General features: G+C 59.9%; 54 protein-coding genes and 1 tRNA gene (1 of these 55 running past the window's edge). 33 read left to right on the top strand and 22 right to left on the bottom strand.

From position 1 onward, the window contains the following. Together dapB and Q1A06_RS09605 are read left to right on the top strand one after the other, a co-directional pair. A protein-coding gene (gene dapB / locus Q1A06_RS09610; protein ID WP_299562252.1) for a 4-hydroxy-tetrahydrodipicolinate reductase crosses the window boundary here: on the top strand, positions 1 to 502 show its 3' portion. 311 nt of this gene lie to the left of the window's left edge; 502 of the gene's 813 nt are visible here — the last part of the coding sequence; its start codon lies beyond the left edge, outside the window; it ends in the stop codon at positions 500 to 502. A gap of 92 nt (positions 503 to 594) precedes the next feature. Next, positions 595 to 945 (top strand): dihydrodipicolinate reductase, encoded by a 351-nt coding sequence (locus Q1A06_RS09605; RefSeq protein WP_299562249.1) that lies wholly within the window; start codon positions 595 to 597, stop codon positions 943 to 945. Between the two features lie 13 nt (positions 946 to 958). Here Q1A06_RS09605 and Q1A06_RS09600 read toward each other — a convergent pair whose 3' ends face one another. Continuing rightward, the gene (locus tag Q1A06_RS09600) at positions 959 to 1,201 is read right to left on the bottom strand and encodes a DUF1674 domain-containing protein (RefSeq protein ID WP_299562246.1); all 243 of its coding nucleotides are present in this window, start codon (positions 1,199 to 1,201) and stop codon (positions 959 to 961) included. Positions 1,202 to 1,287: 86 nt separating this feature from the next. On the opposite strand from Q1A06_RS09600, the gene Q1A06_RS09595 reads away from it, so the two are divergent. After that, positions 1,288 to 2,556 carry an RsmB/NOP family class I SAM-dependent RNA methyltransferase gene (locus Q1A06_RS09595; protein WP_299562243.1) on the top strand — a complete coding sequence of 423 codons (1,269 nt, stop codon included), beginning with the start codon at positions 1,288 to 1,290 and terminating at the stop codon, positions 2,554 to 2,556. Here Q1A06_RS09595 and Q1A06_RS09590 read toward each other — a convergent pair. After that, positions 2,529 to 2,708, bottom strand: coding sequence for a hypothetical protein (locus tag Q1A06_RS09590; RefSeq protein ID WP_299562240.1), 180 nt, complete (start codon positions 2,706 to 2,708; stop codon positions 2,529 to 2,531). The two genes, Q1A06_RS09595 and Q1A06_RS09590, sit on opposite strands and share 28 nt — an antisense overlap. Further along, positions 2,680 to 3,312, bottom strand: coding sequence for a PhnD/SsuA/transferrin family substrate-binding protein (locus tag Q1A06_RS09585; RefSeq protein ID WP_299562237.1), 633 nt, complete (start codon positions 3,310 to 3,312; stop codon positions 2,680 to 2,682). Before Q1A06_RS09585 ends, Q1A06_RS09590 begins: the two co-directional genes overlap by 29 nt. A gap of 162 nt (positions 3,313 to 3,474) precedes the next feature. Between Q1A06_RS09585 and Q1A06_RS09580 the strand changes: the two genes are divergently transcribed. The 6 genes from Q1A06_RS09580 (at position 3,475) to Q1A06_RS09555 (ending at position 10,719) form a co-directional block, all read left to right on the top strand. Beyond that, entirely contained in the window at positions 3,475 to 5,229 is a 1,755-nt protein-coding gene (locus Q1A06_RS09580) for a heparinase II/III family protein (protein ID WP_299562234.1), read from the top strand. Positions 5,230 to 5,246: 17 nt separating this feature from the next. Beyond that, positions 5,247 to 6,833 carry a bifunctional phosphoribosylaminoimidazolecarboxamide formyltransferase/IMP cyclohydrolase gene (purH, locus tag Q1A06_RS09575; RefSeq protein ID WP_299562231.1) on the top strand — a complete coding sequence of 529 codons (1,587 nt, stop codon included), beginning with the start codon at positions 5,247 to 5,249 and terminating at the stop codon, positions 6,831 to 6,833. A gap of 14 nt (positions 6,834 to 6,847) precedes the next feature. Next, positions 6,848 to 7,360, top strand: coding sequence for a signal peptidase II (gene lspA / locus Q1A06_RS09570; protein ID WP_299562228.1), 513 nt, complete (start codon positions 6,848 to 6,850; stop codon positions 7,358 to 7,360). Between the two features lie 53 nt (positions 7,361 to 7,413). Continuing rightward, positions 7,414 to 7,917, top strand: coding sequence for a DUF3035 domain-containing protein (locus tag Q1A06_RS09565; protein WP_299562226.1), 504 nt, complete (start codon positions 7,414 to 7,416; stop codon positions 7,915 to 7,917). Positions 7,918 to 8,038: 121 nt separating this feature from the next. Then, on the top strand, positions 8,039 to 9,391 hold the full coding sequence (locus Q1A06_RS09560; RefSeq protein WP_299562223.1) for a pitrilysin family protein: 1,353 nt from the start codon (positions 8,039 to 8,041) through the stop codon (positions 9,389 to 9,391). After that, complete coding sequence (locus Q1A06_RS09555) at positions 9,388 to 10,719, top strand: pitrilysin family protein (protein ID WP_299562220.1); 1,332 nt, start codon at positions 9,388 to 9,390, stop codon at positions 10,717 to 10,719. Before Q1A06_RS09560 ends, Q1A06_RS09555 begins: the two co-directional genes overlap by 4 nt. A gap of 55 nt (positions 10,720 to 10,774) precedes the next feature. Here the strand turns inward: Q1A06_RS09555 and Q1A06_RS09550 are convergent, their stop codons facing one another. The 3 genes from Q1A06_RS09550 to uraH all read right to left on the bottom strand — a co-directional run bounded on the left by Q1A06_RS09550 (position 10,775) and on the right by uraH (position 14,592). Further along, complete coding sequence (locus Q1A06_RS09550) at positions 10,775 to 13,111, bottom strand: aldehyde dehydrogenase family protein (protein ID WP_299562217.1); 2,337 nt, start codon at positions 13,109 to 13,111, stop codon at positions 10,775 to 10,777. A gap of 26 nt (positions 13,112 to 13,137) precedes the next feature. Next, positions 13,138 to 14,139: a deoxyribose-phosphate aldolase gene (gene deoC / locus Q1A06_RS09545; protein WP_299562214.1), complete on the bottom strand. Its 1,002-nt coding sequence runs from the start codon at positions 14,137 to 14,139 to the stop codon at positions 13,138 to 13,140. A 93-nt stretch (positions 14,140 to 14,232) separates the two neighbouring features. Continuing rightward, a complete protein-coding gene (uraH, locus tag Q1A06_RS09540; RefSeq protein ID WP_299562211.1) occupies positions 14,233 to 14,592 on the bottom strand; it encodes a hydroxyisourate hydrolase in 360 nt (119 codons plus the stop codon). 520 nt (positions 14,593 to 15,112) lie between these two features. On the opposite strand from uraH, the gene mutL reads away from it, so the two are divergent. Together mutL and rmuC are read left to right on the top strand one after the other, a co-directional pair. Continuing rightward, a complete protein-coding gene (gene mutL, locus Q1A06_RS09535; protein WP_299562208.1) occupies positions 15,113 to 16,957 on the top strand; it encodes a DNA mismatch repair endonuclease MutL in 1,845 nt (614 codons plus the stop codon). Continuing rightward, a complete protein-coding gene (rmuC, locus tag Q1A06_RS09530; protein WP_299562205.1) occupies positions 16,954 to 18,180 on the top strand; it encodes a DNA recombination protein RmuC in 1,227 nt (408 codons plus the stop codon). Before mutL ends, rmuC begins: the two co-directional genes overlap by 4 nt. A 13-nt stretch (positions 18,181 to 18,193) precedes the next feature. Here rmuC and Q1A06_RS09525 read toward each other — a convergent pair whose 3' ends face one another. Continuing rightward, entirely contained in the window at positions 18,194 to 18,844 is a 651-nt protein-coding gene (locus Q1A06_RS09525; protein WP_299562202.1) for a ChrR family anti-sigma-E factor, read from the bottom strand. Then, entirely contained in the window at positions 18,841 to 19,356 is a 516-nt protein-coding gene (locus tag Q1A06_RS09520) for a sigma-70 family RNA polymerase sigma factor (protein WP_299563265.1), read from the bottom strand. Before Q1A06_RS09520 ends, Q1A06_RS09525 begins: the two co-directional genes overlap by 4 nt. A gap of 280 nt (positions 19,357 to 19,636) precedes the next feature. On the opposite strand from Q1A06_RS09520, the gene Q1A06_RS09515 reads away from it, so the two are divergent. Genes Q1A06_RS09515 through Q1A06_RS09495 form a run of 5 tightly spaced genes read left to right on the top strand, consistent with a single transcriptional unit; the run spans position 19,637 to position 24,246 of the window. Then, positions 19,637 to 20,956 (top strand): FAD-dependent oxidoreductase, encoded by a 1,320-nt coding sequence (locus tag Q1A06_RS09515; protein ID WP_299562200.1) that lies wholly within the window; start codon positions 19,637 to 19,639, stop codon positions 20,954 to 20,956. Then, the gene (locus tag Q1A06_RS09510; RefSeq protein ID WP_299562198.1) at positions 20,953 to 21,714 is read left to right on the top strand and encodes a DUF1365 domain-containing protein; all 762 of its coding nucleotides are present in this window, start codon (positions 20,953 to 20,955) and stop codon (positions 21,712 to 21,714) included. The genes Q1A06_RS09515 and Q1A06_RS09510 overlap by 4 nt, the downstream gene beginning before the upstream one ends. Continuing rightward, positions 21,711 to 22,955, top strand: a complete 1,245-nt coding sequence (locus Q1A06_RS09505) for an MFS transporter (RefSeq protein WP_299562196.1) — start codon at positions 21,711 to 21,713, stop codon at positions 22,953 to 22,955. The genes Q1A06_RS09510 and Q1A06_RS09505 overlap by 4 nt, the downstream gene beginning before the upstream one ends. After that, positions 22,952 to 23,518 (top strand): DUF3833 family protein, encoded by a 567-nt coding sequence (locus Q1A06_RS09500; RefSeq protein ID WP_299562194.1) that lies wholly within the window; start codon positions 22,952 to 22,954, stop codon positions 23,516 to 23,518. The genes Q1A06_RS09505 and Q1A06_RS09500 overlap by 4 nt, the downstream gene beginning before the upstream one ends. Next, complete coding sequence (locus tag Q1A06_RS09495) at positions 23,515 to 24,246, top strand: SDR family NAD(P)-dependent oxidoreductase (RefSeq protein WP_299562192.1); 732 nt, start codon at positions 23,515 to 23,517, stop codon at positions 24,244 to 24,246. The genes Q1A06_RS09500 and Q1A06_RS09495 overlap by 4 nt, the downstream gene beginning before the upstream one ends. A 128-nt stretch (positions 24,247 to 24,374) precedes the next feature. Here the strand turns inward: Q1A06_RS09495 and Q1A06_RS09490 are convergent, their stop codons facing one another. Then, the gene (locus Q1A06_RS09490; RefSeq protein ID WP_299562190.1) at positions 24,375 to 24,992 is read right to left on the bottom strand and encodes a glutathione S-transferase family protein; all 618 of its coding nucleotides are present in this window, start codon (positions 24,990 to 24,992) and stop codon (positions 24,375 to 24,377) included. Positions 24,993 to 25,003: 11 nt separating this feature from the next. Further along, complete coding sequence (locus Q1A06_RS09485) at positions 25,004 to 25,657, bottom strand: histidine phosphatase family protein (RefSeq protein ID WP_299562188.1); 654 nt, start codon at positions 25,655 to 25,657, stop codon at positions 25,004 to 25,006. A 176-nt stretch (positions 25,658 to 25,833) separates the two neighbouring features. Here Q1A06_RS09485 and fdhF point away from each other — a divergent pair, with 176 nt between their 5' ends. Both fdhF and Q1A06_RS09475 read left to right on the top strand, forming a co-directional pair. Next, positions 25,834 to 28,602, top strand: coding sequence for a formate dehydrogenase subunit alpha (gene fdhF, locus Q1A06_RS09480; protein ID WP_299562186.1), 2,769 nt, complete (start codon positions 25,834 to 25,836; stop codon positions 28,600 to 28,602). Positions 28,603 to 28,643: 41 nt separating this feature from the next. Then, positions 28,644 to 29,837 carry a Zn-dependent hydrolase gene (locus tag Q1A06_RS09475; protein WP_299562184.1) on the top strand — a complete coding sequence of 398 codons (1,194 nt, stop codon included), beginning with the start codon at positions 28,644 to 28,646 and terminating at the stop codon, positions 29,835 to 29,837. Here the strand turns inward: Q1A06_RS09475 and Q1A06_RS09470 are convergent. From Q1A06_RS09470 to Q1A06_RS09460, 3 genes are all read right to left on the bottom strand, one after another. Then, complete coding sequence (locus Q1A06_RS09470) at positions 29,826 to 30,065, bottom strand: WGR domain-containing protein (protein WP_299562182.1); 240 nt, start codon at positions 30,063 to 30,065, stop codon at positions 29,826 to 29,828. The two genes, Q1A06_RS09475 and Q1A06_RS09470, sit on opposite strands and share 12 nt — an antisense overlap. A gap of 63 nt (positions 30,066 to 30,128) precedes the next feature. After that, on the bottom strand, positions 30,129 to 30,830 hold the full coding sequence (locus Q1A06_RS09465; RefSeq protein ID WP_299562180.1) for a response regulator transcription factor: 702 nt from the start codon (positions 30,828 to 30,830) through the stop codon (positions 30,129 to 30,131). Continuing rightward, complete coding sequence (locus Q1A06_RS09460) at positions 30,827 to 32,737, bottom strand: PAS-domain containing protein (RefSeq protein ID WP_299562178.1); 1,911 nt, start codon at positions 32,735 to 32,737, stop codon at positions 30,827 to 30,829. The genes Q1A06_RS09465 and Q1A06_RS09460 overlap by 4 nt, the downstream gene beginning before the upstream one ends. Positions 32,738 to 32,949: 212 nt before the next feature. On the opposite strand from Q1A06_RS09460, the gene Q1A06_RS09455 reads away from it, so the two are divergent. From Q1A06_RS09455 to Q1A06_RS09415, 9 genes are all read left to right on the top strand, one after another. Beyond that, positions 32,950 to 34,923 carry an AMP-binding protein gene (locus Q1A06_RS09455; protein WP_299562165.1) on the top strand — a complete coding sequence of 658 codons (1,974 nt, stop codon included), beginning with the start codon at positions 32,950 to 32,952 and terminating at the stop codon, positions 34,921 to 34,923. A gap of 109 nt (positions 34,924 to 35,032) precedes the next feature. Next, positions 35,033 to 35,851 (top strand): ABC transporter ATP-binding protein, encoded by an 819-nt coding sequence (locus tag Q1A06_RS09450; protein ID WP_299562162.1) that lies wholly within the window; start codon positions 35,033 to 35,035, stop codon positions 35,849 to 35,851. Between the two features lie 17 nt (positions 35,852 to 35,868). Further along, positions 35,869 to 36,876 carry a branched-chain amino acid ABC transporter permease gene (locus Q1A06_RS09445; RefSeq protein WP_299562159.1) on the top strand — a complete coding sequence of 336 codons (1,008 nt, stop codon included), beginning with the start codon at positions 35,869 to 35,871 and terminating at the stop codon, positions 36,874 to 36,876. Positions 36,877 to 36,953: 77 nt separating this feature from the next. Then, a complete protein-coding gene (locus Q1A06_RS09440; protein WP_299562156.1) occupies positions 36,954 to 38,030 on the top strand; it encodes a branched-chain amino acid ABC transporter permease in 1,077 nt (358 codons plus the stop codon). A 72-nt stretch (positions 38,031 to 38,102) separates the two neighbouring features. Beyond that, positions 38,103 to 39,386: an ABC transporter substrate-binding protein gene (locus tag Q1A06_RS09435; RefSeq protein WP_299562154.1), complete on the top strand. Its 1,284-nt coding sequence runs from the start codon at positions 38,103 to 38,105 to the stop codon at positions 39,384 to 39,386. Positions 39,387 to 39,459: 73 nt separating this feature from the next. Then, positions 39,460 to 40,296: an ABC transporter ATP-binding protein gene (locus tag Q1A06_RS09430; RefSeq protein ID WP_299562151.1), complete on the top strand. Its 837-nt coding sequence runs from the start codon at positions 39,460 to 39,462 to the stop codon at positions 40,294 to 40,296. Between the two features lies 1 nt (position 40,297). After that, positions 40,298 to 40,999 carry a VIT1/CCC1 transporter family protein gene (locus tag Q1A06_RS09425; RefSeq protein WP_299562148.1) on the top strand — a complete coding sequence of 234 codons (702 nt, stop codon included), beginning with the start codon at positions 40,298 to 40,300 and terminating at the stop codon, positions 40,997 to 40,999. A 57-nt stretch (positions 41,000 to 41,056) separates the two neighbouring features. Next, positions 41,057 to 42,274 carry a phenylacetate--CoA ligase family protein gene (locus Q1A06_RS09420; protein ID WP_299562145.1) on the top strand — a complete coding sequence of 406 codons (1,218 nt, stop codon included), beginning with the start codon at positions 41,057 to 41,059 and terminating at the stop codon, positions 42,272 to 42,274. 44 nt (positions 42,275 to 42,318) lie between these two features. Then, on the top strand, positions 42,319 to 43,989 hold the full coding sequence (locus Q1A06_RS09415; RefSeq protein WP_299562142.1) for an iron ABC transporter permease: 1,671 nt from the start codon (positions 42,319 to 42,321) through the stop codon (positions 43,987 to 43,989). Between the two features lie 35 nt (positions 43,990 to 44,024). Here the strand turns inward: Q1A06_RS09415 and yghU are convergent, their stop codons facing one another. Continuing rightward, positions 44,025 to 44,888 carry a glutathione-dependent disulfide-bond oxidoreductase gene (gene yghU / locus Q1A06_RS09410; RefSeq protein WP_299562139.1) on the bottom strand — a complete coding sequence of 288 codons (864 nt, stop codon included), beginning with the start codon at positions 44,886 to 44,888 and terminating at the stop codon, positions 44,025 to 44,027. Between the two features lie 123 nt (positions 44,889 to 45,011). On the opposite strand from yghU, the gene Q1A06_RS09405 reads away from it, so the two are divergent. Further along, entirely contained in the window at positions 45,012 to 45,626 is a 615-nt protein-coding gene (locus Q1A06_RS09405; RefSeq protein ID WP_299562136.1) for a hypothetical protein, read from the top strand. Between the two features lie 65 nt (positions 45,627 to 45,691). On the opposite strand, the gene ykgO is transcribed toward Q1A06_RS09405, so the two are convergent. Then, a complete protein-coding gene (ykgO, locus tag Q1A06_RS09400; RefSeq protein WP_025058716.1) occupies positions 45,692 to 45,817 on the bottom strand; it encodes a type B 50S ribosomal protein L36 in 126 nt (41 codons plus the stop codon). Between the two features lie 87 nt (positions 45,818 to 45,904). Next, positions 45,905 to 45,979 (bottom strand) — tRNA-Val (locus Q1A06_RS09395). A 151-nt stretch (positions 45,980 to 46,130) separates the two neighbouring features. Between Q1A06_RS09395 and Q1A06_RS09390 the strand changes: the two genes are divergently transcribed. Beyond that, a complete protein-coding gene (locus Q1A06_RS09390) occupies positions 46,131 to 46,991 on the top strand; it encodes an N-formylglutamate amidohydrolase (protein WP_299562133.1) in 861 nt (286 codons plus the stop codon). Between the two features lie 29 nt (positions 46,992 to 47,020). Here the strand turns inward: Q1A06_RS09390 and Q1A06_RS09385 are convergent, their stop codons facing one another. After that, positions 47,021 to 48,274 (bottom strand): DNA polymerase IV, encoded by a 1,254-nt coding sequence (locus tag Q1A06_RS09385; protein WP_299562130.1) that lies wholly within the window; start codon positions 48,272 to 48,274, stop codon positions 47,021 to 47,023. Between the two features lie 61 nt (positions 48,275 to 48,335). On the opposite strand from Q1A06_RS09385, the gene Q1A06_RS09380 reads away from it, so the two are divergent. Beyond that, positions 48,336 to 48,773, top strand: a complete 438-nt coding sequence (locus Q1A06_RS09380; protein ID WP_299562127.1) for an NUDIX hydrolase — start codon at positions 48,336 to 48,338, stop codon at positions 48,771 to 48,773. A 185-nt stretch (positions 48,774 to 48,958) separates the two neighbouring features. On the opposite strand, the gene pyrF is transcribed toward Q1A06_RS09380, so the two are convergent. Next, a complete protein-coding gene (gene pyrF / locus Q1A06_RS09375) occupies positions 48,959 to 49,666 on the bottom strand; it encodes an orotidine-5'-phosphate decarboxylase (protein WP_299562124.1) in 708 nt (235 codons plus the stop codon). A gap of 248 nt (positions 49,667 to 49,914) precedes the next feature. Beyond that, complete coding sequence (locus Q1A06_RS09370; protein WP_299562121.1) at positions 49,915 to 50,229, bottom strand: orotidine 5-phosphate decarboxylase; 315 nt, start codon at positions 50,227 to 50,229, stop codon at positions 49,915 to 49,917. 384 nt (positions 50,230 to 50,613) lie between these two features. Here Q1A06_RS09370 and clpB point away from each other — a divergent pair, with 384 nt between their 5' ends. Continuing rightward, entirely contained in the window at positions 50,614 to 53,229 is a 2,616-nt protein-coding gene (gene clpB, locus Q1A06_RS09365; protein ID WP_299562118.1) for an ATP-dependent chaperone ClpB, read from the top strand. Between the two features lie 50 nt (positions 53,230 to 53,279). On the opposite strand, the gene Q1A06_RS09360 is transcribed toward clpB, so the two are convergent. The 3 genes from Q1A06_RS09360 to Q1A06_RS09350 all read right to left on the bottom strand — a co-directional run bounded on the left by Q1A06_RS09360 (position 53,280) and on the right by Q1A06_RS09350 (position 54,278). Further along, positions 53,280 to 53,483, bottom strand: coding sequence for a hypothetical protein (locus Q1A06_RS09360; protein WP_299562115.1), 204 nt, complete (start codon positions 53,481 to 53,483; stop codon positions 53,280 to 53,282). Positions 53,484 to 53,566: 83 nt separating this feature from the next. Next, entirely contained in the window at positions 53,567 to 53,941 is a 375-nt protein-coding gene (locus Q1A06_RS09355; RefSeq protein ID WP_299562112.1) for a hypothetical protein, read from the bottom strand. A gap of 10 nt (positions 53,942 to 53,951) precedes the next feature. Beyond that, complete coding sequence (locus tag Q1A06_RS09350) at positions 53,952 to 54,278, bottom strand: fasciclin domain-containing protein (protein ID WP_299562109.1); 327 nt, start codon at positions 54,276 to 54,278, stop codon at positions 53,952 to 53,954. A gap of 155 nt (positions 54,279 to 54,433) precedes the next feature. Here Q1A06_RS09350 and msrP point away from each other — a divergent pair, with 155 nt between their 5' ends. Together msrP and msrQ are read left to right on the top strand one after the other, a co-directional pair. After that, on the top strand, positions 54,434 to 55,342 hold the full coding sequence (gene msrP, locus Q1A06_RS09345; protein ID WP_299562106.1) for a protein-methionine-sulfoxide reductase catalytic subunit MsrP: 909 nt from the start codon (positions 54,434 to 54,436) through the stop codon (positions 55,340 to 55,342). A gap of 90 nt (positions 55,343 to 55,432) precedes the next feature. After that, the gene (gene msrQ / locus Q1A06_RS09340) at positions 55,433 to 56,053 is read left to right on the top strand and encodes a protein-methionine-sulfoxide reductase heme-binding subunit MsrQ (RefSeq protein WP_299562103.1); all 621 of its coding nucleotides are present in this window, start codon (positions 55,433 to 55,435) and stop codon (positions 56,051 to 56,053) included. Positions 56,054 to 56,372 lie beyond the last annotated feature (319 nt).

Raw genomic sequence — 56,372 nt, 5'->3', positions numbered from 1 at the left:
CATGACCGAGGCACAGATTGCCGAACTGGCTCCGGCAGGGCGCAAGACGGTGATCGTCAGGGCCGGCAACATGAGCCTTGGTGTCAATCTGCTGACCCAGCTTACCAAACAGGTCGCGGCGGCGCTCGACGCTGATTTCGACATCGAAATTGTCGAGTCGCACCATAACCAAAAGGTGGATACCCCCTCCGGCACGGCGCTGATGCTTGGAGAGGCCGCCGCCGAAGGGCGTCGAGTGTCTTTGCCTGATGTAACCGATTCGGGGCGTGACGGCATTACCGGCACGCGTCGTAAGGGCGACATCGGCTTTTCCGCGATCCGTGGCGGCGACGTCGTGGGTGAACATGACGTGATGTTTCTGGGCGCGGGCGAGCGGATCATACTGCGCCACGTCGCCTCCGACAGGGGACTTTTCGCGCGCGGCGCGCTCAAAGCAGCGATCTGGGGTCAGGGCAAGGAACCCGGCGAATACGATATGCTGGACGTTCTTGGCCTGAAATAGCCGACCCTCGGCGCAAGAATCTTCGACCGATTTGAAACCATCGCGCGGGCCGCTCCGTATATCTTCCAAAGCACAAACGGAGGATATGACCCATGAAAGGCCTGCTAACCGTCGCAATCATCTCGATGCTGGCTGCCCCGGCGAGCGCGGAATTCGCCAAGATCGACAGTGTCTCCGAGTTCGAACAGCTTGTCACCGGCAAGACATTGACTCGTCCGCTTGTCCGGCTTGAAGTGGCACCCGGCGGAGCGATTTCGGGGATGGGAGCGGCGTGGGAGGTCACCGGCAGCTGGTCATGGCAGAACGGATATTTTTGCCGCAGCCTCGCGTGGGGCGGCGACGATCTGGGCTATAACTGCCAAGAGGTGACCGCAAACGGTCGCAAGATCCGCTTTACATCGGACCAAGGCACGGGCGACAGCGCGGATTTTACCCTGCGCTAAAACGCGGGAGCGGTCAGAAATCGACCGCGATCCCTTTCTTTTCCCAATCCCCGTAACGGACCGGCTCCGGCCCATTACGCCCACCAAGTTCGGGCGGCAGGTCCATCGGCGTTTCACGCGCACGTCGTTCGGCCGCTTCGGCAAGAGCGCGCTGGGCGGCGGCGGACGGCGGCGGCAGATCCGGTTCCGGCGTTGGTGTTGGCGGCACGGGATTGTCGGGAATCGGTTTTTCACGGGGGCTTGGGTCTCTGGCCATCTGTGGCTCCTTTCGTATCTGCCTCTTGATATACGTCGTCCCTTGCCTCAGACAACCGCCAGACCCCACTGCAAAAGGCGAAACACATGTCAGATACCGGCGTTCAGGCCCGCAAATCCGCCGTTTACCTGTTGGATCAGGTGCTGGGCGAAGGCAAGCTGATGCCCGAACTGCTGGCTGCCGGGGCTCTCGACAAGCTGCCGTCGGACGATCGCGCGCGCGCGCAACGTCTGGCGCAGGATACGCTGCGCGGTTTGGAGCGCGCCGACCGCATCCTGCAAAAACATCTTAATAAATACCCGCCAATGACTGTGCAGAACGCGCTGCGTGTGGGTACCGTGGAATTGTGCACCGGCGGCGCGGCGCATGGTGTGGTCAATGCGATGGTCACGATTGTCGCGGGCCACAAGCATCTTGGCCATCTTAAGGGTCTGACCAATGCGGTGCTGCGCAAGGTCGCTGCGGAAGGTCCTGGCGCATGGGCGGCCCGACGCGCGCCGCGCTTGCCCAAATGGTTGCGCGGGCCGCTGGTCGAGGCATGGGGCAGCGAGACTATAGGCGCGATCGAGATGGCACATTTCAAGGGCGCGCCTCTTGATCTGACGGCAAAGGGCGATCCGGCAGCATTGGCCGAACGCCTGGGCGCGACGCTTTTGCCGACAGGTTCGGTCCGCGTGTACGAGGGCGGGCAGGTCTCCGCCATGGACGGATTTGCCGAGGGCGACTGGTGGGTGCAGGATGCCGCGGCAGCCTTGCCCGCCAAGATACTGGATGCCAAGGCGGGCGAACTGGTGCTTGATCTGTGCGCCGCTCCCGGCGGCAAGACGATGCAACTGGCGGCCACCGGTGCGGAGGTGCGTGCCGTGGACGACAACCATTCGCGTATGCAACGGGTCAAGGAAAATCTCGCCCGGACCGGACTGACGGCCCGTACCTTCGTCAAGGACGCGCGCCAGTTTCAGGGTGCATTCGACGCGATCCTGTTGGACGCTCCCTGTTCCGCCACCGGCACGATCCGCCGCCACCCCGATTTGCCGCACGCAAAGGACGGATCAGAATTCGGGACCTTGATAGCGTTGCAGGAAGAGATGCTGGATCATGCGTGGTCGCTGCTCAAACCCGGAGGCCGGATGGTGTTCTGCACCTGCAGCTTGCTGCCCGACGAGGGCGAGGTTCAGATCGACGAGGCGCTGGAACGGCATCCCGATATGTCCGTCGACGCGGGCGCGCTTGATTTGCCGGGCATCGATCCCGCGTGGATCTCGTCAGAAGGCGGGCTGCGTTTGCGGCCTGACTTCTGGTCCGATCTGGGGGGCATGGACGGCTTCTACATCGCCTGTCTGCGCAAGGCCTGAAACGCTGAGGCAGGCGGCGTCGGCACGGCAAGATAGGTCTCCGCCGGTATGCGCACGATGCCCCGCAGGCACAGCGCGTCCGCGTCGCTGTGAGACAGGCCCGCAATGGCCTCTGATACCGCGTCAAAGACCGCATTGGTATCCTTGGACAAGCTGGTGATGTAGGGTACCGGGCGTCGGGGCCGTTCGGTCCAGAACGCGCAGTTTTTCGGCCCAAGGGTCAAAGCGGGTGATGTATCGCCAGGTTTGCGCATCGATTGCCGCGATGTCGGCGCTGTGCTGCGCCACCATGCGGGCGGAGGCGACATGGCTACCACTGCACCGTCGATCCGCGATCCGGTTCCCACCGCGTGCAAGATGGGCATAGAGCGCAGCAAAGCCCGATTGCGATCCGACCGCATTACAGGCCATTCGCGCATTCCCGAAGGCGCCGAGCGCGGTGCGCGGGTCGTCCTTGCGCACCACGATCACGGATGGGTAATACCCCGCAGCGCAACCCGGCAATCCGTAATCCGGCGTGCCGACCAGTCCGACCTTGCCGTGCAGCCGCGTTCGGTACGGCAACCCGCATATCTGGCTCAGCACCAGCGCCGGATCGTTCCAGACCTTTTCCAACGCCGTACCTTGCGCCAGATCCGGCGAACTCTCGATGCCGCGCTGCGCCAATGCGCACCGGATCGCGCCCCAGTACCGCTGGTGGGTCGTCTGTAGCTCCGGTCGGACGTACATCGGCAAGCTGGCAATCACTTCGGTCACTCCCTGTTCCGGGTCATGCTGCACGGGCTTTGCGGGCGGATCAGGAGATGCGGCGGCAAAGCGCAGCGGGTCGTGCGACTGTCCTCGCGCGAAAACCGGTGACTCCCCGAGGACCTCGGGTTAAGCTGCCCGAAACGCCTTCAGAGCGTATAGGCAGAGCACATGACCCGATTTCCCCAGCTGAACGCACGCAAGGCGCATCTGTTGAACCGTCTGTACGCCCGCGCGGCGACACGGGGAGGCGGTCAGGCACGTGGGTTCGTATCGTCACCCGAGCCGCGTACGATCGGATCGTTCGCGCGCGGACGTCAGTTGATCGCCGGCAACTTTCTGTTCGCGGGCAGCCTTGTCAGCGCGCCGGGCCAAAGCCCGTGGGAGATCGAGGCGCCGGATGCCGCGTTCTCGCAAGCGCTGCACGGGTTTGCCTGGCTCGACGATCTGGCGGCTGTCGGAGACAGCGCCGCGCGCCGGGCCGCGCAATCGTGGCTTTGGCAATGGATCGACCTGTACGGCAAGGGACGCGGTCCCGGTTGGAGCCCGGATCTGACCGGTCGCAGGCTGATCCGCTGGATCAACCATGCTTTGTTCTTGCTGCATGGTAGCGGTGTACATGCGCCGGACAGTGTGGCGTTCTATCGGTCGCTCGACCAACAGACGCGCTTCTTGTCGAAACGCTGGCACGCCGCGGCCCCCGGCCTTGCACGGTTCGAGGCGCTCACGGGTTTGATTTACGCCGGTTTGTCACTGGAAGGATTGGAAAGCCTTGCCGATCCCGCCGTAAAGGCTCTGTCGCGCGAATGTGCCACGCAGATCGACGCGCAGGGGGGGCTGCCGACGCGCAATCCCGAAGAGCTGCTCGATGTTTTCACATTGCTGACTTGGGCGGCAGCGGCGCTGAGCGATGCGGGGCGCGGTACGCCACAGCCGCAACTGGCAGCGATCGGACGGATCGCGCCCACGCTGCGCACGTTGCGCCATTCTGATGGCGGGCTCGCGCGGTTCCACGGCGGCGGGCGCGGGGCCGAAGGGTGGCTTGATCACGCTCTGGCGTCTTCGGGGGTGCGCTCGACCCAGACGGACGGGCTTTCGATGGGATTCGCGCGACTGTCGGCGGGGCGCACCAGCATTATCATTGATGCCAGCCCGCCACCTTCTGGAGATGCCGCCGCCAATGCCCATGCCTCAACCTTGGCTTTCGAACTCACGTCGGGGCGGCGTCCGCTGATCGTCAACTGCGGCTCGGGCGCGTCGTTCGGGATTGAATGGCGGCGCGCGGGGCGGGCGACGCCGTCGCACTCCGCGCTGAGCCTTGGGGGATATTCCAGCGCGCGGCTCGATACGGCGGATCAACGCAGCGGCGCGGAGGCGCTGATCGACGGGCCGACCCATGTGCCGGTCGAGATTACACCTGTCTCGGACGGTATGAAGTTTCAGGGCGGCCACGACGGCTATGTCCTGACGCACGGGTTGACCCACGCGCGCACCCTTGAGCTGACCCATGATGGGCGTGCCGTCGCGGGCGAGGACATGCTGATCGCCATCGAAGACGCGGACAAGCGCCGTTTCGACCGCGCGCTGGACCGTACCAAGCTCAAGGGCATCGGTTTCGAAATCAGATTTCATTTGCACCCGGAAGTCGACGCGACATTGGATCTGGGCGGTGCGGCCGTGTCGATGGCTTTGAAGTCCGGCGAAATATGGGTTTTCCGACACGACGGCACGTCTTTGCTCAGGCTCGAACCCGCAGCGTATCTGGAGACGACGCGCCTCAAACCGCGCGCGTCGATGCAGATCATTCTCACGGCGCGCGCGATAAATCCGGTCACGCGGGTGCGCTGGTCCTTGTCCAAAGCGCAGGAAACTGCGATTGGCGTGCGTGATCTGGAACGGGATGATCCGTTCCTTGCGGACGACTGACCCAGAGGACCCTTATCATGGCTGACCTGACCCCCGTAAAACGCGCCCTTCTTTCCGTCTCCGACAAGACCGGGCTGGTTGATTTCGCAAACGCTCTGGTCGCGCGCGGGGTCGAGCTTTTGTCGACCGGCGGTACGGCCAAGGCGCTGCGCGATGCGGGGATGAAGGTAAAGGATGTCGCCGAGGTGACAGGCTTTCCCGAGATGATGGACGGTCGTGTCAAGACGCTGCACCCTGTCGTTCACGGTGGACTTCTGGCGCTGCGCGATGACGCCGGGCATGTGGCCTCGATGGAGGAGCATGGGATCGGCGGCATTGATCTGGTGGTGGTCAATCTCTATCCCTTCGAGGAAACCGTTGCCAAGGGTGCGCAATACGCCGAGGTGATCGAGAACATCGACATCGGCGGTCCCGCCATGATCCGCTCCGCCGCCAAGAACCACGGGTTTGTCAGCGTCATCGTGGACGTCGAGGATTACACGCCGTTTTTGGATGAGCTCGAGGCGCACGACGGGCAGACGACCTATGCCCTGCGACAGCGGCTGGCGCAGACGGCCTATGCCCGCACGGCGGCCTACGATACAGCAGTGAGCACCTGGATGGCAGACGCGGTTGGCGGCACGCCACGGCGGCGCACCTTTGGCGGGACTTTGGCGCAGACGCTGCGCTACGGCGAGAACCCGCACCAACAGGCGGCGTTCTATACCGATGGCTCTGCGCGCGCGGGCGTCGCCACGGCGAAGCAGCATCAAGGCAAGGAATTGTCCTACAACAACATCAACGACACCGATGCCGCGTTCGAGCTGGTTTCGGAGTTCGCGCCCGAAGACGGCGCCGCCGTCGCGATCATCAAGCATGCCAACCCCTGCGGTGTGGCGCGCGGAGCCACTTTGGCCGACGCATACGCCCGCGCGTTCGATTGCGACAGGACCAGCGCATTCGGCGGGATCATCGCGCTGAACCAGACGCTGGATGCCGAAACCGCAGAGGCCATTACCGGCATTTTCACCGAGGTCGTCATTGCGCCGGACGCGACCGTCGATGCGATCGCGATGTTCGAAAAGAAGAAGAACCTGCGTTTGCTCACAACCGGCGCGCTGGCCGATCCTACCGCCGCGCGGTTGTCGGCACGGCAGGTTTCGGGCGGCTGGCTGGTGCAGGACCGCGATGTGGGCCGGATCAGCCGCGAGGATCTCAAGGTGGTGACGAAACGCGCGCCCTCCGAACAGGAACTCAGCGACATGCTGTTTGCATGGACCGTGGCCAAACACGTCAAGTCCAACGCCATCATCTATGTCAAGGACGGCGCGACCGTCGGCGTCGGCGCAGGCCAGATGAGCCGCGTGGACAGTACCCGCATCGCTGCGCGCAAGGCGCAGGACATGGCCCTGGCTATGGGCCTTCCCACACCGTTGACGCAGGGGTCTGTCGTGGCGTCGGATGCGTTCTTTCCCTTCGCCGATGGGTTGATCACAGCCGCCGAGGCGGGTGCCACCGCACTGATCCAGCCGGGCGGTTCGATGCGTGACGACGAAGTCATCGCGGCTGCGGATGACGCGGGTCTGGCGATGGTCTTTACCGGCATGCGCCATTTCCGCCACTGAGAAGGATCACACCGATGCGCATGATCTTCTGGGCCGGCTTCGCAGCCTTCGCTCTCGACCAGATCAGCAAGTATATCGTCATCCATATGATGGAGCTTGCCCGGGTGCGCGCAATTGATGTGCTGCCGCCGCTGGTTAATTTCCGTTACGGAGAGAACCGGGGTATCAATTTCGGCCTGCTGGGCGATGGTAGCGACGCAAGCCGTTGGATCCTGATCGGTGTCGCGCTGGTGATTTGCGCGGCGGTTCTGGTCTGGGCACGACGCAATACACTTGGCACGGTTGCGCGGATCAGCGCGGGTCTGCTGGTGGGCGGTGCGCTCGCCAATGTGGTGGACCGGCTGCTTTATGGGTACGTCCTTGATTTTCTGAACATGTCTTGCTGTGGCATTAACAATCCCTTTGTATTCAACGTCGCGGATATCTTTATTTTCGCGGGCGCGCTGGGCCTGATCCTGTTTGCCGACGGCGACAGGGACAGCGGCGGCAAAAAGCGGCAATCGCGTCGCGGTAAAAAAGTCGGGTGACATTGCGGGTCTGCCTGCGATACTGAAGGGCAACGACGGTTTGGAGACCTTTGATGCGTAAGTTTGCTTTGCTTTTGGTGGTGCCTGTGCTCGTTGCAGGCTGTGCAAACACGGGCCTGCGCGAATTGCGCGGCACGTCCAAGGGGCCGGACGAGTTTGGGATCCGGCCAGTGGCACCCTTGCAGGAGCCGCAAAACCTAACCGCCCTGCCGACGCCGACCCCCGGCGGCAGCAACCGCACAGACCGCAGCGCCCTTGCCGAGGGCATGCAGGCGTTCGGTGGCGCGCAGACTGATCCGAACGGTCCGATTCCGGCGAGTGACGGCGCGCTGGTGCAATATGCCAGTCGCCTTGGCGTTGCGAACGACATCCGCCAATCGCTCGCCGAAACCGATGCGCAGTTCCGTCGCCGCAAGGCGCGCTTCACCCAGTACCGCATTGTACCGGTGGATCGCTACAATCAGGCCTACCGCAGCGAGGCGCTGGATGCGCAGGCAGAGCGTGCCCGATGGCGGCGCGCAGGCGCCCGCACCCCGTCTGCGCCGCCGTCAGAGTAGCGGACCGCGATCAAACCGCATTACATATCTGTGAGAAACCACCGCGCCGCTTGATCCGGCAAGGGCACAGCGTACCTATAGGGTGCGCGCCCCGTGGTGCTGACCAAAGAAGGATTTCCTTATGCTGCGATCTGCCCGAAACCTTGCCCGAACGGCGCTTTTGTCGGCTAGCCTGCTGCCCGCCACCGCGATGGCGCAGACGAAGGATGGCGTGACAGACTTTGTGCTGGATAACGGCATGCAGGTCGTGGTCGTCGAAGATCACCGCGCGCCGGTTGTGCAGCATATGGTCTGGTACCGTGCCGGGTCCGCGGATGAACCGAAGGGATCGTCCGGCGTTGCGCACTTCCTCGAACACCTGCTCTTCAAGGCGACGGACAAGATGGAGGCGGGCGAGCTTTCGGCGACGGTTGCGGCCAACGGCGGGCGCGACAATGCCTTTACCAGCTACGATTACACCGCCTATTTCCAGCGGATCGCGGCGGACCGGCTTGAGCTGATGATGCAGATGGAAAGCGACCGGATGAAGAACATCCGTCTGACGCAAGAAAACATCGCGACGGAGCGCGATGTGATCATCGAAGAACGCAACCAGCGTACCGAAAACAATCCCCAGGCGCTGTTCGGTGAGCAGTTGAGTGCGGCACAGTATCTCAACCACCGCTACGGCGTTCCGATCATCGGCTGGATGCATGAGATGGAAGAACTCGATCTCGAGGATGCGCTGGGGTTCTATGACCTGTATTACTCACCCAACAACGCCATTCTGGTCGTGTCCGGCGATGTCGAGCCGGAAGAGGTGCGCACACTGGCCGAGAAGTACTATGGCGCGATCCCGGCGAACCCCGAGTTGCCAGAGCGTCTGCGCACCGAAGAGCCACGCCAGAACGCGGAGCGGCGCGTGATTTTCCGCGACGCGCGGGTGGCGCAGCCGTATATCACCCGCAGCTATCTGGTGCCCGAGCGTGACAGTGGCGCGCAGGAAACCGCCGCCGCGCTGACGATCCTCGCCGAGATACTGGGCGGCGGTACTACCTCCTATCTTGCGGACAAGCTGCAATTCGCCACGCAAGCCGCAACGTATACCTCGGCCTATTATTCGTCCGTATCGCTGGATGACACGACGTTTCGGATGATCGTCGTGCCCAGCGATGGCGTCTCTCTGGAAGAGGGGGAGGCGGCGCTGGATGCTGCGTTGACGGAATTTATGGAGGATGGTGTCGACCCCGAACAGCTTGAGCGGATCAAGCTGCAAATCCGGGCCTCCGAGATCTATGCACAGGACAACGTGGATGGAATTGCCAACCGCTACGGGCGCGCTTTGACGTCCGGCCTGACGGTAGAAGATGTGCAGGCCTGGCCCGAAACCCTTGATGCGGTAACAGCAGAAGACATCATGAACGCCGCCAAATTGCTGCGCCGCGAAGCGTCCGTCACGGGCTGGCTGGCGCGCCCCGAAGGAGAAACTCAATGATCCGCTTTATCCCTATTCTGGGCTTCGCCACCGCTCTCGGACTCGCCGGCGTCGCGCCCGCCCAAGCCGAAGTTGATATTCAGAGCGTGACCTCGCCCGGCGGGATCGAGGCATGGCTGGTCGAAGAACACTCCCTGCCGTTCGTCGCCATCGAAATTGCCTTCAAGGGGGGCACATCGCTGGATGCGGATGGCAAGCGCGGCGCGATCAATTTGATGTCCGGACTGCTTGAGGAAGGTGCAGGCGATCGCGATGCCCGGGAATTTGCCCGTGCCGCCGAGGCACTTGCCACGTCATTCGGGTTCTCGGCCGGGCCGGAGGAGTTGACCGTTTCGGCGCGGTTCCTGACCGAGAACTTCGACGAGTCCGTTGCTCTGCTGCGCGACGCGATCCAAAAGCCGCGTTTCGACGATGCGGATATTGAACGGGTGCGCGCACAGGTTCTGTCCGGTCTCGCCTTTGATTCTCAGGATCCCAACGAGATCGCAAGCAAAACCTTTGCGGAAATGGCTTACGGCAACCACCCCTATGGCACGCCCCAGGAAGGCACGCCCGAAAGCGTCGCCGCATTGACGCGCGACGATATCGTGGCCGCGCACCGCGACGTGCTCGTGCAGGATCGGGTTCTGATCGGGGCGGTTGGCGATATCACATCGGAACAGCTTGGCAGCCTGATCGACACCCTGCTGGGCGATTTGCCTGAGACCGGTGCCTCCATGCCGCCGCAGATCACGCCGACGATCGAGGGCGGTACGACGGTGGTGGACTTTGATACGCCTCAGTCCGTCGCTATGTTCGGGCAAACGGGGATATCGGTTGACGACGATGACTATTTTGCGGCCGTCGTGCTTAATCAGGTATTGGGCGGCGGTTCTTTCGAGAGCCGTTTGATGAACGAGGTGCGTGAAAAGCGCGGTCTGACCTACGGTGTCTATTCCTACCTCTACCCGCGGGATTTGGCGAACACGTATATGGGTTCGGTCAGTTCCGCCAACGACCGGATCGCGGAAGCGATTGCCGTGATCCGCGACGAATGGGCCAAGGCAGCAGAGAATGGCGTGACCCAGCAGGAGCTTGACGATGCCAAGACCTATCTGACGGGCGCGTACCCGCTGCGATTTGACGGTAACGGACCGATTGCCGGCATTCTTGTGGGGATGCAATCTATCGGGCTGGACCCCGATTATGTCAAGACACGCAACGAGCGCGTGGAGCGGGTGACGCTGGAGGATGTGACCCGCGTGGCGCAGTCCTTGCTTGCGCCGGATGATCTGCATTTCGTGGTGGTGGGCAAGCCCGAGGGCCTTGAAGACGGAACGACTGACTGATCCGCAAGAACAGGCGCAACTTTCGTTTGAAACGGCAGTTGCGCCAATCCGCGTCTTATTCTCCGTACGGTACCCAGATGTTCTTGACCTCGGTCGATGCCTGAAGAAAACGCTTGGCATCCAAGTCCTGCCAATTGATCGCCTTGCCATTCTGGACCCAGGTGCGCTTCAGATTTGACGCAGCACCTGCTTCGATGTCCCTGTCCAAATCCGGATCGGAAAAACTCCAGACCGCGTCAATGTCCATATGCCGCGCCATTGGGCTGGCTATATCGGCGTGCGGGCCTGTTAGGATATTGACGACACCGGCGGGCACGTCGGAGGTTTCCAGCACTTGCACAAAGTCGGTCGCCGACAACGGGAACGGCTCGCTCGCGGTGAGGATCACGCGGTTGCCCATCGCAATGGCGGGCGCCATGACACCCACCAGACCAAGCAGAGGCGCATCCTGTGCGCAAAGGGCACCAATCACGCCGACTGGCTCTTTCATCGCGAGGGCAACACCGCGGATCGGCACGCCGTGGACCTGCCCATCGTATTTGTCTGCCCACGCGGCGTAGGTGAATAGCGACTGCACCGCGATTTCGACCTCCTGTGCGCCGGTCTTGCCGCCCTGCATTGCGTTCAGCCGCTTGGTGAATTCATCCGCACGGGCGCTGAGATTCTCCGCGATGTAATACAGGATCTGCGCCCGCAGATGGCCGGTGGTCCTGCTCCAGGCCTTGGCCGCATGCGCCGCCTCGACCGCGTTGCGCAGATCCTTGCGATTGGCCTGTGACGCGTGGCCCAGCAGGGTGCCGTTCTTGGCCCAGACCGGCGCGGAATAGCCGCTGTCGGGGCGCGCCTGCTTGCCGCCGATATACAGTTTCGCGGTGCGGTCGATGCCGTCCGAGGGGCCACCATCGCCGGTCATGGCCGCAGTCGCATGCCACTTTTTGAAGACCGCATTCGGCTTGGTATAGGCGGCAAGACCTTCCCATCCGCCTTCACGCCCAAACCCGCTTTCGCGCACACCACCGAAACCTGCGGCGGCATCCATTAGGTTCGTACCATTGATCCAAACGATGCCAGCGGCCAGTTTCGGCGCGATATCGAGCGCGAGGTTCACGTTCTCGCTCCAGACGGTGGCGGCAAGGCCATAGCGCGAGTTATTGGCAATGCCCACCGCCTCTTCGGGCGTGCGGAAGGTTGTCGAGACAAGGACAGGGCCAAAAATCTCTTCCTGCATCAATGTATCGGCGGGGTTCAGGCCGGTGATCAGCGTCGGGGGGTAAAAGCTGCCTTCGTCAGGCAACGCGCCAGCGGCAACATGGGTATGACCGGCGGTGTTGGCGTCGACAAGTTGCGTGATCGCCTGCAACTGTGCGGGATCCACGATCGCGCCCACGTCGATGGATTTGTCCAGCGGGCTGCCGATGCGCAGCTTGTCCATGCGCGCGCGCAGCTTGGCATGAAATGCGTCCGCCACCGGTTCATGCACCAATAGACGCGATCCTGCGCAGCAGACCTGACCCTGATTGAACCAGATCGCATCGACCAATCCTTCGACGGCGGAATCCAGATCGGCATCGTCGAACACGATGTACGGGGATTTACCTCCCAGTTCCAGCGTTAGCGCCTTGCCGGTCCCGGCTGTCGCTTCGCGGATGCGGCGACCAACGGCGGTTGAGCCGGTGAAGGCAATCTTGTCTACGTCCGCGTTCACGATCATCTCGCCCACTGCGCCGTCGCCGGTGACGATGTTCACAACACCTTTCGGCACACCCGCCTGACGGCAGATGTCCGCGAACAGAAGCGCCGTCAGCGACGTGTACTCGGCTGGTTTCAGGACCACGGTATTGCCCATCGCCAGCGCGGGCGCGACTTTCCATGCCAGCATCAGCAGGGGGAAGTTCCACGGAATGATCTGTCCGCAGACCCCAAGGGCCGCCGCATCGGGCAGTTCGCTGGCCATCAGTTGCGCCATGCCTGCGTGGAAATAGAAATGCCGCTGCGCCAGCGGCACGTCAATATCCCGCGCCTCGCGGATCGGTTTGCCGTTGTCGAGACATTCCAGCACGGCGAAAAGCCGACTGTGTTTCTGCAAAAGACGTGCGAGCGCGTAGAGGACACGCGCCCGTGCCGCACCGCCGGATTTCTCCCACTTCGGCTGGGCGCGGCGGGCAGCGGTGACGGCGGTATCTACATCGTCTTGACTGGCCTGACTCAGATGCGCCAACACTTCGCCTGTCGCCGGGTTGCGGCTTTCGAAAACATCGCTGGGGGCGGTCATCGCACCGTCTATGAAATGACCGAACCGCCCGCCTTGATCGACGATCCATGCCAGCGCCTCTGCGGCGGATTCGGGTGCGGGTCCATAGTCCATGGTGTCAAAAATCTCGGATACGGTCATTAAGAAAGGCCTTTGATCGGAGCAATTTAGCTTGCGGCGTGGCGGTAACCGGCGGAGTAGTTGCCGCTGACGTGGTGTTCCAGTTGCCGTTCGATGTCATTGAGCAGTGAGGACGCGCCGAAGCGGAACAGATCGGGCTGCAACCAGCGGTCGCCCAGCTCTTCCTTGATGAGCGCAAGATAGGTGATCGCGTCCTTGGCTTTCGAGATGCCGCCCGCAGGCTTGTAGCCTATACGAAAGCCTGTACGCTCGTGATAATCGCGGATTGCACGTATCATTACCAGACTGACGGGAAGCGTCGCATTCACGCTTTCCTTGCCGGTCGAGGTCTTGATGAAATCGGCCCCCGCCATCATGCACACCAGCGAGGCACGCGCGACGTTGCGCAGGCTGCCCAACTCTCCGGTGGCAAGGATCGCCTTGACATGTGCATCCCCGCACGCCGCACGAAAGGCCTTCATCTCGGTATAAAGCGCGTCCCAGTCACCGCTCAACACATGGCGGCGCGAAATCACGATATCGATCTCCTGCGCGCCTGCGTCCACGCTCTGCTCGATCTCGGCGATACGCAGGGGCAGGGGTGAAAGACCTGCAGGAAATCCGGTGGACACGGCGGCCACGGGTATGCCGGTGCCATGCAGGGCTGCGACGGCGGGCGCGATCATCTCGTGATAGACACAGACGGCACCGGTGGTGATCGGATCCATGCCCAGCGCATCCAGCAAAGATGGCGCCACCGGCTGACGCGCTTTGGCGCACAGCCGCTCGACCCGCCGCGCGGTGTCGTCGCCCGACAAGGTCGTCAGGTCGATGCAGGTCACTGCCTTGAGCAGCCAAGCGGCCTGATGCGTCTTTTTGACGGACCGTCGTGCCGGCAGGCTGGCGGCGCGGCGTTCGATCGCCGAAGTATTCGCCTGCGCGCTCAGAACCCATTCAAGGTCAAGCGGCATACCGGCGTTGCGCGCCTCTGTCACTTGCGGAAGGTGGTGCGCCCGGGTTGCGGGCGCAGCGGTCGTTTCAACAGACATGGAATGGGTCGCTTTCTTTGTCGCCGGATCTCGCAAGGGTCGCATGGCCGACGCAGGCAATGCAAGAGATGCGCCACAACGTCACCCGCCCCGTCAACTGCCGCGATAGGTGCTGTAGCCAAACGCAGAGAGGAGCAGCGGCACGTGATAATGTGCATCCGGGTCCGAAATGCCGAAGCGGACAGGAATGTCGCCCAGAAAACGCGGTGACTCGGCGGGCGTACCTATGGCATCCAGATATGCCCCTGTGGCAAAGACCAACTCATAAACACCGGTGCGGAGGGTCGTGGGGGTCAGGATTTGCTTGTCTGTCCGGCCATCCGCATTGGTCGTCATCTCTGTCACCTTTGTGCGGGCGATGCCTTCGAGCCGAAAGAGCGTGATGTGCACCCCTTCGGCAGGGCACCCGCGTGCGGTATCGAGAACGTGAGTTGTTAGGTATCCGTCAGACATGGTGTTGCTCCTGTGATCCATCCCGCGACAGTGCGCACGCCGCACATCGTCGCCCGTGCCTGCACCGATCTCAACTGATTCGCTCAATTTTTGCAAAACGATTCGTTTTTGTTTTGACCTGCGAATCAGTCTGCGTCTATATCTGGGTCCAGATCCACGATTGGCCCGAATTTATGATGTTCGGCGGCTAAATCAATGGTCGACGTGATGGGGTGACTATGATTCGATTGACAGCGCACGGCACAGATCTTTCCAAACTTGCCGTATCCCGTCCTTCACCCACACAGCGCACCGATATTACGCTACAATCGTCCGAGCCGATCCAGATAGGCCAGCGGTTAGACTTACCCAGCTGATAATCAAAAACAACAGACGTCTCAGCGACGGTCGGACGAGCGGCGGGCCGGACAGCAATGTCCGGCCTGACTGTTTCCGGGTGACCGGAGCGCCTGAAAATAGCGGTGGATAAGACGCCGCACCGGCTTTCAAGATCCCCGGTCGCTATGCTAGGTATTGCGTCATGGCACAGAGCATCCCCAAGATAGGCGCCGCACAGCCGGTCATCCGTCAGCTCGATGAGACGGCGGTTAACCGGATCGCTGCCGGTGAGGTTGTCGAACGACCCGCATCCGCCGTCAAGGAACTGGTCGAAAACGCGATTGATGCGGGGGCTCAGCGCATCACGGTCGAGTATGCCGATGGCGGCAAGACATTGATCCGGGTCACGGACGACGGATGCGGCATCGCGGGCGATGATCTGCCGCTGGCTCTATCGCGACATGCCACGTCCAAGATTGACGGCTCCGACCTGTTGAACATCCATTCCTTCGGATTCCGAGGCGAAGCGTTGCCATCGTTGGGCGCGGTGGGGCGATTGACCATCACCAGCCGCGCGGCCGGCCATGACGGCGCAGAGATTTCGGTGACGGGGGGCCGCGCCGATCCAGTCAGACCCGCCGCTCTTTCTGCGGGCACGACGGTCACGTTGCGGGATCTGTTCTACGCCACGCCCGCACGTCTGAAATTCCTGCGCACCGACCGAGCCGAGGCACAGGCCATCGGCGATGTCATCAAGCGGCTTGCAATGGCAGAGCCTTTCGTCCGCTTCGTCCTGCGGGACGTTTCAGGCGATGGCGCGGGCCGAGAGGTGTTTCGCGCCGAAGCCGAGCAGGGTGAGCTTTTCAGTGCGCTCAGCGGGCGTTTGCGGCAGGTCCTCGGGCGCGATTTCTCTGAAAACGCGCTGCCTATCGACGCCGAGCGGGAGGGGCTTCACCTGACCGGGTTTGCCGCGCTTCCGACCTATTCGCGTGGATCGGCCGTCGCACAGTATCTTTTCGTCAACGGACGCCCGGTGAAGGACAAGATGCTGATCGGCGCCTTGCGGGGCGCGTATTTTGACTTTTTGAGCCGCGACAGGCACCCGGCGGCGGCCCTCTTCGTCGATTGCGATCCGACCCTCGTTGATGTGAACGTGCACCCCGCGAAATCCGAAGTCCGCTTTCGCGATCCCGGTGTCGTGCGGGGGTTGATCGTGTCCGCGCTGCGTCATGGTCTGGCCAACGCCGGTCACCGCGCGTCGACCACCGTGGCGGATGCCACCCTTGGCGCAATGCGCCCGGAGCCGCTGGGTGCCGCGCGGGTTTATCAGATGGATCGCCCCTCCGCCGGTGCGCGACAAGCCGCGTACCGGGCGCAAGAGCCCGGTTTCGCGGAAACGCGTGGGGTTTGGGGCCGCGTGGAGGCTGTGGCGCAAGCCCCGTCAGCCGATCAACGGGAGCCTGAGGATTATCCGCTGGGCACGGCACGGGGGCAGGTACACGAAAACTATATCATCGCGCAGACCGCCACCGGCATGGTCATTGTCGACCAGCACGCGGCGCACGAGCGTCTGGTCTACGAAAAGCTCAAAAAACAGATGGCAGAGAACGGGGTGCCTGCGCAATCGCTGCTCATCCCCGAGATCGTGCAACTGTCATCCGGTGATCGCGCCGCATTGCTGAGCGTTGCGGACGACCTCGCGCGGTTCGGGCTTACGGTCGAGCCGTTCGGCGGCGATGCGGTTGCCGTGCGCGAAACCCCCGCCATTCTAGGCGAGGTCAACGCCGAGGCGATGCTGCGCGATATTCTGGACGAACTTAAGGGGGAAGGCGAGAGCCTGTTGGTGCAGTCCCGCATCGAAGCGATCCTCAGCCGGGTGGCGTGCCATGGCTCGATCCGATCTGGTCGCCGGATGCGTGGCGAAGAGATGGATGCGTTGCTGCGCGAGATGGAGGCGACGCCGCATTCAGGTCAGTGCAACCACGGACGGCCCACGTATGTTGAGCTAAAGCTAAGCGACATCGAACGTCTTTTCGGGCGTACATGATCCAGATTGGGCCGTACCAGTTCGATCTGTCACAGCCTGTCGCGTTTGTCGGCGCAGCTGCGGTTCTGATCGTGCTGTTGATCCTGATCCTTTTGATCATCGTCTTGCGCACAGCGTCACGGTCCGCGCGTCTGGCTGAGCCACTGGCGCAACAGATGAACGCGCTCAGCGCCGGACAGGACCATCTGCGCGGCAATCTGCAGACCGTCTCCGATACGCAAGCCAACGCGCAGGCCCAGCTTGTGCACAGCATCGAGGCGCGGCTTAACACCGTCCAGCTTCAGATGCAGGAGCGGCTTGCCGACAATGCCGCGAAATCAGCGCGGGCGTTGGCGGAAATGCAAGAGCGGATGAACCAGACGCTGCACGGCTCTTCGCAGAAAACCACGACCAGCCTGACGCAACTGCAAGAGCGCCTCTCGGCCATCGACAAGGCACAGGACAATATCACCAAACTGTCGGGCGATGTGCTGTCGTTGCAGGATATATTGAGCAACAAGCAGACCCGCGGCGCCTTTGGTGAGATCCAGCTGCACGACATTGTATCGAAGGCACTGCCAAGCGACAGCTATGCAATGCAGCAGACCTTGTCGAACGGGCGTCGGGCAGACTGCCTGATCCATTTGCCCGATCCACCCGGCCCGATCGTGATCGACAGTAAATTCCCCCTTGAGGCCTACGAGGCGCTGCGCCGGGCGAAGACGGATTGGGAACTTAAATCGGCAACCGCAAACATGCGGACATCGGTGCGCAAACACATCCGCGATATCTCGGAGAAATACATCCTGGAGGGAGAAACCGCCGATGGCGCGCTGATGTTTCTGCCATCCGAAGCGGTCTATGCCGAATTGCACGCCAACTTTCCTGAACTTGTGCGCGAAGGGTTCGACGCGCGGGTCTGGATCGTGTCGCCGACCACCTGCATGGCCACGCTGAACACCATGCGCGCCATTCTGAAAGACGCGCGGATGCGGGCGCAGGCCGGTGAGATCCGCAAAACGCTGAAGATGCTTCACCGCGATGTGGAACTGGTAGTTAACCGTGTTGGAAAGCTCGATACGCATTTCCGTCAGGCACGCGAAGATCTCGATGGCATCGGAACAGCAGCGGAGCGGGCGGGCAAACGCGCGGCGCGGCTCGACAATTTCGATTTCGAGGAACTCGAAAAAGACGAAACGCAGCCAGTGTTGCCGCTCGACCCGGTAAAAGGGCACGGCGCCTAAGCTGGCTTGCGGTTCAGATGCGGATGATTTTTTGCCAGATCCGTGCGAGGACACCGTCGAATTGCAAAGGTGCATCGGTCACTGCCAGACAGATGCAGTCCGCGCCAATGTCCGCGATGGGCGTGTGGTGCACATCGCTGTCGGCAATCTCGACGTCGCCGCGCGCGAAATACGCGTCCTCGTCCCGGAACGCGCCGTCCAGCACCATCGTCATCTCGGTACCGTGGTGTCCGTGATCCGGCATCGCCGCCCCGGCAGGAATAGATAAGAGCCGCGCCGTGGCAGTCCCGGATGTCTTCAAGATCGCCTGTTTGACCCCCATGCCGATCGGCCGCCAGCGCACGGCATCCAGATTACCGCCGATATAGTCTTGCAACGGCGCAGGAATGATCCCGGCTGGCTTCGCCCGCAGCGGCCGCGCCTGCATATCAGGCAAATGGGCGATCACGCTTTGCAGACTGCCTGCGTCCATCTGCGCGCAAGGCGCGTCGTCCAGTGTGACGGCAGCGCCAAGGACGTCGAACGCGCCGGCAGCCGCACGACAGACATCGCAAAGAGACAGATGCGTCGCAACCATCAGGTCGAACGCCTCAGGAAGCGTGCCGGCGGCATAGGCCAAGAGCGTGGCATCGTCGAGATGATGGGAAATAGAGGCGGGGTTCATTCGGACACCTTCATGGCGTGGCGCAACCGCTCCAGACCGAGTCGGATGCGCGATTTGATAGTTCCCAAGGGCAAGCCCGTCGCGGCTGCAATTTCAGCCTGTGTCTGGTCGGCGAAATACGCTTTTTCAATGAGACTGCGCTGGGCGGCGGGCAGGGTGGCTATCGCCTCGGCGAGTTGCGCGGCCTCCTGCTGGGTTTCCAGTATTTCGGACTGTTCCGGCTCCGGTTCGGGACCCCATGCCAATTCTTCGGGTTCGGGCCTGCGACTGCGGCGCACCAGGTCGATGCGACGGTTGCGTGCGATCGTGAATATCCATGTTGCGACCGATGCGCGGGCGGGATCGAATTGTGCGGCCTTGCGCCACAGCGTGGTCATCACGTCCTGCGCACACTCCTCGGCCATTGTGGCATCAGCACCCGATTTGATCAGGTAGCCTTTGATGCGCGGTGCAAAATGTTCGAACAGGCGCGCGAAAGCTTGGGTATCGTGCAAATCCCGGATAAGGTGCATCTCTTCAACCCAAGGGGCGCTTGCATGTCTGTTATCTTCGGGTTCGTTCACGCGCCGATGCCTTGATAGAGGTCCTTTTTCCGCCAATACGCTACACGCCATCAGCCATGGGCCAGCTGGCGTTTTTTGTGGTGGGGTCTGGATATAAGCTATCATGCTCTAGATACGCAACAAGCCCCGCAACGGATCAAAAATTTATCTGAAACTCATTTGCATCCATATCCGTACCTGACCCGTATAGCTTTTAACAATTGAAACGAAGACAGGACCGATACCGCATATGCCATTTGAAGCGCCCGTTGGGGCAGAAATTTCTCCGCGACCGAACGCCCGCCGTATCGCGGTTGTGGGCGCGGGTATATCGGGGATGGGTGCTGCGCACATGCTCGGACGCGACAACCTTGTTACCCTGTTCGAAAGCGGGCCGCGCATCGGTGGTCATGCGCGAACGGTTATCGCCGGCAAGAACGCGGATCAGCCTGTCGACACCGGTTTCATCGTTTTCAATTATGCGAACTATCCGCATCTCGCGGCGCTGTTCGATGCGCTGGATGTGCCTGTTGTAAAGTCCAATATGAGCTTCGGCGCTTCCATTGACGGCGGACGGCTTGAATACGCCCTGACCAGCTTTAACGCCATGTTTGCACAGCGTCGCAACCTGATGAACCCGCGCTTTGTCGCCATGCTGCGAGACATCGTCCGGTTCAATGCCAACGCGGTCGAAATCGCCAGGGACAGGAACCTGACGCTGCGAGGCTTTCTGGAAAAACTGGGCAGCGGTGATTATTTTCGCGACTACTATCTTCTGCCTCTTTCTGGGGCAATCTGGTCAACTCCGACCGAGAAGATCATGGATTTTCCGGCCCATGCACTGATCCGGTTTTTTGAAAACCACGCGTTGCTGAACTACTCGGGCCAACATCAGTGGTATACCGTCGAGGGCGGATCGGTGTCCTACGTGAACCGACTTGAAGCAGCGATGAAGGCTAGCGGGGTCGATATTCGACTGAATGCGGGTGTAGAACGGGTGAGGCGTATTATTGGCGGCGTAGAGATCAAGACGACGGGTGCGGAATGGGAACATTTCGACGAAGTGATCTTTGCTACCCACTCCGACGATACGCTATCGATGTTGCACGATCCGTCAGAGCAGGAAACAGACGCGCTCGGTGCCATCGCATATCAGCCGAACGACATCGTCCTTCATGCCGACACGTCGATCATGCCGACCCGTCGCGCAACATGGGCGTCGTGGGTTTATACGGAGGATCGCAACGCACAGTCCGACCGGATCGATCTGACGTACTGGATGAATTCGCTTCAGCCTATTCCGATGGACGATCCACACTTTGTGACCCTGAACACCAAACGAACCATTCGTGACGAGCTGATCTATGATCAGGTCACTCTGCGCCACCCTGTGTACGATCTGGCGGCGTTGGATGCGCAAAGCCGGATCAGGCAATTCAACGGCGATCGGCACACATGGTTTTGCGGGGCGTGGATGCGTCACGGTTTCCATGAAGATGGACTGTCAAGTGCGGTCGACGTGGTACGTGCCTTGCAGACGATGCCAGCGCGGGCTGTCGCGGCTGAATGAGACCGTTCGTTGATCATATCGTCGGTCAGACCTATCACGGTCGCAAGGGAGAGATTGAGAACGCCTTTCGCTACTCCGTGGATTATCTGCTGCTGGACGCCGAGGCGGAGGTAAAGACGCCTTTGCTATTTACCCGAAACGGGCGCGGTATAACGGCGCTTCGGGATCGGGATCACGGTGGCGCACCCGGACATGGAACCGGTGCCGCATGGGCGCGTGACGTGCTGACGCACTATCAGGTCACGGACGTGGCGCGGATCGAGCTTTTGTCTCAGCCGCGTGTTTTCGGTCATGTTTTCAATCCGGTCAGCTTCTGGCTGGCACGGCATGGTGATGGCGCGCTTGTCGCCGTAATCGCCGAAGTGACGAATACCTTTGGCGACCGCCACAGCTATTTGTGCCATCACTCCGACGGACGTCCCATCGTGCCGAGCGATCAGTTGCATGCGACGAAGGTGATGCATGTTTCTCCGTTCCAACCGGTGGCGGGTAATTATACATTCCGTTTCGACATCAGGGACGACCGGGTCGGGATCTGGATCGATTACGGGCGGGAAAATGGTGGGCTGATCGCAACGCTGACCGGCAAACGGAAACCTTTGACAAATGCCAGTATCTTGCACAGCCTGCTGCGTCGACCCTTTGGCGCGCGCCGGGTTCTGGCCCTTATTCACTGGCAGGCGCTCAAGTTATGGTTCAAGGGCGCGCGTTTCCGTGCGCAACCGGCTCCCCCCGAAAACGAAGTCACCGAAGGGTGAGTGGCCCCGCGCCGGAACGGCTGGCGGCCTACGGGTTGTTCGCGGCCCTCTTGGCGAGTGCCGGTCTTCCGATCTACATCCATGCCCCGAAATTCTACGTCGATGAATACGGCGTTTCGCTTACGGCGCTGGGTGCGGCACTATTCGGCTTGCGATTGCTTGACGTGATACAGGATCCGCTGCTGGGACGGCTGTCGGAGCGGTTGCGCAATCATCGCGGATTGGCAGTGACGATCGGGTGTCTGGTCATAGCGGTTGCTATGGTCGGGCTGTTTGCGATTGAACCGCACTTTACGCCGGTGATCTGGTTTACGATAACACTGACGTTGGTTTTTTCATCGTTCAGCTTTCTGACCATTTGTTTTTATGCCCAAGGTGTTGCAAAGGCAGACGCAATACCCGGAAAGGGACACCTGCGCCTTGCGCGGTGGCGCGAGACCGGTGCGTTGCTTGGCGTATGCGTGGCGGCGGTTGCCCCTGTTGTGCTGGGCGCTGTCATGGACGCGCCTTTTGCGGGATTTGCGGTGGGATTTGCAGTTCTCAGCGGGGCTGCTGTCGTTGCGATGCGACGCGAGTGGGTGCGGGCCGACGTACCCGACGGTACCGGTTTCGGGACGGTCCTGGGCGACAGCGTGGCGCGCCGGCTGTTGCTGATCGCGTTGCTGAACGCGGCCCCTGTCGCGGTAAGCTCGACGCTGTTCCTTTTCTATGTCGAGAGCGCTCTGGACGCGCCGGGGTTCGAAGGGCCATTATTGTTGGTGTTTTTCCTGTCCGCGGCTGCCGCGGCACCGATCTGGGGCATGATCGCGGAACGATTTGGAGTACGGCACGTTTTGCTCGGAGCCATGGTTCTGGCCATCGGTGCATTTGGCGGGGCGTTTTTCCTCGGCTCCGGGGATCTGTGGCCTTTTGCATTGATCTGCGTCGGATCGGGTGCCGCGATGGGAGCGGACCTGACACTGCTGCCTGCGCTGTTTGCGGCGCGGATGGCAACGATCTCGCCATCTGCCGCTGAAGGGTTCGGGCTTTGGTCTTTCGTTTCGAAGTTCACGCTGGCTCTCGCCGCGGTCATCTTGCTTCCCGCGCTCGAACTGGCGGGGTTTGCAGGGGGTGCTGGCAGTGAGAACCCGGAAGAAGCGATTGATTTATTGAAGCTGATGTACGCAGGTGTGCCCTGTGTTCTCAAACTCGTTGCCATATATCTGCTGTGGCGCACACCGATGAAGGAGGAAACTTCATGAGCGAAGCGCTGGTCTTTTTTCTGTTCGGAGGTCTGTGCGTCAGTCTGTTGGTGTTTCTCCGACGTAGATTTGCCGGATTTGCCGGGCAACGTGCGAGCGACTACGCCGATTTTCACCCTGAATTCGATATGCAGACCTGCCTTGATGGCGCAATGCAATGCGATGGTGTCATTTTCGGGCCGTTCGGGCGGATGACGAGTTCGTTCGAAGCGGATTTCGATGTGAACTGGGAAGGGAATACCGGAACGATAGACGCGTACTTTCGCTACAACGATGGATCATCGCAGAAACGACGATGGACGATCCGTCTTGACGGGAAGGGCGGATTTGACGCACTGGCCGATGATGTTCCTGGCAAAGGGCGTGGGAACATTTCCGGCTGCTCAGTGATATTCCGCTATTTGATCGACCTGCCTCCCGAAGCGGGGGGACATCGACTGAGCGCGCTTGATTGTATGTATCTGGCACCTAACGATACAGTGGTGAACCGGAGTCAGTTTCGAAAGTTTGGTTTCAAGGTGGCCGAACTGGTCGCCACGATAAAGAAGAAGGAGACGGCATGACGGATTGGCGAGGCAAGCGATATTGGTTGGTTGGGGCGAGCGACGGATTGGGCGAAGCATTGGCGGGAGTTCTCAGTCGCGCCGGCGCGGAAGTGATCCTGTCCTCCCGCTCGGAAGACAAGCTTCGGGCCGTCGCGGACGGCCTGCCCGGCAAAACCAGCATCGTGACACTGGATGTGTCAGACAATGACAGCGTCATTGCGGCGGCCGAAGCGGTCGGCGATATTGACGGAATTGTGCATCTGGCCGGTGTCTACTGGCCCTTTGGGGCCGAGCAATGGGACGCCGAACAGGCCAACGCCATCGCGGATATCAACTTCACCGGTCTAATTCGGGTAATGGGTCAAGTCGTGCCGAAAATGGTGAGCAAGGATAAAGGACATATCGTTATCACTTCCAGTTTGACTGCATTTCGCGGTCTTCCCGGATCGGTCGGCTATACCGCATCAAAGGCAGGGACAATGTCATTGGCGGAATGCATGTACGCGGATCTGCGCAAGACGGGTGTGAAGGTACAAGTTATCAACCCCGGCTTTATCAAGACGCAGTTGACCGACAAGAACGATTTCAAAATGCCCTTCCTTATGGAGCCTGAAGAGGCCGCGCGCGAGGTCTTCGAGCATATGAATACGGACAAGTTCAAGAGGAGCTTTCCGTGGGCGTTCTCGCTCGTGTTCCGCCTCAGCCAGTTCTTGCCCGACAGCCTCTATTTCCGTTTGTTCAGCTGATCCGGGTCTGAAAAGCCTGATCCGAACGCGCCGCCCCTTTGGGGGCGGCATTCGATATTTTTGCAAGTCCGCGGAGCGACCGGACGCGGTCCGCACGCAGGTGGATGCTCCGCGTGGCACGGGTCACCCTAAAGCAGACCTGCGTCACGTGCGGCCTTGACGCTGTCGCGTGCAGCCATACGGTCAAGAAAGCCGTTGATCTTTGGGTACTTCGTTACGCTGACCCCGTCCCCTTCAAGCCAGTTGCACACGATGTACAGATAGGCGTCCGCGATGCTGAATGCTTCACCGGCCACATAATCTCCGCTCAGGCAATGGTCTTCGACGAAGGCAGCGCAGGCGTCCATCGTCTGCGGCACCTTTGCGGTCATGTCGTCGAAGCTGGACTGGTTGTCCGCCCAGCGGCTGCCCCGCATTTTGTGGGCATGGGCGACGTGCATCGTTGATGCTAGATAGTACATCACGCCCCGCATTCGTGCTGCCGCTGCCGGGTCTTCCGGTACCAGCCGAGCAGCGGGCGCAATATCGGCGATGTATTCCAGAAGTGCACCGGTCTCGGTGAGGACGGTACCATCGTCAAGTTCCAACGCCGGTACCCGTCCCTTGGGATTGATCTGCAGATAGGGATCACGGGTCTGCTCGGCGCTGGCGAAATCGACGCGGACAAGACGGTGCTCGATGCCAGCCTCGTGCAGGGCGAGTGCGACAGCAACCGAGATCGTTCCTTTGGTGCAATAAAGCTGCATGTGTATCCTTTCTAGATATGGGTTTTGGACGCCAGTCGGTCCGCCGCATCGAGATGCGGAGTGGCATTGAACAGAACGGGTGACAGATGCCCGCCAATCGGGAAAAGCTGATGCATGGAAGTGTGGACAATCGCCAGCGCCATTCGCGCGATGGTCAACAGATCGAGCCGCATCTGCTGGCCCATCACATGTGCGATCAGCCCCCCGGAGGTGACCACGAGTGCCGGTCCGTCGCCCGATGCGATTTCGGCGAGAGCGTCGCGGATACGGGTCTGAAACTGCACGAATGTTTCGGGTGGATTTTCGATGCGGTCGGCCTGCCAGTATTCGAAGACCTGCGGCAGATGCCGGATGAACCCGTCTTGCCCCACCGGAAAGGGCACTGCGTGTTGTTCCTCCATCATGCGGGCCATTGTGAAATATTCCAGTTCATTGAGGCGCGGGTCGCGCACGGGAACGATGCCTGTATCCATGCCTTGCGCCGTCTCGACATGCCGCCGCAACGTTCCCGTGAACAGCCGCGGATGATGCGCACCGCTGTCCTTGAGATGTGTGCCCAACCAGCGTGCCTGTGCGTGGCCAAGATCGCTCAGCCTGTCATAGCCTACCTCGTCCTTTGCGGTTGAATTTGCCTGACCGTGGCGGATGAGGGTGATGGTGGACATGGTCGCTCCGGGTGTTGGGGTGCTCAAGTGATAGGAGAGGGTCTGCAGGAGGGAAAGGGGGTATCATCGGAAACAGGCCTCGCCGGGGTGGCGTAAATGTGAGGCTTGGCGTCGCGATCAGCCCTTTCGTTTCGGGAGTGGGCCGCTAAACCTAGGAAGGCGCTCAGGAGGATATCATGACGGACAAGGTGACATTTACGCTCGACGGTGCAACGGTCGAAGCGGAAGCGGGCATGACCATCTGGGAAATCGCGAACGGGCGTGACCTGACGCTTCCGCATCTGTGTCACAAGCCGGCGCCTGGGTATCGTCCGGATGGCAACTGCCGCGCCTGCATGGTTGAAATCGAGGGTGAGCGGACGCTGGCCGCCTCGTGCATCCGCGAGCCGTCCGAGGGGATGACTGTGACGACCAACAACGCGCGCGCTGTCGCCGCGCGCAAAATGGTTGTGGAGTTGCTGTTAGCGGATCACCCTGATCAGGCGCAGGCCCACGATAGATCCAGCCACATGTGGGACATGGCGGCGCAGAACGGCGTGAGCGAAAGCCGCTTTCCCAAGCTCGAAGAGGGCCGGGTCCCGCTGCTGGATGACAGCCACGTCGCGATGAGCGTGAATCTCGACGCCTGTATCCAGTGCGGACTGTGCGTGCGCGCCTGCCGCGAAGTGCAGGTGAACGACGTCATCGGGATGTCCGGGCGCGGCCACGACACCTACCCGACGTTCGACATGGCCGATCCGATGGGCGCCTCCACTTGCGTCGCGTGCGGCGAGTGCGTTCAGGCCTGTCCCACCGGTGCATTGATGCCATCGACAGTTGTGGACGAGAACCAAGTGGGCGACAGCGCGGACTTCGACCGCGAAGTCGAAAGCATCTGTCCTTTCTGTGGCGTAGGATGCCAGATCTCTCTCAAGATCAAAGACGACAAGATCAAATACGTCGACGGAATAAACGGCCCCGCCAATGAAGGGCGTCTGTGCGTCAAGGGGCGCTTTGGATTCGACTATATCCACCACGACCACCGACTGACCAAGCCATTGATCCGCCGCGACGATGCGCCTGCCAAGGGGTTGAACGTCGATCCCGGCAACTATTTGGACGTGTTCCGCGAAGCGACCTGGGACGAGGCGCTGGACGTTGCGGCGAAGGGATTGAGCCATATCGGCGGCAAGGGCATCGCCGGTTTCGGTTCTGCCAAATGCACCAATGAAGAAGCCTATCTGTTCCAGAAGATGATCCGGCAGGGATTTGGCCACAACAACGTCGATCACTGTACCCGACTGTGCCATGCATCCTCGGTATCGGCATTGATCGAAAATGTGGGATCGGGCGCCGTCACCGCGACGTTCAACGAGATTGAGAACGCCGATGTGGCGATCGTGATCGGCGCGAACCCGATCGAGAACCATCCTGTCGCGGCAACCTATTTCAAACAGTTCACCAAGCGCGGCGGCAAGCTGATCGTGATGGATCCGCGCGGCCAGGCGCTCAAACGCTTTGCCTACCAGATGCTGCAGTTCCGCCCCGGCACGGACGTGTCCATGCTGAACGCGATCATGCATGTCATTGTCAAGGAAGAGCTGTACGACAAACAGTACATCGAGGCGTGGACCGAAAACTGGGAGGCGGAGAAGGCGCACCTTGAGGATTTCACGCCCGAGCGGATGTCCGAGATTTGCGGGATCGACGCGGAGACGTTGCGCGATGTGGCACGCATCTTTGCGGGTGCCAATGCGGCGATGATCTTCTGGGGCATGGGCATCAGCCAGCACATCCACGGCACAGACAATTCGCGCTGCCTGATCAGCCTTGCGCTGATGACCGGCCATGTGGGGCGACCGGGCACGGGGCTGCATCCGCTGCGCGGCCAGAACAACGTACAGGGCGCGTCGGATGCAGGGCTGGTTCCGATGTTCTTACCGGATTACCAATCGGTGACGGACGACGGCGTGAGATCTGCGTTTACGGACGTCTGGCAAAGCGAGGATTTCAGCAATGAACGCGGCCTGACCGTGACCGAGATTCTCGATGCGGTCCACGCAGACAGCATCAAGGGGATGTATATCCTAGGCGAGAACCCCGCCATGTCGGATCCCGACGTCGACCACGCGCGCGACGCGCTGGCCAAGCTTGAGCATCTCGTGGTGCAGGACATTTTCCTGACAGAGACGGCGAATTTTGCCGATGTGATCCTGCCCGCGTCGGCCTTTGCCGAGAAATCCGGCACGGTCACAAACACCAACCGGCAGGTGCAGATGGGACGCCCTGCCGTGCTCCCGCCGGGTGACGCAAAAGAGGACTGGTGGATCGAAACCGAATTGGCCAAACGGTTGGGGCTCGACTGGTCCTACACCGACCCGTCCGAGATTTTTGCAGAGATGAAGCTCAACATGCGCTCGCTCAACAACATCACCTGGGAACGGCTGGAGAGCCAGAACGCCGTGACCTATCCATCGCTGTCACCCGAAGACCCCGGCCAGTCCATCGTGTTCGCCGACGGCTTCCCGCGGTCGGGCGGCCGTGCGCGGTTCACGCCGGCAAGCATCATCGCGCCGGATGATACGCCCGATGCGGAGTACCCGATGATCCTGACCACGGGCCGGCAGTTGGAGCATTGGCACACCGGCACCATGACCCGGCGGTCTTCGGTGCTGGATGCGGTGGAGCCGGAAGCGAACTGTTCGCTGCATCCGTCGACGCTGCGCAAGCTGGGCGTCGAGCCGGGCGGGATGATTCGGCTGACGACCAAGCGCGGCAGCATCGAGATCATGGCCCGAATGGACCGAGCGGTGTCACCCGATATGGTGTTCCTGCCCTTCGCCTACGTCGAAGCGGCGGCAAACATACTGACCAACCCCGCAATTGATCCTTACGGCAAGATCCCCGAGTTCAAGTTCTCTGCCGTGCGCGCCGAAGCCGTTGAAGAGACTGTCGCGGCGCAATAGGGTACGACACTTTAGCGACAGTCGAAGACCGGAGAGCCTGTATGAACATCGACCCGGCGCGTTTTCTAAAAGACCTGCACACGCTGCGTGAATTCGGGGCGGCTGGTGTCGGCAAGGGCGTGGTGCGGCCTGCCTATTCGGGCGCGGACGTCGCGGCGCGCGCGTGGCTTGCGGACCGGATACGCGACGCGGGCCTGCGGGTTGAGATGGACGCGATGGGAAATCTGTTCGGTCTGGCGGACGCACCGTCGCTCCTGCTGGGATCGCACAGCGACAGCCAGCCCGAGGGGGGGTGGCTTGACGGGGCGCTGGGCGTCATCGCGGCGCTTGAAGTGGCGCGTGCGAGCCGCGCGGCGGGCGGGCCTGCGATTTCTGTCGTCTCATTTCAGGACGAGGAAGGCCGGTTCGGCGTAACAACCGGCAGCGCCGTGTGGTCGGGACATCTGGATCAGGCCACTGCGGATACGCTGAGTGACCATACCGGCGCGAAACTCGGTGATGCGCGCGAGGCGATGGATGCGCTTGTCACGGGTTCCGTCGATCCGGCCCAATTCACAGGGTTCATCGAGCTTCACATCGAGCAGGGTCCTACCTTGGATACCAGCGGTGAACAGATCGGCGTCGTCAGCGACATCGTCGGCATCCGGGACATGAAAATCACCTTTGACGGGCAGCAGAACCACGCGGGCACCACGCCAATGCACCTGCGACGCGACGCGTTTCAGGCGGTATCGGCGTTCAACGCAAAGCTGGCGACGCGGTTTCGCAATGTGGTCACGCCAACGACCGTGTGGACCATCGGTCATCTCAGCCTGCATCCGAATGCCTCTTCCATCGTGCCGGGGCGCGCGGTTTTTTCGATGCAGTGGCGCGATGGCGATGCGGATCGGTTGGCACGGATGGAGACGATCATCCGGGAGTTGGCAGAAGAAATGGCGCAGGCGCGTAGCATGTCGGTGCATTTCGGGCAGATGCTGGGGCTGGAACCGGTGCAGATGGACACGCGGCTGCGCACGGCCCTTGAGCAGGGCGCACAATCGGTAGCACCCGACAATTGGCGGCTGATGCCGTCGGGTGCTTTGCACGATGCAACCAATGTCTCGCGATTGATGCCGGTTGCGATGTTGTTCGTTCCCTCCATCGGAGGGATCAGCCATGCGTTCGAGGAAGACACCGATGAGGCCGATCTGGTCGCGGGCGTGCAGGTTCTGGCAAGGGCGGTTTCAGCCCTTTAGCGACGCGCGGACATAGCCGCGCTTCTGAGCGTTGTCGCGTGCCTTGTCTGCGGCCACGGACGCATCGCGCCAGTTGCCGAAATGCTGCATGACACTGCGCGGACGGCCCCCCGGCACCCCCCATTCGCGGAGCACGCTGATGTCCGAAAAAAGCGTCATGGCGATTTCCACGCGGTAAAACAGCGCGCGGTTATCGAGGCTTTTCCGGTAGAGGAGACAGTCGAGCATGGTGCGATTCTGACGCGTATTCCATCCTGCTGCAAGCGCCGTATCACCCATGCGCGCATTTCGTCAGCCCCAGCTGACGTCGCCCAGAAAGATATATCCCGCGCCATAGATCGTCTTGATCAACTGAGGGTTTTTCGGATCTTCACGCAGTTTGGTGCGCAGGCGGCTGATGCGCACATCCATCGCGCGGTCAAAGCTCTCGGAAGCAGTAGCACCCAAGGATTCCTGCATTTGCGCGCGGCTGATCAGGCGTTTGGGCGCTTCCAAAAACAAGCGCAAAACCTCACTTTCGGCATGGCTGAAAGGGGTTTGCGCCCCGGACTCGTCTTCAAGCATGTAGCGGTCGAAGTGCGCTGTCCACCCGTTGAACCGCGCGGTCATCCCTGATTGTATCGCCGGGCGCGCTCCGCGCAGACGGGCGCGGATCCGCGCGACCACTTCTGCGGGATCGAAGGGTTTGATGATGTAATCATCCGCACCCAGTTCAAGTCCGGTCACGCGGTCCTGTACCTGTGCACGTCCAGAAATGATGATGACAACCGCGCCTTTTTCAAGGGCAAGCCGGTGCACCAGCGTCAGCCCGTCCGTGTCGGGCAACGAAAGATCGACAAGGCAGACATCGGGTGTGCGCTGCGCCAGCGCGATTTCAAAGGATGCGGCTCGACCAAAGCTTTGCGTGTCATACCCCGCTTCTTGCAGGACATCTGATAAAAGACTGCGGATTTCCGGCTCATCGTCGAGGATGAAGATCAAAGGCTTGCTCATTGCGCGGCGACCTCGCGGCCCGTGATCAGACAGCCAAGATCGTCACGGGTAAACGGCTTGCGCAGGACCGGTGCGATCTTCTGCGCGTCGAGAAAAAGGGCTGCGTCCGTCGGCAGCGATGTCATCAGGACGACCGGAGGTGCACCTGCGCCCAACCGGCGGATCAGGTCGATGCCGGTCGCGGCCCCCTCAAGCTGGATATCCGACAGGATCAACCCGATATCGGGCAGATCCGCAAGCAGGGCGGTCGCCTCGTCGGCGCTTGCGGCCTCGATCACGGATTGCCCGAGTTCCATCAACATATCCCGAACCACCGCACGCAGATCGTCGCGGTCTTCGACCAGCAACGTCAGGCCGGTGCTTGCCGGAACTGCCGCGCGGTAGGGCAGCCGCAAGGTGACAAGCGCGCCCGCAGCGGTGTTGCTCAGCTGCAGATCGCCACCGGACATCTTGGTCATGTCGTAGACCATGGGCAGACCAAGACCGGAGCCCTCTGCCCCTTTGGTCGTGAAAAACGGATCGAGTCCGTAGGTCAGGGCATCGGCCGAAAAACCGGGCCCTGTATCGTTGACCTGCCATTCGATCCAGGTGTCGTGAACCCGGCGTGCATGCAGTGTTATCGTACCCGACGTTCCCATCGCGTCGCGGGCATTCAGGACCAGATTGAGCAGACTGTCCTGTACGATGCCGCGATCCAGAAGAACGGGGCCGATCCCGGCTTCGACCGAAAGCGCGAGGGTCATCGCGGGCGGCAGGGCCGGTTCCGCCAGCGTGACTTGATCGCGCATCAGCTCATCCAGATCAGTCGCGATGGGCCGCAGTGTCCGTGGTCCCGTCATTTGCGCGATGCTTTCAAGCAGCGTTCCGCCGCGCCGGGCGGCCGAGAGGGTTCCGTCGATCAGGGGGACCGCCTCACGTGGTAAATCCGGAAGCCGTCCGAGGCGCGATTGCATCCCAAGAATGATCGTCAGGAGGTTCGAGAAATCATGCGCTAGGCCTGAAACGGTCTGAGCGGCAAGCGCGCGGCGACGGGTTTGCTGCAGGGCGGCGCGCGTCTGGGTCTCTTCGGTAATGTCCATTGTCAGGATGTAGATCCCGCCCTGAAGGTCCGGCGTAAAGGCTGCACGGATGCGGCGGGCACTGGCGTCTTCGGAAAACTCCTGCACGCTCGCGGTACCGGCGAAGGCGCATGCGAGCGCCTGCGAAATCTTGTCGTGAATGGCAGCGCCCAGTACGTCGCGGATGTGCAGCCCCAGAATATCGGAGGGACGCCCGGGGATGATCGCGGTGAGGCGCTGGTTCGAATATGTATAATAGCCGTTCGCATCAACATGGGCGATGTGCGCAGGCATCATTTCGGTGGTAAGGCGGGCGCGGGCTTCGGACGCTGTCAACTGCCGTTTGGTTTCTTCCAGCGTGGTGATCATCGCGGCAAGCTTCCGGTTTGTCCGGCTCAGCTGTTCGGTATGTGCCACCAATTGCTCGCTCAGCGCGCCTGCATGCGCGTGCAACAGAGCTTCCTGCGCTTTGGTAGCGGAAATATCCGTGTAGACAGTCACCCAGCCGCCATCGGGAAGGGGCGATCCCTCGACGCTGATGGTGCGTCCGTTCGCACGCGTCCGCTCCATGTAATGCGGCTCGAACGCGCGGGCCTGCTGCAAGCGTTCATCGAGAAAGGCCTGCGGACTTTCTACGTGACCGTATTCGCCCGACTGTACCAGATGCATGATCGTATCGCTGAACGCGGCCCCCGGCGTGACAAGAGCATCCGGCAGATGAAACATCGTTTGAAAGGGAGCGTTGCTCAGCACAAGCCGCAGATTGCTGTCATAGATCGACAATGCCTGCGCAATCAGGTTGAGCCCTGCAATCGTCATCGATTTCGTGTAGTCTTCACTGCGTTCCATGCGGGCCAGTTTGCACCTCTAACGTAGGCTACGAAAGACGCAATTGCAGGTGTTACAATTCGTTAGATTTGAGAAATCTTTGAGACAAAGTTGACGTCGAGTATGTTGTGACCATTGATGACGTCGCGTATGTTGTAGCCATTCTAAGGCGAAGATTGAATCGCGCTAAGCGATCAGACCACCGCAACAGGTGGAAACCGGGAGGACCAAATTTGGCCAATATCGAAGCCTCTGGGGGGCAGCCCGCGTCTGTGCCCGCTTTGTTGCGTCGCAATGCGAAGATGTTTGCAGATGCACCTGCCTACCGGGAAAAAGAATACGGTATCTGGCAAAGCTGGACGTGGCGGCAAACCCTGGAGGAAATCGAGGCGCTGGCGCTGGGATATCTCGAGCTGGGGCTGAACGAAGGCGACTTTGTCGCCGTCATTGGACGGAACCGTCCGGCGCTGTACTGGGCGATGATGGCCGCCGACATGTGTGGCGCGGTTCCGGTGCCGCTCTATCAGGACGCCAACGCCGAAGAGATGGCCTATGTGATGAATCACTGCGGCGCGCGTTTTGCCGTGGTTGGCGACCAGGAACAGGTGGACAAGATCCTCGAAGTGCAGGAACAGCTGCCACAGTTCGAGCGGATGGTCTATCTTGATCCGCGCGGCCTGCGCAAATATGATCACGGCGCCTTGCACCAGTACAGCGATGTCCAGGACATGGGCCGCAAGTCCCGTGACCGTCATATCAAGACGATCGAGGCGGTCGAGGCAAAGCTGGATTACGACAGCACCTGCATCATGCTGTACACCTCCGGCACGACCGGCAGGCCCAAGGGCGTGGTCCTGAGCAATCGTAATATTATCGAAACGGCCAAATCCTCGTCCGAGTTCGACAATCTGAAACAGACCGACGATATCCTGGCCTATCTCCCGATGGCTTGGGTAGGTGATTTCATCTTCTCGGTGGGGCAAGCTCTGTGGGTAGGTTTCTGTACGAATTGTCCCGAAAGCGCCGAAACACTTAATGTCGATCTGCGCGAGATCGGTCCGACCTACTATTTCGCGCCGCCGCGTGTTTTCGAGATGCAGCTTACCAACGTGATGATCCGCATGGAAGACGCGAGCCGGTTCAAGAAGAAACTGTTCGACTATTTCATGGCCCACGCGCGTCGGGTCGGCCCGGCGATACTAGACGGCAAGAAAGTCAGTTTCGCGGATCGGATGAAATACCACCTTGGCGAGCTTTTCATCTATGGTCCGTTGAAAAACACGTTGGGCCTGAGCCGTGTCCGGGTTGGGTATACAGCGGGCGAGGCGATCGGGCCGGAGATTTTTGATTTCTACCGATCGCTGGGAATAAATCTAAAACAACTTTACGGTCAGACCGAAGCGACGGTTTTCATCACCGCGCAACCCGACGGCGAGGTACGTTCGGACACGGTTGGCGTGACCTGCCCGGGGGTGGAGTTGAAGATCGCTGAGAATGGCGAGGTTTTCTACCGCTCGCCGGGGGTTTTCGTCGAATACTACAAGAACCCTGAAAGTACGGCTGACACGAAAGACGCCGAAGGCTGGGTTGCGACCGGGGATGCTGGGTTCATCGAGGACGGTTCCGGGCATTTGCGGATTATCGACCGTGCCAAGGACGTGGGACAAATGGCCGACGGATCACTGTTTGCGCCGAAATACGTCGAAAACAAGTTGAAGTTTTTTCCGAACATTCTGGAAGCCGTCGTATTCGGAAACGGACGCGACGAGTGCACGGCCATTATCAACATCGATCTGACGGCTGTGGGCAATTGGGCCGAACGCAACAATATTGGTTACGCGTCCTATCAGGAACTGGCGAGGCATCCGCAGGTGATGCAGGCGATACAGGAACATGTAGAAGCTGTGAACGCAAGCGTAGCAGAAGATGAGATGTTGTCTGGCTGTCAGGTCCACCGCTTTGTCGTGCTGCACAAGGAGTTGGATGCGGATGACGGTGAGCTGACTCGTACCCGCAAGGTGCGTCGCAAGATCATCGGCGAGAAATACGACGATATTATCACGGCACTTTACGATGGCTCCAAGACAGTAAGCACGGAGACGGAAGTCACTTACGAGGACGGTAGAACGGGCTCGATCAGGGCAACCTTGGAAGTGCGTTCGGCCAACGTGCTGCCCGTCGCGACAAAGAAGCTGGCGGCGGAATGACGGTGCGACGCGCGCGTTCCGCGACGCCCCGCCCGCCATCCCGTGCAGGATGCGCATGCATGATACAGGCGGGATTGAAAACAACAGACGTTACGAAGGGAATGTGTGCGTGAAAGATCAGGTTGACAGCTATGTCACCGAGGACGGGCGCACCATTGGGCCCGTCGTTATGGAGATGAAGAACATCACCCTTCGCTTCGGTGGTGTGGAGGCGATCAAGGATATTTCCTTTGATATACGTGAGGGTGAGATCCGGGCGATCATTGGGCCAAACGGCGCTGGCAAATCATCGATGCTGAACGTGATCTCGGGCTTCTACGTGCCGCAGGAGGGCGAAGTCTGGTACAAAGGTGCGCGCCGTCCGCCGATGAAGCCGTTCCAAGTGGCCCAGCAGGGGATCGCCCGAACTTTTCAGAATATCGCCTTGTTCGAAGGAATGAGTGTTCTCGACAATGTCATGACGGGGCGATTGACCCACATGAAAACCGGCATCTTTTCCCAGACGTTGTGGAAGGGGCGCGCGGAGCGCGAAGAGATCGAGAACCGCGAGGTGGCGGAGAAAATCATCGATTTTCTGGAAATTCAGGCCATACGGAAGACGCCGGTTTCGCGGCTGCCATATGGTTTGAAAAAGCGTGTCGAGTTGGCGCGCGCGCTTGCGGCCGAGCCATTGTTGCTTTTGCTCGATGAACCGATGGCAGGGATGAATGTCGAGGAGAAAGAGGATATGAGCCGCTTCATCCTTGATGTGAACGACGAATTCGGCACCACAATTGCGTTGATCGAGCACGACATGGGGGTCGTGATGGATCTGAGCGATCGTGTGGTTGTGATGGACTACGGCAAGAAGATTGGCGACGGCACGCCGCATGAGGTGCGCAATAACCAGGAGGTTATCGATGCATATCTGGGAGTGTCGCATGATTGAGGATTGGGAGACGCAAGATGCCTGAACAACTGGCGTATACGATAGAGGTGTTTCTCAACGGATTGATGGCGGGTGTGCTGTATGCCCTCGTCGCCCTGGGATTTGTTCTGATTTACAAGGCCTCGGGGATTTTCAACTATGCCCAAGGTGTCATGGCGCTGTTTGCGGCGATGACGCTTGTCGGGATTCAGAATGGACAGGTTCCGTTCGCGCATTTGATCAACGCGATTTTCGGCACGGACGTTCATAAGTTCGGCTGGTCGGTGCACAGCTTCGTCGCGATCGCGCTAACGGTAGTTGTAATGATCGGGCTTGCCTGGGCGGTGCAGCGGTTCGTCTTCCGGCATCTGGTCGGTCAGGAGGCGATCATCCTTTTCATGGCGACGATCGGCTTGGCTTATCTCCTTGAAGGTGTGGCGGATCTGATGTGGGGGTCGGAATTGAAGGCATTGGACGTCTGTGCAGCTGAGGGCGTCTGTCTGCCGCAGGGGCTGAACTCGTGGATCGACGAGACGACGTTCGAGACATTCGGGTACGGTTTCTTCATCGACAACCTTGATATCGTAGCCAGCATCGTCGCCGCCATACTGGTGGTCGGTCTGGTGATGTTCGCGCAGTACACCAAACAGGGCCGCGCGATGCGCGCGGTGGCCGACGACCACCAGGCGGCGCTGTCCGTCGGTGTATCTCTCAACTTTATCTGGATCCTCGTGTGGTCTCTTGCCGGGTTCGTGGCGCTGGTCGCCGGGATCATGTGGGGCGCGAAATCGGGGGTCCAGTTTTCGCTGTCGCTGATCGCCCTGAAAGCTCTGCCGGTGCTGATGCTTGGCGGGTTTACCTCGATCCCGGGTGCGATTGTCGGAGGATTGATCATCGGTGTGGGGGAGAAGTTGTTCGAATTCCTGATCGGGGCCCCGTTCCTGGGGGGTGCGACCGAGAACTGGTTTGCCTATATGCTGGCGCTGCTCTTTCTTGTGTTCCGCCCGCAGGGCTTGTTCGGGGAGCGGATCATTGAGCGTGTGTGACTGCGGCGATTGCCGGGCCGGGGCGCTGCCCCGGACCCCGGGATATTTTCAGCCAAAAGAAATAGGGAGCCCAGATCATGTTCTATCGTGAGGCAGGTGATTTCAATACTAGCTACGCCGAGGACCAGCAAACCTTTCCGATCAAGTTCGATCGGTATCGGTATTACGTGGTCTTGTTCATCGCCATCGTGGTCGTACCTTTCACGGTCAACGATTACTGGGTAAATTCGATTTTCATGCCGTTTCTGATCTATACGATCGCGGCTATCGGATTGAACATTCTTGTCGGGTACTGCGGACAGGTATCGCTGGGGACCGGTGGTTTCATGGCAGTGGGGGCATACGCGTGCTATAAGTTGATGACGGCGATGCCGGAGGTCAGCATGTTCATTCACGTGTTGCTCGCGGGTGTGATCACGGCGGCGGTCGGGGTGTTGTTCGGCCTCCCGAGTTTGCGCATCAAGGGCTTCTATCTGGCGGTGGCGACGCTAGCGGCACAGTTTTTTCTTGTGTGGCTGTTCAACCGCTTTCCATGGTTTTACAACTATTCCGCATCCGGCCAGATCAATGCGCCGGAGCGCGATACCTTTGGTATTATCATCACCGGACCCAGTACCGAAGCATGGGCGGCTTATGCGTTCTGTCTCGTCTTTACCATTTTCTCGGCCTACGTCGCGCGCAACCTGACGCGCGGCTCCGTGGGGCGGAAATGGATGGCGATCCGCGATATGGACATTGCTGCGGAAATTATCGGGGTCAATCCCTTACGAGCGAAGCTTACGGCATTTGCTGTTTCGTCGTTCTTTATCGGCATCTCAGGTGCTCTTTTCTTTGCGATCTATCTGGGCGCGGTAGAGGTCGGGGAGGCATTCGGGATCCAGAAGTCGTTCCTGGTGCTGTTCATGATCATTATCGGTGGATTGGGTAGTATATTCGGTTCATTCGCGGGTGCTGCCTTTCTGGTTCTCTTGCCGGTGGCCCTGAAGGTCGTTGGCGTTGACCTTCTTGGTTGGCCAACTGACATCGTCGCGCATTTGCAACTTGTGATCGTCGGACTGTTGATCATCGTGTTCCTCATCGCGGAGCCACACGGAATTGCGCAGTTGTGGCGCGTGGCGAAAGATAAATTAAGATTGTGGCCTTTCCCGCACTAGGGGATGGTTCACAGACGATAGGCGGGAAGAACCCGCAAGACCATTCGGATACATCCAAGGGAGGAAACACCGATGAAATTCAAACTAGGTACAATGGCCGTGGCCGCACTGATGGCAGCAAGTCCTGCGATGGCAGAACTGGTATTTCCATCACTAAGCTATCGCACGGGTCCCTATGCGGCGAGCGGTATTCCGTTTGCCGATGGCTATGCGGATTATTTCACCATGCTGAATGCGCGCGATGGCGGCATCGGCGGCGTGATGACGACCGTTCCCGAGTGTGAGACAGCCTACAACACCGAGAAAGGTGTGGAGTGCTACGAATCCCTGAAGGGCGGCGGCGGGCTGGTTTATCAACCGCTTTCCACGGGTATCACCTATCAGTTGATCCCCAAGGTCACCGCAGATAACATTCCCATGCTGACAACCGGTTTGGGCCGTACATCTGCCAAGAACGGCAGGGTCTTCAGCCACGTGTTCAACTTTCCGGCCAACTATTGGGATGGGGCATCCGTTGCAGTCAAGCATATGCTTGACGAAGAAGGTGGCGACCTGAGCGGCAAGAAAGTTACGCTGGTCTATCACAACTCTGCCTACGGCAAGGAGCCGATCCGCACGTTGACCGAGCTGTCCAAGAAGCACGGGTTCGAATTCAATGAAGTGCCTGTCGATCACCCGGGTCAGGAGCAAAAGTCGCAGTGGTTGCAAATCCGCCGCGACAAGCCGGATTACGTCATCATGTACGGCTGGGGCGTCATGAACCAGGTCGCTATTCAGGAAGCTGTCAATATCCGTTTCCCGATGGACAAGTTCATCGGTATCTGGTGGTCGGGTTCTGAAAATGACGTGCTGTCCGCAGGCGCGGGCGCCGATGGCTACAAGGCGGTGACGTTCCACAATGTCGGAGCCGACTATCCCCTGTATGACGACCTGAAAAAGTACGTCTATGACGAAGGCAAGGCTGCGGGCGCGGGCGATCAGTCCGGCACGGTGATCTACAACCGCGGGATCTATGGTGCGATGTTGGTGGCCGAAGCTGCCAAGAAGGCACAGGAAATCCACGGCACCGCCAACATCACGCCAAGCCAGATGCGCGACGGTATGGAAGCGCTGGAAATCACCGAAGAGAAAATGACCGAGCTTGGTCTTCCCGGCTTTGGTCCGGAGTTCAAGGTGACGTGTGAAAACCACGGCGGCAACGGTTTTGCCGCGATGACGCAGTGGAATGCCGAGACCAAGGAGTGGACATTGATCAGTGATTTCGTTCAGTCGGATCAGGAAGTGATCCAATCGTTGATCGAGGAAGATTCCAATGCCTACGCGGCAGAAAATTCCATCGAAGATCACTGCAGCTAAGGCAGCGGTCTCTCCGGCCGTCGCCCAGTGTGGCGGCCGGAGGATTACAGTATTTTCAAGAAGGTGAAGCCAGATGCTGGACGATGCCAAGACAACCGACGCGACGGTAGAGAACCTGCTTGAGGTCAACAACATCGAAGTGATCTATAATCACGTGATCCTTGTGTTGAAAGGCGTCAGTCTGAATGTGCCCAAGGGCGGGATCACCGCACTTTTGGGGGGCAATGGAGCGGGTAAGACCACCACCTTGAAGGCAATCAGCGGATTGCTGGCCAGTGAACGCGGCGAGGTCACTAAAGGGTCGATCAAGTACCGGGGCGACGCGATCCAGCACACCGATCCTGCCGAGACGGTTAAAAAGGGGGTCGTTCAGGTGATGGAAGGCCGCCACTGCTTCGAGCATCTGACGATCGAGGAAAATCTTCTGACAGGTGCGTACACGCGATCCGACGGTTCGGGTGCTATTTCGCAAGATCTGGAGATGGTCTATGAGTACTTTCCGCGTCTGCGCGAGCGACGCAGATCACAGGCCGGATATACGTCGGGCGGAGAACAACAGATGTGCGCGGTGGGCCGCGCGCTGATGAGCCGGCCGGAGACGATTTTGCTGGATGAGCCCTCGATGGGATTGGCGCCGCAACTGGTGGAACAGATTTTCGAGATTGTGAAAACGATCAACGAAAAAGAGGGCGTCACTTTCCTTTTGGCTGAGCAGAATACGAACGTCGCCCTGCGCTATTCGCATTACGGATACATCCTCGAATCGGGCCGCGTTGTGATGGACGGCCCTGCAGCAGATCTTCGTGAGAACCAGGATGTGAAGGAATTCTATCTTGGCATGTCGGACGAGGGCCGCAAATCCTTCCGTGATGTGCGCAGCTACCGCCGACGCAAACGTTGGCTGTCGTAATATGGATGTCTCGGCACACAGCGATGATCCGCATCTGATCGACCGTGTCGGTTGGTTGCGCGCCGCAGTTCTCGGCGCGAATGACGGCATCGTATCGGTGGCATCGTTGATCGTGGGTGTGGCCGCAGCTGAGCCGTCGCCGCGCGCGATCCTTATCGCGGGGGCCGCTGGTCTGGCTGCGGGTGCCATGTCGATGGCGGCCGGTGAATATGTAAGCGTTTCATCACAGGCGGATCTGGAAGCTGCGGATATCGCGCGTGAGCGTCAGGCGCTGAAAGACAACCCGAAGGCAGAAGAGATCGAGTTGGCAGGCATCTATGTCGCGCGCGGTCTGTCCGAAGCGACCGCGCGGCAGGTCGCGCGCGAGTTGACGCAGAACGATGCCCTCGGTGCACATGTGCGCGATGAATTGGGTCTGACGGAAAACCAGGCCGCCCAGCCGCTGTTGGCGGCGGCGGCATCCGCGGTCACCTTCAGCCTCTTTGCGGCGATACCGTTGATTGCGGCGGTCCTTGCGCCCGTGTCATCCATTATTCCTATCGTAGTTATCGTGACCCTGTTCGCCCTTGCCGGCCTTGGTGCGCTGGGGGCGCAGGCGGGGGGCGCCAGACTGGTTCCGGCGGCCACGCGTGTCGTGGTCTGGGGCGGTCTCGCAATGGCGGTCACGGCAGCAGTTGGGCGTTTGTTCGGCGTGGCCGTGTGAGTTTTCGGTGAAACAGACTGTGGGCGGATTGCCCACGACGAAAGATGAGTGAGTGTTATGACTTATTACGATGATCTGGAAACCCGCAGTACCACCCGGCGTGCCGAGGATTTGTCCAAGGCCCTTCCCGAGCAGATTGCCCGTGCCAAGAGCCTTTCGGGGTACGGCGGTGCGCTGGATAATGTCGACCCGTCAAGTATCACCAGCGCCGACGATCTGGCGGACCTGCCGGTCCTGCGGAAATCCGAATTGGGCAAGGCACAGTCAGCGGTCGCGCCGTTCGGCGGTTTCACCACCAGGGCCGCGCATGAGTTCAGCCATGTTTTCCAATCCCCCGGGCCGATCTACGAGCCGTCCAGTACCGATCCGGATTGGTGGCGCATGGGGCGGTTTCTGCACGGGCTTGGTATCGGTGCGGGTGATATCGTGCACAATTGCTTCGGTTACCACCTGACACCTGCGGGCATGATCTTTGAATCCGGCGCGCGCGCTGTTGGGGCTGCGGTATTGCCGGCGGGCACAGGTCAGACGGAGCTTCAGGTGATCGCGGCGCGTGACATTGGAACGACCGCTTATGCGGGCACTCCTGATTATCTCAAGGTGATCCTTGAGAAGGCGGATGAAATGGGTGTCGAGCTCAGGATCAGCAAGGCCGCCGTGGGTGGCGGCGCGTTGTTCCCTTCGCTGCGCGACTGGTACGCTGCACGTGGCATTACATGTCTGCAAAGCTATGCAACCGCCGATCTCGGCAGCATCGCCTACGAATCGCCTGCTGCCGAAGGGCTGATCGTTGACGAGGGCGTGATCGTCGAAATCGTAACGCCCGGAACCGGCGATCCGGTGCCGGAGGGCGAAGTGGGTGAGGTTGTCGTGACCACGCTCAATCCCGACTATCCGCTGATCCGATTTGCGACCGGTGATCTGAGTGCAGTGATGGCCGGTGAGTCGCCTTGCGGGCGTACCAATATGCGGATCAAGGGCTGGATGGGCCGCGCGGATCAGACGACCAAGATCAAGGGCATGTTCGTTCGTCCCGAACAGGTCGCACAGCTTGTTGCGTCCCATGATGACATCGAACGCGTGCGGGTTATTGCATCGCGCAGCGGTGAAACGGATATGATGACCGTTCGTATCGAATCCGACAGCAGCGATGCCGACGCGTTCGCGGCATCCGTTCAGCAGCTGTTGAAGCTCAAAGGAACCATCGAGATCGTTGCACCGGGAAGCCTGCCCAAGGATGGGCTGGTGATCGAGGACACGCGCACTTACGACTGATCCGGGCCTCTGGTAATTCCGACTTAAATAGTCGAAATGGAGACATGACACTGGCTCCGCTCTCTCACGCGACCCAAAGGAAACTGCCCCGCGACGGGCAGCGCGCTCTCTCGGCGGTGGCCATCCTCGTCGCTGTCATCTGCGCATTGCCGATGGTCGCCGTTGCAATCGCCGCGCTTTCGGGCGGCACACAGACAGTGCAGCATCTGCTGGAGACGGTTTTGCCCAGATACGCGGGTACGACCGCAGCACTGGCGGTCATGGTTGGATGTGGCACCTTCGCGGTCGGTGTCGGCGCGGCATGGCTGGTCACGATGACGCGGTTTCCCGGGGTGCGGATGCTCGAAGTGGCGCTCGTTCTACCTCTCGCGTTCCCGGCATATGTGCTTGCCTATGCCTATACCCACATTCTGGACCACCCCGGAATTGTGCAGACAACGCTGCGCGACGTCACTGGATGGGGGCCGCGCGACTATTGGTTTCCGGAAATCCGGTCGTTGGGCGGGGCGGTCGTCATGCTGGTTCTGGTCCTTTATCCCTATGTCTACCTGCTTGCCCGTGCTGCGTTTCTGCAACAAAGCGGGACCACGTTTCTGGCCGCGCGTGCACTGGGGTCCAGCGCGTGGTCAGCGTTCTTCAAGGTCAGTCTGCCGCTTGCCAGACCCGCAATCGCGGGCGGTGTTCTTCTCACCGTGATGGAAACAATCGCGGATTTCGGAACAGTGGCCTATTTCGGGGTCCAGACCTTTGCCACCGGCATCTACACAAGTTGGTTCTCGCTGTTCGATCGTGCAGGGGCCGCGCAATTGGCGCTTTGTCTTCTGAGCTTTGCGTTGCTGTTGGCGATGCTGGAGCGGTTACAGCGGGGCCGCGCGAAATACCATGACCCATCGCGGCAGGCTCAGGCCATGGCGCCCGCAGAACTGAAGGGCTGGCACGCGGCGGCGGCGATGGTCTTGTGTGGCGTACCCGTGGTGTTCGGAGCCGTCCTGCCAATCTTCGTGCTGTTCTGGATGGGGCTGGACTCAGAACAGAATCTGTTTGGAGCGCGCTATCTTGGCTTTATTCGCAACTCGGTGAAGCTGGCGTCCGTAGCAGCGATCGTGACCGTGTTCGCCGCGGTCAGCGTCGGGTTTTTTCAGCGTATGCGCGGGGGCCGCCTGTCTCAGTCAGCGGCCTATGTGGCAAGACTTGGCTATGCGGTGCCGGGCGGCGTTATCGCAGTGGGCCTGCTTGTGCCGTTCGCTGTTTTCGACAACGCGTTGGATGCCTGGATGCGCGAGACGTTCGGCGTCTCGACGGGTCTGCTGATCACGGGGTCGATCTGGCTTCTCGTGATTGCATACATGGTTCGTTTTCTTGCGGCAGCGTTGGGTGCCTATGAAGGTGGGCAGGCGATGGTGCACGCAAATATGGACGCGGCATCCCGTTCGTTGGGTCAAACGCCGCTGGGCACGCTGCGGCGGGTGCATTTGCCGATCCTTGCACCCAGTCTTTTGACTGCCTTGCTCATCGTTTTTGTTGACGTGATGAAAGAGCTGCCCGCGACGCTGATCATGCGCCCCTTCAATTTCGATACGCTTGCGGTGCAGGCGTATCGTTTGGCGAGTGATGAACGGCTTGAGGGTGCGGCCGTGCCCAGCCTGATCATCGTGGCGATGGGGCTGCTGCCGGTGGTACTGATCTGCCGGCAAATCGGGCGCAGGGGCGGCTAGGGCGCGCCGCAACGGGCACGCCCCTGGCGTCGTTCTTAATCGTTTGCGATCTTGTCTTGCGTTTTCGTGTCAAAATCGCTTGCGTCGTGACGCTCGTGCAACTGCATCGACAGATCGTCGCCGAAGGTACGGTTGACCATTCGGCCACGCGTGACAGCCGGTCGCGCGTCAATCGTCTTTGCCCACCGCATTACGTTCTCATAGCTCGCGACATCGAGGAACTCGGCCGCATCGTACAACCGTCCGAGAACCAGTTGCCCGTACCACGCCCAAATAGCGATATCGGCGATGGAATACTCGCCTGCAAACCACTCGTTATCCGCCAAATGCCGGTCAAGAACATCAAGCTGACGCTTCGTCTCCATTGTAAAACGGTTTATCGGATACTCGTATTTCTCTGGCGCATAGGCGTAAAAGTGACCGAACCCCCCTCCCAGATAGGGCGCAGAACCCATCTGCCAGAAAAGCCAGCTCATCATTTCGATTTTGCGTGCGGGATCGGTGGGTATGAGCGCGCCGAATTTTTCGGCGAGATACATCATGATCGACCCGGATTCAAATACCCGCTGCGGTGTATCGCCCGAATGGTCCATCAATGCAGGGATTTTCGAGTTCGGGTTTACGTCGACAAAGCCCGACCCGAATTGGTCGCCCTCTCCGATGTTGATCAGCCATGCGTCGTATTCGGCACCGCTGTGCCCCAGTTCCAGCAGTTCCTCGAGAACAATCGTCGCCTTCACGCCATTCGGGGTGGCCAGTGAGTAAAGCTGAAGGGGGTGTTTGCCGATTTCCAGGTCCTTGTCATGCGTCGGACCTGCGACAGGGCGATTGATCGAGGCGAATTTCCCACCGCTTTCTGCGTCGTGGGTCCAGACTTTGGGTGGGGTGTATTCGGTCATGTGGTGTCCTATTTTTGATTTTCCGCATTTGACAGATATAGTGTGAAGCTTGAGTGACAAGTGCCAGCGAGGTACCGATGGTGGTTAAGGCGTCGCAGTATTCGGCGCGAGAGAGGCTGGCCCATGACGTTTTCTAATCTCTGCGGACTCATCGCAGTTTCGATGATGCTCGCATGGGCCGTCCCTTCGCCGCAGGCACATGCCCAAACCGAGCGGCCCGATGAGGGGTTGATGTGGAACCGCACCGGCCTGCCTGCGGTATTCCCGCTTCAGGTAAAGACCCGGCCCGGCCAGAACTATGTCATCGTGCTGTCGCATGCTGCAACAGGGGAGGATGTGCTGGCGGCTTATATCATCGGCGGGCGGTTTTTCAGGGTGTTGGTCCCGCCCGGTACCTTCAACGTGCGGTTCGCGTCGGGAGAAGAATGGAAGGGCGAAGGTAAATGGTTCGGCGGCGATGGTCAGACACAGTTTTTGAAAATGCCCGAGCCGCTCAGCTTTGAAGTAAAGGGGTTAGGGGTGAAGGCTGGACATCTGATCGACCTGACCGACTCTGCGCCAGGACAGATGGCGCAGATATCAGTGGACCCGGTGCGGATATGCCAGGATGTCGACGTACGGTCGATTATCTGGTCCGAGGCCGAGAAAAGATGGGTATATCTCGCGGAACCCGGCGAGGCGGAACAATTCCGGCGTGGCCGTTCGCTCAAGATCCGGTCGAGATATTGCTGGGAGTAGCAGTTGAACTAAAAAAAAGGCCGCTCCGGCGAGAGCAGCCTTTTAGATCTCAAACAGAGCGCGGTTCAACCCTGACGGGCTTTGAACCGCTTCTGGGTCTTGTTGATAACATAAACGCGGCCTTTGCGACGCACAACGCGGCAGTCACGGTGCCGGTTCTTGAGCGAGCGGAGCGAATTGCGAACTTTCATAGTTCCTCTCCTTCCAAATCGTGGCGCGGGCCAGCGCCGGGTTACGGGCGACCCGTACGCAGCCTTGCGCAAGGGCCAGTGAATAAATGGTGGGCGATACTGGGATCGAACCAGTGACCCCTTCGATGTCAACGAAGTGCTCTACCGCTGAGCTAATCACCCACTTTGAACGCGAAATTTAGACCCCAAAACAAAAATGGGGCGCGAAAATCACGCGCCGTCTGCGTCCTATAAAAGGAGTCGCGCAGGTGATCAAGGCCTTTTGGCTTTCTTCTAAAATGCGCTATGTGTTTTCTCACGAAAGGATGCTCCGATGCCCTCTGTCGCCTTCGACGTCTCGCTGCCCCAGCGCCCTGCGGCCTGCGTTGTATTCGCATCGCCGCATTCCGGGCGCGACTATATGTGGTCCTTCATGCGGCAGACGGTTCTGAACGAACACGCGATTCGTTCGTCCGAAGACGCTTTCGTAGATAAGCTGTTCGAATGCGCCCCGGAATACGGAGCGGCTTTCATCAAGGCCGGTGCGCCGCGCGCCTTCGTGGATCTGAACCGGTCCGCCGACGAACTTGATCCCGCGTTGATCGAAGGTGTACGTCGGGTCGGTCACAATCCGCGCATCGCGTCTGGATTGGGTGTGATTCCGCGCGTTGTGGCGAACGGACGCGCCATTTATCGCGGCAAGATGACCCGCCACGAAGCGCAAAAGCGCATCGACAGGTATTGGACACCCTACCACCGCCGTTTGCAGGAGCTTCTGAGCAAAGCGCACGACAGGCACGGGCAGGCCGTCCTGGTCGACTGTCATTCGATGCCGCACGAAGCGATGGATGGTGTCGTGCGTGCCGGCCTCCGGCGACCCGACATTGTGTTGGGCGACCGGTATGGCGCTGCCGCCAGCGGCGATGTCGTCGATCGGATCGAGGCCGCGTTTGCCGAGGCCGGTTTCATCGTGACCCGGAATGCGCCTTTTGCCGGGGCCTATATTACTCAGGCCTACGGCAAACCCGCGCAGGGACAGCATGCGGTGCAGGTCGAAATCGACCGGTCGCTTTATATGAACGAGAAGCTGATCCGACCCAACGGAGACTTTGAAACGGTCCGCGCTGCATTGCGCAGGGTCGTATCTCAGATCGCACAGATCGGACAGGGTCGGGTACCGCTCGCGGCGGAATAGAAATTACTTCAGGTTTTTCGGACCGGTTGCTATCGCAATGCGCGCCCCTTCACGATGGCACGCTCACCGTACTTGTCTCTTATCTTGTCCGTCGCCCGCTCGGCTTTGCTGCGCTGTCCGGCAGTTGGATCAAGCAGATCACCCAGCTTATCCGCGCCCACCGCGTCGCTCAGATCCGATATACCACAGCCCAGCAGGCGGAATGGCCCCTTGTCGCCGACCTGATCGAACAAGCTGCGGGCGGTGCGGTAGATACGGTCCGCCAGCTGCGTCGGATCGCTGAGCGCCACCCGCCTCGATAGCAGTGTATGATCCGCCCGCTTGAGCTTCAGCGTGACCACCCGTCCGGCCAGATCCTTTGCCTTCGCGCGGTCCGCGACCTTCTCCGCCAACCGCCAGATGTGCCCATCGAGGATCTCGGGATCCGAGGTGTCGTCGCCGAACGTCGTTTCGTTCGAGATGGATTTCATCGGTGCATGCGCAGACACGCGCCTCAAGTCCTGACCGCGCGCCAAATGGTACAGGCGGTCGCCCATGCCGCCGAATCGCGCCACCAGATCCGTCTGGTCCCAGCGCAGCAGATCAGAAAAGCTGCGGATGCCCGCCTTTTCGAGCGATGCCTGCGCCGCGGCGCCCACGCCCCAGATCAAGCGCACCGGCTTGTCTCGCAAAAAAAGCTGTGTTTCCGCCGCGCCGATCACCGAATAGCCGCTTGGCTTGTCCAGATCCGAAGCGATCTTGGCCAGAAACTTGTTGTGGCTTAAACCGATGGAGCCGGTAAGCCCCAGTTCGGTCTTCATGCGCCGCACCAGGCGCGCTAGCATCACCGCCGGCGGTGCACCGTGCAACCGGGCCGTGCCGGTCATATCCAGAAACGCTTCGTCAAGAGACAGCGGTTCGATCGCGGGTGTCAGTTCCTCCATCATCGCGCGAATCGCGCGTGACGCGTCGATATAGACATCCATGCGAGGCTTGATAACGACAGCTTCGGGACACAGTTTTAGCGCTTGAAACATCGGCATCGCTGATCGGACGCCGCGAATTCGCGCCACATAGCACGCGGTCGAGACGACTCCGCGCCGTCCACCGCCGATGATGACCGGCTTACCCTCCAACGCAGGATTGTCCCGCTTTTCGACGGAGGCATAAAACGCGTCGCAATCCATGTGTGCAATCGAAAGATCGAACAATTCGGCATGGCGCACAATGCGCGGGCTGCCGCAGGAGGGGCAGCGTCGCGCAGCGTCGAACTGGGTCAGGCAGTCGCGGCAGACAGCGGGCATGGCGGGGATTGTGATCTGTTTCGGGATGCGGCAATCATACGGCCTTGATGCGGAGAGAGCCATGCAAATCGACGCGGACCCCCAGAACAACTTTGCGGGCGCCAAGCTCGCGCTGTATTTGGGCAGGGAGCTTGCGGTTATACTGCGCGACGACGTGCCGGGGCTGGAGTATCCTGGGTATTGGGACCTTCCCGGCGGCGGCCGCGAGAACGATGAGACGCCGGTGGCCTGCGCTTTGCGGGAATGCCGCGAAGAATTGGGCCTTTGTGTTCCACGCAAACGGATTGTCTGGGCCAGACCCTTTTCGGAGCCCGAAGGCACAAAGTGGTTTTTCGTGGCGGAAATGCCTGCAGCGGCTGTGGATGATATCCGGTTTGGCGATGAGGGGCAAAGATGGGCGCTGATGGGGGACCGAGAGTATCTCGGTCACCCCAAGGCGATTCCCGCATTTCAGGAGCGGCTCAAACTTTGGCTGGAACTGCGCGGCAGCGCGGACTGAACCCTTGGAGGCGACAGAAAAACCCCCCCGCAAAATTTGCGGGGGGAAGGTGACGAACTTAGAGAAGAACCAGTCCGTCGGGGAGTATCACCGATATTAATGTAACATAGAATGTACTGAATACCGTAAGACGTAGCTGTATCAGGGGATCAAAAATACGTACTTGTGACGGATTTAGCACGCGCCTAGGTTGAAGTTGTTGACCCATCAATTTCTGCCAGAATGTCAGCTGCCGCAGCCGCTGGGTCGGGCGCTCGGTGGATCGGTCGCCCTACGACAATATGATTTGCACCGTTTTCAATGGCTTGCGCAGGTGTTGCCACTCTCTTCTGATCGCCCGCAGCAGCGCCTGCGGGGCGGACGCCGGGTGTAACGATTAGACGGCTTTCAGCTTCTGGTTGATCTCGGATCAACCGCGCTTCTTGCGGTGAAGCGATCACACCATCCGCACCAGCCTCAAATGCGCGTATGGCGCGGGTGACAACCATCTCGTAAATCTGCCCCTCCTGCATCATGCAGGCGTCAAGGTCATTGCGGTCGAGTGATGTGAGAATGGTGACGGCAAGGATTTTCAGATTACTTCCGGCAGCGCCTTCCTTGGCCGCACGGACGACATGCGGATCGCCGTGCACGGTCAGAAAATCGAGATCGAACTGAGCCAGCCCGCGCACGGCCGCCTCGACTGTTGCGCCGATGTCGAACAGCTTCATATCCAGAAAGATGCGCTTTCCGTGCTCTTGCTTCAGCTCGTTGGCAAGGGCCAACCCGCCACCTGTCAGCATGCCGAGGCCGATCTTGTAGAACCCTACCGCCGGGCCGATCCGTTCGGCCAACTCCAGACCCGCGATAGCGTTCGGAACATCGAGGGCAACAATTAGGCGGTCATCGGACATGGGAAGAACTCCTGCGGGATTAGTTTTGTGCAAACGATTTTGGGGTTAGGTGATGGGCTGGCTTTTGTCCATCGACATCTAAATAGATCATTGCAGCGTCCAAAAAAAACCCGGTCTCGCACAGGGCGGACCGGGTCAGTGACAGAGACAGTGCAGGCAGGCAAACGTCTCTGATTTGCGGGGCCTCGGTGTGTGCAGGGACAGTCAGGCACACCCGGATGAAAGCCCGGCGCAATGGAATAATCTGGTCAGGCGGCGTCGCTGTTCGGCATAAGCCCGAGCTGCGCCAGCCATGTCCGCGGGTCAAACCTTGCCCGGCCAGCGCGAAGCGTTGGCGCGTGCCGACGCATCTGGGAATAAAAGCCTGTCCCCTTGCGATCCTGTCTCATGGCTTGGGTCTTCAACCCCTTCGCCGCATCCTCGAAGCTGGTGCTGATAGGCGCCTCAATGGCGCAGGCGTACCGGCGCGCTTTTCCGTTGCCTTCGATCGTCACCAACGCCTCGAAAGACTGGGTGCCGGCATTGTAGATCACATCATTCAAATGAATACGTTTCTGTTTCATCGCTTCACCTCATGTACCCGCTTGTTTCGTGGGCCTTTTTAGTTGTTAGTGCTTATTTGGGCACTGTTTCCAAGAATTAAACGTCTGAGATTGATAATCGTTTCATGCGACGCTCGAATATTAGCACGAATCGAATAAAATTGCATATTTGCAGGACGTTACTCTAGGCGAATTTTCGCCCAAATGGATCCCGATTGATGGGTTTCAGGCCCAAACGAAGGGTAACGGACCCATGCATCGAATCATCATACCGCTATTTTTTGCAGCCGTTTGATCTTGATCAGACGGGCAAGGTTCCCAATTAGATAAGCGTAGGTCCACACAAACAGGCATGCCGCAAAGCGGGTGCACCACATGTGGACGCTTATTGAAAAGGAGAGAACCATGGACTTGAGCAAGTTCACGGAGAGGTCGCGCGGTTTTGTGCAGGCGGCCCAGACGATTGCAGCTCGGGAAAGCCACCAGCGGTTGGCGCCTGAACATCTACTCAAGGCATTGCTTGACGACGAAGAGGGACTTGCGAGTAACCTCATCGCGGCATCCGGCGGGCAACCGGAGCTTGTGCGCGAAGGCGTTGCGCTTGCGTTAGGCAAGATGCCCCAGGTCAGCGGCGATGCCGCGCAAACCTATCTCGACAGTGCCACCGCACGCGTTCTGGCCGAGGCCGAAGCTTTGGCGAAGAAGGCCGGGGACAGCTTTGTTCCGGTCGAGCGGCTGTTGATGGCATTGGCGATGGTGAAGTCCGGTGCGAAAACCGCGCTGGAAGCGGGGAAAGTGTCGGCGCAAAATCTGAACACCGCGATTAATGATCTGCGCAAGGGCCGCACCGCCGACAGTGCCAGCGCCGAAGAGGGTTATGATGCGCTGAAAAAATATGCGCAGGATCTGACGGAGCGTGCGGAGGCGGGCAAGATCGACCCGATTATCGGCCGTGACGAAGAAATACGCCGCGCGATGCAGGTGCTCAGCCGCCGCACCAAGAACAATCCGGTGCTGATCGGTGAACCGGGCGTCGGCAAGACGGCCATCGCCGAAGGTCTGGCCTTGCGCATCGTCAACGGCGACGTGCCGGAATCCTTGCGCAACAAACGTCTGCTGGCGCTCGACATGGGTGCGCTCATCGCCGGTGCGAAATACCGCGGCGAATTCGAAGAACGGCTGAAATCCGTGCTGACCGAGGTGACTGAGGCCGCTGGCGAGATTGTTCTGTTCATCGACGAGATGCACACGCTTGTCGGCGCCGGTGCGGGCGATGGCGCGATGGATGCGGCGAACCTGATCAAACCGGCGCTTGCGCGCGGGGAGTTGCACTGCATCGGGGCGACCACCCTGAATGAATATCGCAAATACGTCGAGAAAGACGCGGCTTTGGCCCGGCGTTTCCAGCCGGTAATGATTACGGAACCGACGGTGGAAGACACCGTGTCTATCCTGCGTGGCATCAAGGAGAAGTATGAACTGCACCACGGTGTACGGATCTCCGACAGCGCGCTTGTCGCGGCGGCGACGCTTTCGCACCGCTACATCACGGACCGTTTCCTGCCCGACAAAGCGATCGACCTGATGGACGAAGCCGCTTCGCGTCTGCGCATGGAAGTAGACAGCAAGCCCGAAGAGCTGGATGCGCTTGATCGCCAGATCCTGCAATTGCAGATCGAGGAAGAGGCGTTGAAGCTGGAGGACGATCAGGCCTCGAAAGACCGTCTGGAAACGCTCCAGAAGGATCTTTCCGGTCTTCAGGACCGCAGCGCGACGATGACCGCCGCATGGCAGGCCGAACGCGACAAGCTGGGCCAGGCGCGTGACATCAAGGAAAAGCTGGACCGCGCGCGTGCCGATCTCGACATTGCCAAACGGGAAGGCAATCTCGCACGAGCGGGTGAGCTGTCCTACGGTGTGCTACCGCAGCTCGAACGAGAGCTCGAAGAGGCTGAGAAACGTGAAGACGGCATGTTGGTCGAAGAAGCGGTGCGTCCTGAACAGATCGCAAGTGTTGTCGAACGCTGGACGGGTATTCCTGCCGGCAAGATGCTGGAAGGAGAGCGGGACAAGCTGCTCGGCATGGAAGAAAAACTGCACGGTCGCGTGATCGGGCAGGACGCAGCGGTGAAGGCCGTGGCGAACGCGGTTCGCCGCGCGCGCGCGGGTCTGAACGACGAGAACCGGCCGCTCGGCTCTTTCCTGTTTCTTGGCCCCACAGGTGTGGGCAAGACCGAGCTGACCAAGGCCGTGGCCGAGTTCCTCTTCGATGACGAGCACGCAATGGTGCGTATCGACATGTCGGAATACATGGAAAAGCACGCTGTATCCCGCCTTATCGGCGCGCCTCCCGGTTATGTCGGTTATGACGAGGGTGGGTCGCTGACCGAAGCGGTGCGGCGCAGGCCCTATCAGGTTGTGCTGTTCGATGAGGTCGAAAAAGCGCATCCGGATGTGTTCAACGTGTTGTTGCAGGTGCTCGACGATGGTGTGCTGACCGATGGTCAGGGACGGACCGTTGATTTCAAGCAGACACTGATCGTTCTGACGTCAAACCTCGGGGCACAGGCGCTTAGCATGGCGCCCGACGGCAGCGACATGGTTCAGGCCAAGCGCGACGTGATGGAGGCGGTGCGCGCCCATTTCCGTCCCGAATTCCTGAACCGTCTGGACGAGACGATCATATTTGATCGCCTGAATCGTGCTGATATGGATGGCATCGTGACGATCCAGATGCAGCGTTTGCTCAAACGTCTGGCCGGGCGCAAGATTCAGCTCGACCTGACCGATGATGCCCGCAAATGGCTGGCGGACGAAGGTTATGATCCGGTGTTCGGTGCGCGGCCGCTCAAGCGGGTGATCCAGTCCGCGTTGCAGAACCCGCTGGCCGAGATGTTGCTGGCAGGGGATATCAACGATGGTGACACGGTGCCAGTCAGCGCCGGCCCCGACGGACTGATCATCGGGGACAGGATCGCGGCGGCCAACCGGCCCAAGCCGGACGATGCCACCGTCCACTGACGCAAAAAGGCCCGCAGAAATGCGGGCCTTTTCAGTTGCAGACGTTCAGTTCAGAAGATGAAATCGGTTTCTTGGACCGGCCACATATTGAGGGCATTCGCGGAATTGACTGACAACGATGTCGCCGTGTCATACGTATCGTCAAAGTTGAAAGAGATTATATAGGTCTGTCCAAGCGTCAGCCCCTGAAGGTTTACGCCATCCTGGGAATCCCCTGAGCCGACGGCCCCGTGGATGATATCACCCTCCAGCATGGTATGGTTCCCGCTCGCATACGCAATGATTGTTGCATCGTATGTCCTAATGAAAACCGCCATCTATTTCAGTCTAGCTGATGTTATTCAAAAACGTGGCGGGTAAAGGACGTGGCGGGTAAAGCGTTGATCGTGGTCGCGGTCCGATCAGTAAAACTGGTTAACGACACGTACGGTTTTAGAAAGGTTTGCGGCAGATCAGGGTGTGCGACAACAGATGGGCTTTCCTGCGTCGCGGTCAGGATGGGCGCGTACCGCAGCGGCCTGAACCCCTCTGGACAGTTCGCGCAAATTGCGTTCGCAACGAAAGAACCCGCCGACCTGTCAATCGGTGGGCATCCTGGCCTCAGTATCCCAACAGGGAATAAGGAACCTGGCACGAGGAAGGTGTCGATGACGGGGGTGACCCCGTTGGATGCCTCAATGTCCGCTGTCGTCACGGTCGCATTAATGAGCATCACACTTTGTTCAGATCGAGGTTGATCGTGTCGCACTCGACTGTCGCGGCTCCCATGACGACGCTGAGATCCGTGTGGTCATCACCTCGCCCGGCACGACATGGTATTTCAGGACCGAAGTCCGCACTTCCTTGCCCGTTCCTTCAGGCAGCACATCAAACGCGGAATCCGTTTGCGCAGTGAATGGTCCTGCACCTTTCAGCGTTTCGACCAGAGCGGCAACTTCGACGGCGGCGAGCAGTGTTGTGAATTCACCGTCTTCCCTGGCTGTATCACCGATATTTTTCGAGTGCCCGCCCGTGAACGCGGCGGTGCTCTTGGGCGCAGTGTTTTGCATTTTCCCGCCGGTGAGATCGGTAGCTCAATTCCTAACCCGGTGACGGCATCGGATTTCTGACAAACAAGTGACAGGTCTGAAATGTCAGTCGAAACGTTTGGTGCCGCCGCAAACCCGCCCTAGGTACATTTCATGGAGTACAAGGAGATCACACCATGGCACTGCGCTGGAAGAACACGCTCAAAGACCACCACGTCACTGACGAGAAGCTGTTTCTCAACAGGCGGCAGATCATGGGGGGCGCCGTCGCTGGCCTTGGACTTGGAACGATCGGGGGTGATCTTCAGGCCGCCCCCGAAGGGCTGGAGCCCAATCCCTACGAGGACATCACGCAATACAACAACTACTATGAGTTCGGTACCGGCAAGGATGATCCTTCGCGGTATGCCAACGCATTGACAACCGAGCCCTGGTCGGTGACGATTGGCGGAATGGTCGACCGGCCCGGCGACTACGGGTTCGAAGACATCATGAAGGCGATGACCATCGAGGACCGTCTTTACAGGTTCCGCTGTGTCGAGGCGTGGTCGATGGTCATTCCGTGGAACGGTTTCGAACTTGCCGACCTGCTGGACATGGCCGGGGTACAGTCGTCAGCCAAATACGTCGCCTTCGAGACGGCGTACCGGCCCGACGAGATGCCGGGGGTCAAGTATCCTGTGCTGGAATGGCCCTATGTCGAAGGCCTTCGTCTGGATGAGGCGGTGCATCCGCTGACCATCATGGCGACGGGCATTTACGGCAAGGACATTCCGAAGCAGAACGGCGCGCCGCTGCGCCTTGTGGTGCCGTGGAAGTACGGGTTCAAATCCATCAAGTCTGTCGTGCGGATCACGCTGACAGATACGCAGCCACCAACCAGTTGGAACAAGGCCAACGCGGGAGAGTACGGATTTTACGCCAACGTGAACCCGCAGGTGGATCACCCGCGCTGGTCGCAGGCATCGGAACGGCCCGTCGGGGGCGGGTTGTTTTCCAGGCGGCAACCGACCCTGATGCTCAACGGGTATGAGGAAGACGTCGCCGACCTCTATGCCGGTATGGATCTCGTCAGGAACTTCTAGCGTACTCCATGGACGGCACGGGCGCCAAAGAGCGAACCCCGGCTTTTGTAAACAGCAGGTAATGGTCTGTCAGGCCGGAAGGATCAAAGAATGTCGGGCGCGGTTGGTTGGCTGAACGGTTTCCTGCGCAAGGTCCCCGTGTGGAGTGTGTATATAGTGTGCCTGTCCGCCGCCCCCTGGCTTCTCTATCTGGCGCAAACTGGAGGGCTTGGGCGCGAGCCGATCAAGGCGCTGGAGCATGAGCTGGGAGAAATCGCGTTGCAGCTTTTGATTGTCGGGCTTTGTGTGACGCCGTTGCGCCAGTACATCGGGCTGAACCTGATGCCGTTCCGGCGCACGATCGGTATTCTCGCGTTCATATTTGTGAGCCTGCATCTTTTGGTTTGGGTCGTTCTGGACATGAATCTGCTGTGGGCGCAGATGTGGGCCGACATCTGGAAGCGCCCCTACATAACAGTCGGGATGGCGGGGTTTGTCGTGTTGCTCCCGCTGGTGGCCACTTCCAATAACTTCGCGGTGCGCAAGCTGGGTCCCGCCGCGTGGCGCAAGCTGCACAAGCTGACCTATCTGGCCGTGACTTTAGGCGGAGTTCATTATCTGTGGCTCGTGAAGGGCATCCAGATCGAACCAATCATCTATATGACCGTGATTCTCGGATTGCTGTCGCTGCGACTCGTGAAACCGAAGCGGAAGCGCGCTTCATCGTCTTAGGGGTTCGGGGCGCGCAGAACAGCGCAGATTCGGACGTCGCGAGTCGCTGATTCCACGTTGTATCGCGCTTCTCTGAGGTGAATGTTGTGGGTAAGGCTGTGGATAAGTTGCAATGACCGAAACGACCCGCCAAAACTGACCTATCGTCAGCGTAATAATCCGTCAGCAGAACTTCCGTTTGCGCAATCAAATGTCGCTAATATGCTGTTTTCTCGCAAAAACGCGGAAAACGAAGAAAAATGCATTTTCTATGAAGAAAGGTGTTGCGGGAAATGTGTGTTAGGCCTAGAACCCCCTTCACCGGCGGCGCAGTGATGCA

The organism is uncultured Sulfitobacter sp. (assembly GCF_947497275.1).
In the GTDB taxonomy this organism is placed as follows: domain Bacteria; phylum Pseudomonadota; class Alphaproteobacteria; order Rhodobacterales; family Rhodobacteraceae; genus Sulfitobacter.
Note: the sequence above shows the minus strand (reverse complement) of the source record. Positions and strands in the feature narration are given on the sequence as shown.

Bases quoted from the DNA above. Each gene is read 5' to 3' on its own strand.
- Q1A06_RS09525 (WP_299562202.1), bottom strand. From the start codon at position 18,844: ATGAACCCCGCCTCTATTTCCCATCATCTCGACGATGCCACGCTCTTG.
- yghU (WP_299562139.1), bottom strand. From the start codon at position 44,888: ATGACCGAATACACCCCACCCAAAGTCTGGACCCACGACGCAGAAAGC.
- Q1A06_RS09580 (WP_299562234.1), top strand. From the start codon at position 3,475: ATGACCCGATTTCCCCAGCTGAACGCACGCAAGGCGCATCTGTTGAAC.
- Q1A06_RS09370 (WP_299562121.1), bottom strand. From the start codon at position 50,229: ATGAAACAGAAACGTATTCATTTGAATGATGTGATCTACAATGCCGGC.
- rmuC (WP_299562205.1), top strand. From the start codon at position 16,954: ATGATCCAGATTGGGCCGTACCAGTTCGATCTGTCACAGCCTGTCGCG.
- Q1A06_RS09460 (WP_299562178.1), bottom strand. From the start codon at position 32,737: ATGGAACGCAGTGAAGACTACACGAAATCGATGACGATTGCAGGGCTC.
- Q1A06_RS09565 (WP_299562226.1), top strand. From the start codon at position 7,414: ATGCGTAAGTTTGCTTTGCTTTTGGTGGTGCCTGTGCTCGTTGCAGGC.
- Q1A06_RS09495 (WP_299562192.1), top strand. From the start codon at position 23,515: ATGACGGATTGGCGAGGCAAGCGATATTGGTTGGTTGGGGCGAGCGAC.
- clpB (WP_299562118.1), top strand. From the start codon at position 50,614: ATGGACTTGAGCAAGTTCACGGAGAGGTCGCGCGGTTTTGTGCAGGCG.
- Q1A06_RS09500 (WP_299562194.1), top strand. From the start codon at position 22,952: ATGAGCGAAGCGCTGGTCTTTTTTCTGTTCGGAGGTCTGTGCGTCAGT.
- Q1A06_RS09425 (WP_299562148.1), top strand. From the start codon at position 40,298: ATGGATGTCTCGGCACACAGCGATGATCCGCATCTGATCGACCGTGTC.
- Q1A06_RS09560 (WP_299562223.1), top strand. From the start codon at position 8,039: ATGCTGCGATCTGCCCGAAACCTTGCCCGAACGGCGCTTTTGTCGGCT.
- Q1A06_RS09390 (WP_299562133.1), top strand. From the start codon at position 46,131: ATGCCCTCTGTCGCCTTCGACGTCTCGCTGCCCCAGCGCCCTGCGGCC.
- Q1A06_RS09415 (WP_299562142.1), top strand. From the start codon at position 42,319: ATGACACTGGCTCCGCTCTCTCACGCGACCCAAAGGAAACTGCCCCGC.
- lspA (WP_299562228.1), top strand. From the start codon at position 6,848: ATGCGCATGATCTTCTGGGCCGGCTTCGCAGCCTTCGCTCTCGACCAG.
- uraH (WP_299562211.1), bottom strand. From the start codon at position 14,592: ATGTCTGACGGATACCTAACAACTCACGTTCTCGATACCGCACGCGGG.
- Q1A06_RS09355 (WP_299562112.1), bottom strand. From the start codon at position 53,941: ATGCTCATTAATGCGACCGTGACGACAGCGGACATTGAGGCATCCAAC.
- Q1A06_RS09490 (WP_299562190.1), bottom strand. From the start codon at position 24,992: ATGCAGCTTTATTGCACCAAAGGAACGATCTCGGTTGCTGTCGCACTC.
- Q1A06_RS09430 (WP_299562151.1), top strand. From the start codon at position 39,460: ATGCTGGACGATGCCAAGACAACCGACGCGACGGTAGAGAACCTGCTT.
- Q1A06_RS09445 (WP_299562159.1), top strand. From the start codon at position 35,869: ATGCCTGAACAACTGGCGTATACGATAGAGGTGTTTCTCAACGGATTG.
- Q1A06_RS09360 (WP_299562115.1), bottom strand. From the start codon at position 53,483: ATGCTGGAGGGTGATATCATCCACGGGGCCGTCGGCTCAGGGGATTCC.
- pyrF (WP_299562124.1), bottom strand. From the start codon at position 49,666: ATGTCCGATGACCGCCTAATTGTTGCCCTCGATGTTCCGAACGCTATC.
- purH (WP_299562231.1), top strand. From the start codon at position 5,247: ATGGCTGACCTGACCCCCGTAAAACGCGCCCTTCTTTCCGTCTCCGAC.
- msrQ (WP_299562103.1), top strand. From the start codon at position 55,433: ATGTCGGGCGCGGTTGGTTGGCTGAACGGTTTCCTGCGCAAGGTCCCC.
- deoC (WP_299562214.1), bottom strand. From the start codon at position 14,139: ATGTCTGTTGAAACGACCGCTGCGCCCGCAACCCGGGCGCACCACCTT.
- Q1A06_RS09555 (WP_299562220.1), top strand. From the start codon at position 9,388: ATGATCCGCTTTATCCCTATTCTGGGCTTCGCCACCGCTCTCGGACTC.
- Q1A06_RS09605 (WP_299562249.1), top strand. From the start codon at position 595: ATGAAAGGCCTGCTAACCGTCGCAATCATCTCGATGCTGGCTGCCCCG.
- Q1A06_RS09520 (WP_299563265.1), bottom strand. From the start codon at position 19,356: ATGCACCTTATCCGGGATTTGCACGATACCCAAGCTTTCGCGCGCCTG.
- Q1A06_RS09550 (WP_299562217.1), bottom strand. From the start codon at position 13,111: ATGACCGTATCCGAGATTTTTGACACCATGGACTATGGACCCGCACCC.
- Q1A06_RS09470 (WP_299562182.1), bottom strand. From the start codon at position 30,065: ATGCTCGACTGTCTCCTCTACCGGAAAAGCCTCGATAACCGCGCGCTG.
- Q1A06_RS09595 (WP_299562243.1), top strand. From the start codon at position 1,288: ATGTCAGATACCGGCGTTCAGGCCCGCAAATCCGCCGTTTACCTGTTG.
- msrP (WP_299562106.1), top strand. From the start codon at position 54,434: ATGGCACTGCGCTGGAAGAACACGCTCAAAGACCACCACGTCACTGAC.
- mutL (WP_299562208.1), top strand. From the start codon at position 15,113: ATGGCACAGAGCATCCCCAAGATAGGCGCCGCACAGCCGGTCATCCGT.
- Q1A06_RS09485 (WP_299562188.1), bottom strand. From the start codon at position 25,657: ATGTCCACCATCACCCTCATCCGCCACGGTCAGGCAAATTCAACCGCA.
- ykgO (WP_025058716.1), bottom strand. From the start codon at position 45,817: ATGAAAGTTCGCAATTCGCTCCGCTCGCTCAAGAACCGGCACCGTGAC.
- Q1A06_RS09600 (WP_299562246.1), bottom strand. From the start codon at position 1,201: ATGGCCAGAGACCCAAGCCCCCGTGAAAAACCGATTCCCGACAATCCC.
- Q1A06_RS09515 (WP_299562200.1), top strand. From the start codon at position 19,637: ATGCCATTTGAAGCGCCCGTTGGGGCAGAAATTTCTCCGCGACCGAAC.
- Q1A06_RS09510 (WP_299562198.1), top strand. From the start codon at position 20,953: ATGAGACCGTTCGTTGATCATATCGTCGGTCAGACCTATCACGGTCGC.
- Q1A06_RS09440 (WP_299562156.1), top strand. From the start codon at position 36,954: ATGTTCTATCGTGAGGCAGGTGATTTCAATACTAGCTACGCCGAGGAC.
- Q1A06_RS09435 (WP_299562154.1), top strand. From the start codon at position 38,103: ATGAAATTCAAACTAGGTACAATGGCCGTGGCCGCACTGATGGCAGCA.
- fdhF (WP_299562186.1), top strand. From the start codon at position 25,834: ATGACGGACAAGGTGACATTTACGCTCGACGGTGCAACGGTCGAAGCG.
- Q1A06_RS09405 (WP_299562136.1), top strand. From the start codon at position 45,012: ATGACGTTTTCTAATCTCTGCGGACTCATCGCAGTTTCGATGATGCTC.
- Q1A06_RS09465 (WP_299562180.1), bottom strand. From the start codon at position 30,830: ATGAGCAAGCCTTTGATCTTCATCCTCGACGATGAGCCGGAAATCCGC.
- Q1A06_RS09475 (WP_299562184.1), top strand. From the start codon at position 28,644: ATGAACATCGACCCGGCGCGTTTTCTAAAAGACCTGCACACGCTGCGT.
- Q1A06_RS09385 (WP_299562130.1), bottom strand. From the start codon at position 48,274: ATGCCCGCTGTCTGCCGCGACTGCCTGACCCAGTTCGACGCTGCGCGA.
- Q1A06_RS09350 (WP_299562109.1), bottom strand. From the start codon at position 54,278: ATGCAAAACACTGCGCCCAAGAGCACCGCCGCGTTCACGGGCGGGCAC.
- Q1A06_RS09380 (WP_299562127.1), top strand. From the start codon at position 48,336: ATGCAAATCGACGCGGACCCCCAGAACAACTTTGCGGGCGCCAAGCTC.
- Q1A06_RS09420 (WP_299562145.1), top strand. From the start codon at position 41,057: ATGACTTATTACGATGATCTGGAAACCCGCAGTACCACCCGGCGTGCC.